50 protein-coding genes and 1 pseudogene (1 of these 51 running past the window's edge) are annotated in these 57,671 nt (G+C 63.5%); 33 read left to right on the forward strand and 18 right to left on the reverse strand.

The genetic code is table 11. The annotated features are described in order from the left end of the window. Window positions 1-136: 136 nt before the first annotated feature. From BRAO375_RS14895 to BRAO375_RS14910, 4 genes are all read left to right on the forward strand, one after another. Window positions 137-1,000 carry a plasmid stabilization protein gene (locus BRAO375_RS14895; RefSeq protein ID WP_244423195.1) on the forward strand — a complete coding sequence of 288 codons (864 nt, stop codon included), beginning with the start codon at window positions 137-139 and terminating at the stop codon, window positions 998-1,000. Window positions 1,001-1,206: 206 nt separating this feature from the next. After that, window positions 1,207-5,520, forward strand: a complete 4,314-nt coding sequence (locus BRAO375_RS14900; RefSeq protein ID WP_009028292.1) for a strawberry notch-like NTP hydrolase domain-containing protein — start codon at window positions 1,207-1,209, stop codon at window positions 5,518-5,520. After that, window positions 5,520-6,584 (forward strand): DUF7146 domain-containing protein, encoded by a 1,065-nt coding sequence (locus BRAO375_RS14905; RefSeq protein WP_009028293.1) that lies wholly within the window; start codon window positions 5,520-5,522, stop codon window positions 6,582-6,584. The genes BRAO375_RS14900 and BRAO375_RS14905 overlap by 1 nt, the downstream gene beginning before the upstream one ends. A gap of 324 nt (window positions 6,585-6,908) precedes the next feature. Further along, window positions 6,909-7,844 carry a DUF2493 domain-containing protein gene (locus tag BRAO375_RS14910; protein WP_009028294.1) on the forward strand — a complete coding sequence of 312 codons (936 nt, stop codon included), beginning with the start codon at window positions 6,909-6,911 and terminating at the stop codon, window positions 7,842-7,844. A 480-nt stretch (window positions 7,845-8,324) separates the two neighbouring features. Here the strand turns inward: BRAO375_RS14910 and BRAO375_RS14915 are convergent, their stop codons facing one another. Next, on the reverse strand, window positions 8,325-9,269 hold the full coding sequence (locus tag BRAO375_RS14915) for a helix-turn-helix domain-containing protein (protein WP_009028295.1): 945 nt from the start codon (window positions 9,267-9,269) through the stop codon (window positions 8,325-8,327). A gap of 250 nt (window positions 9,270-9,519) precedes the next feature. On the opposite strand from BRAO375_RS14915, the gene BRAO375_RS14920 reads away from it, so the two are divergent. The 7 genes from BRAO375_RS14920 (at window position 9,520) to BRAO375_RS14950 (ending at window position 19,632) form a co-directional block, all read left to right on the forward strand. Further along, window positions 9,520-11,397, forward strand: coding sequence for an AMP-binding protein (locus BRAO375_RS14920; RefSeq protein ID WP_009028296.1), 1,878 nt, complete (start codon window positions 9,520-9,522; stop codon window positions 11,395-11,397). Window positions 11,398-11,419: 22 nt separating this feature from the next. Further along, window positions 11,420-12,391 carry an ABC transporter permease gene (locus BRAO375_RS14925; protein ID WP_035640427.1) on the forward strand — a complete coding sequence of 324 codons (972 nt, stop codon included), beginning with the start codon at window positions 11,420-11,422 and terminating at the stop codon, window positions 12,389-12,391. A 42-nt stretch (window positions 12,392-12,433) separates the two neighbouring features. Next, window positions 12,434-13,447, forward strand: a complete 1,014-nt coding sequence (locus tag BRAO375_RS14930) for a sugar ABC transporter substrate-binding protein (protein ID WP_035640402.1) — start codon at window positions 12,434-12,436, stop codon at window positions 13,445-13,447. A gap of 79 nt (window positions 13,448-13,526) precedes the next feature. After that, the gene (locus BRAO375_RS14935) at window positions 13,527-15,644 is read left to right on the forward strand and encodes an ABC transporter permease (protein WP_009028299.1); all 2,118 of its coding nucleotides are present in this window, start codon (window positions 13,527-13,529) and stop codon (window positions 15,642-15,644) included. Further along, window positions 15,641-16,735, forward strand: a complete 1,095-nt coding sequence (locus tag BRAO375_RS14940; protein ID WP_009028300.1) for an SMP-30/gluconolactonase/LRE family protein — start codon at window positions 15,641-15,643, stop codon at window positions 16,733-16,735. The genes BRAO375_RS14935 and BRAO375_RS14940 overlap by 4 nt, the downstream gene beginning before the upstream one ends. Further along, window positions 16,732-18,228: a sugar ABC transporter ATP-binding protein gene (locus BRAO375_RS14945; protein ID WP_009028301.1), complete on the forward strand. Its 1,497-nt coding sequence runs from the start codon at window positions 16,732-16,734 to the stop codon at window positions 18,226-18,228. Before BRAO375_RS14940 ends, BRAO375_RS14945 begins: the two co-directional genes overlap by 4 nt. A gap of 1,083 nt (window positions 18,229-19,311) precedes the next feature. After that, window positions 19,312-19,632: a DUF736 domain-containing protein gene (locus BRAO375_RS14950; protein ID WP_009028302.1), complete on the forward strand. Its 321-nt coding sequence runs from the start codon at window positions 19,312-19,314 to the stop codon at window positions 19,630-19,632. A gap of 110 nt (window positions 19,633-19,742) precedes the next feature. Here BRAO375_RS14950 and BRAO375_RS14955 read toward each other — a convergent pair whose 3' ends face one another. From BRAO375_RS14955 to badH, 7 genes are all read right to left on the reverse strand, one after another. Next, window positions 19,743-20,951 (reverse strand): ABC transporter substrate-binding protein, encoded by a 1,209-nt coding sequence (locus BRAO375_RS14955; protein ID WP_009028303.1) that lies wholly within the window; start codon window positions 20,949-20,951, stop codon window positions 19,743-19,745. A gap of 61 nt (window positions 20,952-21,012) precedes the next feature. Continuing rightward, window positions 21,013-22,200 (reverse strand): acyl-CoA dehydrogenase, encoded by a 1,188-nt coding sequence (locus tag BRAO375_RS14960; protein WP_009028304.1) that lies wholly within the window; start codon window positions 22,198-22,200, stop codon window positions 21,013-21,015. A gap of 47 nt (window positions 22,201-22,247) precedes the next feature. Further along, a complete protein-coding gene (locus tag BRAO375_RS14965) occupies window positions 22,248-23,024 on the reverse strand; it encodes an enoyl-CoA hydratase (RefSeq protein ID WP_009028305.1) in 777 nt (258 codons plus the stop codon). An 84-nt stretch (window positions 23,025-23,108) separates the two neighbouring features. Continuing rightward, entirely contained in the window at window positions 23,109-24,752 is a 1,644-nt protein-coding gene (aliA, locus tag BRAO375_RS14970; protein ID WP_009028306.1) for a cyclohexanecarboxylate-CoA ligase, read from the reverse strand. Between the two features lie 33 nt (window positions 24,753-24,785). Next, window positions 24,786-25,937, reverse strand: coding sequence for a cyclohexanecarboxyl-CoA dehydrogenase (gene aliB / locus BRAO375_RS14975; RefSeq protein WP_009028307.1), 1,152 nt, complete (start codon window positions 25,935-25,937; stop codon window positions 24,786-24,788). A gap of 105 nt (window positions 25,938-26,042) precedes the next feature. Next, on the reverse strand, window positions 26,043-26,825 hold the full coding sequence (gene badI, locus BRAO375_RS14980) for a 2-ketocyclohexanecarboxyl-CoA hydrolase (protein WP_009028308.1): 783 nt from the start codon (window positions 26,823-26,825) through the stop codon (window positions 26,043-26,045). Window positions 26,826-26,849: 24 nt separating this feature from the next. Further along, complete coding sequence (gene badH / locus BRAO375_RS14985) at window positions 26,850-27,617, reverse strand: 2-hydroxycyclohexanecarboxyl-CoA dehydrogenase (RefSeq protein ID WP_009028309.1); 768 nt, start codon at window positions 27,615-27,617, stop codon at window positions 26,850-26,852. A 127-nt stretch (window positions 27,618-27,744) separates the two neighbouring features. Between badH and BRAO375_RS14990 the strand changes: the two genes are divergently transcribed. Beyond that, complete coding sequence (locus BRAO375_RS14990) at window positions 27,745-28,263, forward strand: MarR family winged helix-turn-helix transcriptional regulator (RefSeq protein WP_085964509.1); 519 nt, start codon at window positions 27,745-27,747, stop codon at window positions 28,261-28,263. A 782-nt stretch (window positions 28,264-29,045) separates the two neighbouring features. On the opposite strand, the gene BRAO375_RS36330 is transcribed toward BRAO375_RS14990, so the two are convergent. Further along, on the reverse strand, window positions 29,046-29,618 hold the full coding sequence (locus BRAO375_RS36330) for a GNAT family N-acetyltransferase (RefSeq protein WP_009028311.1): 573 nt from the start codon (window positions 29,616-29,618) through the stop codon (window positions 29,046-29,048). Between the two features lie 102 nt (window positions 29,619-29,720). Here BRAO375_RS36330 and BRAO375_RS37390 point away from each other — a divergent pair, with 102 nt between their 5' ends. From BRAO375_RS37390 to BRAO375_RS15010, 5 genes are all read left to right on the forward strand, one after another. Next, window positions 29,721-29,975 (forward strand): hypothetical protein, encoded by a 255-nt coding sequence (locus BRAO375_RS37390; RefSeq protein ID WP_139031383.1) that lies wholly within the window; start codon window positions 29,721-29,723, stop codon window positions 29,973-29,975. A gap of 161 nt (window positions 29,976-30,136) precedes the next feature. After that, complete coding sequence (locus BRAO375_RS14995; RefSeq protein ID WP_009028312.1) at window positions 30,137-30,778, forward strand: TetR/AcrR family transcriptional regulator; 642 nt, start codon at window positions 30,137-30,139, stop codon at window positions 30,776-30,778. Then, on the forward strand, window positions 30,775-33,462 hold the full coding sequence (locus BRAO375_RS15000) for a molybdopterin-dependent oxidoreductase (protein ID WP_009028313.1): 2,688 nt from the start codon (window positions 30,775-30,777) through the stop codon (window positions 33,460-33,462). Before BRAO375_RS14995 ends, BRAO375_RS15000 begins: the two co-directional genes overlap by 4 nt. Beyond that, the gene (locus tag BRAO375_RS15005; RefSeq protein ID WP_009028314.1) at window positions 33,459-34,379 is read left to right on the forward strand and encodes an FAD binding domain-containing protein; all 921 of its coding nucleotides are present in this window, start codon (window positions 33,459-33,461) and stop codon (window positions 34,377-34,379) included. Before BRAO375_RS15000 ends, BRAO375_RS15005 begins: the two co-directional genes overlap by 4 nt. A 314-nt stretch (window positions 34,380-34,693) precedes the next feature. Next, window positions 34,694-35,254, forward strand: a complete 561-nt coding sequence (locus BRAO375_RS15010; RefSeq protein WP_009028315.1) for an isochorismatase family protein — start codon at window positions 34,694-34,696, stop codon at window positions 35,252-35,254. A 315-nt stretch (window positions 35,255-35,569) separates the two neighbouring features. On the opposite strand, the gene BRAO375_RS15015 is transcribed toward BRAO375_RS15010, so the two are convergent. Further along, window positions 35,570-36,490, reverse strand: a complete 921-nt coding sequence (locus BRAO375_RS15015) for an AraC family transcriptional regulator (RefSeq protein ID WP_009028316.1) — start codon at window positions 36,488-36,490, stop codon at window positions 35,570-35,572. A 60-nt stretch (window positions 36,491-36,550) separates the two neighbouring features. Here BRAO375_RS15015 and BRAO375_RS15020 point away from each other — a divergent pair, with 60 nt between their 5' ends. Then, a complete protein-coding gene (locus BRAO375_RS15020; RefSeq protein ID WP_139031384.1) occupies window positions 36,551-36,961 on the forward strand; it encodes an MHS family MFS transporter in 411 nt (136 codons plus the stop codon). 78 nt (window positions 36,962-37,039) lie between these two features. Continuing rightward, a complete protein-coding gene (locus BRAO375_RS15025; protein WP_009028318.1) occupies window positions 37,040-38,254 on the forward strand; it encodes a serine hydrolase domain-containing protein in 1,215 nt (404 codons plus the stop codon). A 244-nt stretch (window positions 38,255-38,498) separates the two neighbouring features. Here BRAO375_RS15025 and BRAO375_RS15030 read toward each other — a convergent pair whose 3' ends face one another. The 8 genes and pseudogenes from BRAO375_RS15030 to BRAO375_RS15070 form a co-directional block, all read right to left on the reverse strand. Further along, on the reverse strand, window positions 38,499-38,846 hold the full coding sequence (locus tag BRAO375_RS15030; RefSeq protein ID WP_035640410.1) for a VOC family protein: 348 nt from the start codon (window positions 38,844-38,846) through the stop codon (window positions 38,499-38,501). 165 nt (window positions 38,847-39,011) lie between these two features. Further along, window positions 39,012-39,568, reverse strand: a pseudogene (locus BRAO375_RS36335) (helix-turn-helix domain-containing protein). Window positions 39,569-39,900: 332 nt separating this feature from the next. Then, window positions 39,901-40,830 (reverse strand): sugar ABC transporter substrate-binding protein, encoded by a 930-nt coding sequence (locus tag BRAO375_RS15035; RefSeq protein WP_009028320.1) that lies wholly within the window; start codon window positions 40,828-40,830, stop codon window positions 39,901-39,903. A 197-nt stretch (window positions 40,831-41,027) separates the two neighbouring features. Continuing rightward, window positions 41,028-42,368, reverse strand: coding sequence for a CHASE3 domain-containing protein (locus BRAO375_RS35690; RefSeq protein ID WP_009028321.1), 1,341 nt, complete (start codon window positions 42,366-42,368; stop codon window positions 41,028-41,030). Between the two features lie 335 nt (window positions 42,369-42,703). Then, on the reverse strand, window positions 42,704-43,084 hold the full coding sequence (locus BRAO375_RS15055) for a hypothetical protein (RefSeq protein WP_009028322.1): 381 nt from the start codon (window positions 43,082-43,084) through the stop codon (window positions 42,704-42,706). Next, a complete protein-coding gene (gene ligD / locus BRAO375_RS15060) occupies window positions 43,084-44,004 on the reverse strand; it encodes a non-homologous end-joining DNA ligase (RefSeq protein ID WP_009028323.1) in 921 nt (306 codons plus the stop codon). Before ligD ends, BRAO375_RS15055 begins: the two co-directional genes overlap by 1 nt. Before the next feature lie 118 nt (window positions 44,005-44,122). Next, window positions 44,123-44,785: an SOS response-associated peptidase gene (locus BRAO375_RS15065; RefSeq protein ID WP_009028324.1), complete on the reverse strand. Its 663-nt coding sequence runs from the start codon at window positions 44,783-44,785 to the stop codon at window positions 44,123-44,125. Beyond that, window positions 44,785-45,249 (reverse strand): hypothetical protein, encoded by a 465-nt coding sequence (locus BRAO375_RS15070; protein WP_009028325.1) that lies wholly within the window; start codon window positions 45,247-45,249, stop codon window positions 44,785-44,787. The genes BRAO375_RS15065 and BRAO375_RS15070 overlap by 1 nt, the downstream gene beginning before the upstream one ends. A 595-nt stretch (window positions 45,250-45,844) precedes the next feature. Here BRAO375_RS15070 and BRAO375_RS15080 point away from each other — a divergent pair. The 14 genes from BRAO375_RS15080 to trbE form a co-directional block, all read left to right on the forward strand. Beyond that, the gene (locus BRAO375_RS15080) at window positions 45,845-46,123 is read left to right on the forward strand and encodes a DNA -binding domain-containing protein (protein WP_009028327.1); all 279 of its coding nucleotides are present in this window, start codon (window positions 45,845-45,847) and stop codon (window positions 46,121-46,123) included. 533 nt (window positions 46,124-46,656) lie between these two features. Next, window positions 46,657-46,959: a helix-turn-helix transcriptional regulator gene (locus BRAO375_RS15085; RefSeq protein WP_009028328.1), complete on the forward strand. Its 303-nt coding sequence runs from the start codon at window positions 46,657-46,659 to the stop codon at window positions 46,957-46,959. Next, on the forward strand, window positions 46,956-47,843 hold the full coding sequence (locus tag BRAO375_RS15090; RefSeq protein ID WP_009028329.1) for a replication initiator protein A: 888 nt from the start codon (window positions 46,956-46,958) through the stop codon (window positions 47,841-47,843). The genes BRAO375_RS15085 and BRAO375_RS15090 overlap by 4 nt, the downstream gene beginning before the upstream one ends. Before the next feature lie 289 nt (window positions 47,844-48,132). Next, the gene (locus tag BRAO375_RS15095) at window positions 48,133-48,597 is read left to right on the forward strand and encodes a DUF2840 domain-containing protein (RefSeq protein ID WP_009028330.1); all 465 of its coding nucleotides are present in this window, start codon (window positions 48,133-48,135) and stop codon (window positions 48,595-48,597) included. Then, the gene (locus tag BRAO375_RS15100) at window positions 48,594-49,106 is read left to right on the forward strand and encodes a S26 family signal peptidase (RefSeq protein WP_009028331.1); all 513 of its coding nucleotides are present in this window, start codon (window positions 48,594-48,596) and stop codon (window positions 49,104-49,106) included. Before BRAO375_RS15095 ends, BRAO375_RS15100 begins: the two co-directional genes overlap by 4 nt. 460 nt (window positions 49,107-49,566) lie before the next feature. Then, window positions 49,567-51,327: a relaxase/mobilization nuclease domain-containing protein gene (locus BRAO375_RS15105; RefSeq protein WP_009028332.1), complete on the forward strand. Its 1,761-nt coding sequence runs from the start codon at window positions 49,567-49,569 to the stop codon at window positions 51,325-51,327. Between the two features lie 17 nt (window positions 51,328-51,344). After that, window positions 51,345-53,336 carry a conjugal transfer protein TraG gene (locus tag BRAO375_RS15110; RefSeq protein WP_009028333.1) on the forward strand — a complete coding sequence of 664 codons (1,992 nt, stop codon included), beginning with the start codon at window positions 51,345-51,347 and terminating at the stop codon, window positions 53,334-53,336. A 10-nt stretch (window positions 53,337-53,346) separates the two neighbouring features. Then, entirely contained in the window at window positions 53,347-53,775 is a 429-nt protein-coding gene (locus BRAO375_RS15115; RefSeq protein ID WP_035640422.1) for a ribbon-helix-helix domain-containing protein, read from the forward strand. Window positions 53,776-53,901: 126 nt separating this feature from the next. Next, window positions 53,902-54,441, forward strand: coding sequence for a hypothetical protein (locus BRAO375_RS15120; RefSeq protein ID WP_009028335.1), 540 nt, complete (start codon window positions 53,902-53,904; stop codon window positions 54,439-54,441). Between the two features lie 34 nt (window positions 54,442-54,475). Next, complete coding sequence (locus BRAO375_RS15125; RefSeq protein WP_009028336.1) at window positions 54,476-55,855, forward strand: MFS transporter; 1,380 nt, start codon at window positions 54,476-54,478, stop codon at window positions 55,853-55,855. 211 nt (window positions 55,856-56,066) lie between these two features. Then, entirely contained in the window at window positions 56,067-57,032 is a 966-nt protein-coding gene (gene trbB / locus BRAO375_RS15130; protein ID WP_009028337.1) for a P-type conjugative transfer ATPase TrbB, read from the forward strand. Next, a complete protein-coding gene (locus BRAO375_RS15135; RefSeq protein WP_009028338.1) occupies window positions 57,029-57,352 on the forward strand; it encodes a TrbC/VirB2 family type IV secretion system protein in 324 nt (107 codons plus the stop codon). Before trbB ends, BRAO375_RS15135 begins: the two co-directional genes overlap by 4 nt. After that, window positions 57,352-57,615: a VirB3 family type IV secretion system protein gene (locus BRAO375_RS15140; protein WP_009028339.1), complete on the forward strand. Its 264-nt coding sequence runs from the start codon at window positions 57,352-57,354 to the stop codon at window positions 57,613-57,615. Before BRAO375_RS15135 ends, BRAO375_RS15140 begins: the two co-directional genes overlap by 1 nt. Before the next feature lie 7 nt (window positions 57,616-57,622). Then, window positions 57,623-57,671, forward strand: the 5' portion of a protein-coding gene (gene trbE / locus BRAO375_RS15145; protein WP_009028340.1) for a conjugal transfer protein TrbE. It continues 2,393 nt past the right edge of the window; the window shows 49 of its 2,442 coding nt (coding positions 1-49); its start codon is at window positions 57,623-57,625; its stop codon lies beyond the right edge, outside the window.

Genomic DNA, 57,671 nt, shown 5'->3' on the forward strand with positions numbered 1-57,671 from the left:
CTCCGAAGGCCAGCTGCACGTCGCCCGTGGCTTCGTCCGAACCGAGGATGAGGTCGTGGTGTCGAAGGACGAGCCGGACACCGGAGCTGGTCACGAGAGGGACAATGCGACCGGCATTCCAGATCTGGACGGCAGGGTGCCGGCGGCGACGATCGTCATTGGTCATCGCGAGCAGGAAGGTGCCGAGGAGGCGGAGGATATCGAGCGACCGTTGCCTGACCGGTTGCTCAGCGAGCTCTCGGCCTATCGCACCCTGGCCCTTCGCGAGGCTCTCGGCCGAGAGCCGTCCATCGCGTTCCAGGCGGTGCTGCATAGTCTCGTGCTGGCAACATTCTATCCGGCCGGTTCGACGCTCAACTGCCTGGAGATCTCGCTGCGGACGCCAAGCTTCCCGGCGCAGCCGCCGGGCCTGCAGGACAGCACTCCGGCGAAAGCGATCGCCGCCCGTCATGGGGATTGGAAAGCGAGGCTGCCGGCGAGTGACAAGGACCTCTGGGCGGCTCTGATCGCGATGGACGGGTCTGTCCAGGCCGAGCTGTTCGCGCATTGTGCCGCGCAGGCGGTGAACGCGATCTTCGAGCCGGCCAGCCGGATGCATCAAGGGCGCCTGTCCGCCCATGGCGTCCACGGGCGCCTCGAACAGGCTGATCGTCTGTCGCGAGCCGTCGGGCTCGACATGATCAGTGCCGGCTGGAAGCCCACGGTGGACACCTATCTCGGTCGCGTCCCCAAGCACCGCATCCTGCAGGCGGTCCGCGAAGCGAAGGGTGAGGCTGCGGTACAACTGATCGAGCATCTGAAGAAGCCGGACATGGCGCGCGAAGCCGAACGACTGCTCGAGGGCAGCCGGTGGTTGCCGGAGCCGCTGCGTGGTTCGGAGACCGAGGTGACGCAGACGGCCGAGGGCGGCGATACCGTCAGTCTGCCGGCCTTCCTCCGTGAAGCTGAGGAGGCGGCGGAAGGCGCCGACGAAGTCGAGGAGATCGTCGTTGCGGAATGAACAGCTTCGCCGATCCGGCTGATCGCCAATCTGAAGAAGCCGAAGATGGAAGCCCGGTCAGATCGGCCGGGCTTTTCCGTTGGGCTTCGGTCTGGTCGACCGGGCGGAGAGGGAGAGAGGCGGAGCAGCGCGGGCGAGGCCGCCGGATCGGAGAGAGCGTTCGGCGGAGCTCTTCCGCATTCCGCTCCTCTTGAAGGTTCCTCGACATGATCACCGAGACGAATTGCCTGGCCGTGCCCTTTGCGCTGCTTGCACGCGCCAAGGCCGTCCTTCGAGCAGCCGAGCTGCTGCTGCCAAGTCTCACGCGGGGTGAGCGCATCGATGCCAAGGGCTTGCGTCGGGCCATGCAGACCGCGTTTGGCGCCAGTGACGCTGATGGAAGTTGGGATTGGAAGATGGCCTACGAGGCCTGTGAGATCGCCTCCGTGCTATTCCTCGTCAAGCACGGTCCAGCGATGATCAAGGTCAGCAAAGGCACTCCCTCGGCCATGCTGCCGATGATCGCAAAGGTCGCGGCTCTTCTGCCGAGCCACACCAGGCGCTCGCTCGAAAGCCAGATTTTTCAGCAGTTCTCGACCCCGCTGCCATTGGCGCTCGCCGCTTCCGTGGCGGCGCAGGTGACGTCCACCGATCGCGTGCTCGAGCCATCGGCGGGGACAGGTATCCTGGCCGTCTTTGCAGAGCTTGCCGGCGGCTCGCTTCTGCTCAACGAGCTCGCTGCAAGTCGCGCCGCCTTGCTCGATCTGGTGTTCCCGGGTCTGACTGTGACCCGCTTCGACGCCGCGCAGATCGATGATCATCTCGATGCGGCCCTCCTGCCAAGCGTGGTCCTGATGAATCCTCCGTTCTCGGCGACCGCGAACGTGGACCATCCACTGGCCGATACGGCGTTGCGCCATGTCTCGTCGGCCCTTGCTCGGCTTGAGGAAGGTGGGCGGCTTGTCGCCATCACGGCCGCCAGCCTTGCGCCCGACAATCCGGCCTGGACGGATGCCTTCGTGCAGCTGCAGGAGCGCAGTCGTCTGGTGTTCTCTGCTGCGATCGATGGCGTTGTCTATACGCGGCACGGCACGACGACTGCGACCCGGATGCTCGTGATCGACAAGCGCCCGGCACCGGATGCGCGTGTGTTTCCGCGGTCGGCCGGGACGGCACCCGACGTCAGGACATTGCTTGGGTGGATCACGGCGCGCGTGCCGCAGCGGCTGCCAACGGCCGGCCGCTTCGTGGCTCGGGCGGACCGGCGCGCAAGTCCTCCTTCGAGAGATCGACGCGATCTGAATCTCGCGTGCCCCTCTCCGTTGCCGACCTGCAGTGAGCCCGAGGGTTGCGAGCTTGTCTATGACATCGTGGATGAGGTCTGCGAAGAAAGGCCTCGCCTGATTGACGCGCTCTACGAGACGTATCAGTTGCAGTCGATCCGAATTCCGGGCGCGCAGCCTCATCCCACGAAGCTCGTGCAGTCGGCGGCGATGGCCTCCGTCCGACCGCCAAGGCCATCCTATCGGCCGCATCTTCCGGCGAGGATCGTGACCGAAGGCGCGCTGTCCGGCGCTCAGCTCGAGAGTCTCATCTATGCCGGCGAGGCGCATGGCGGATTCCTCGCCGGCTGTTGGACGGTCGACGAGACCTTCGATCAGGTCCATGCGGCCAGTGAGGATACTGAGCGGGCGGTCCGCTTCCGGCGTGGCTGGTTTCTCGGGGACGGCACGGGAGCCGGCAAGGGCCGTCAGGTCGCCGGCATCCTGCTCGACAATTGGCTGAAGGGCCGGCGCCGGGCCGTCTGGATCAGCAGGTCCGACAAGCTGATCGAGGACGCCCGGCGCGACTGGGCAGCGCTCGGAATGGAGCGGCTCCAGGTCACGCCGCTGGCGCGCTTCCGCCAGGGGACGCCGATCCGGCTCGATGCGGCCGTCCTTTTCACGACCTACGCCACGCTGCGGATCGACGCAAAGGCCGAGAAGCTTTCGCGTGTCCGTCAGATCGTTGACTGGGTAGGACGGGACTTCGATGGCGTGATCATCTTCGACGAGAGCCACGCGATGCAGAATGCTGCGGGCAGCATGGGCAATCGGGGCGAGCAGGCCGCTTCGCAGCAGGGCCGCGCCGGCCTGCGGCTACAGCACGCGCTGCCCAATGCCCGTATCGTCTATGTCTCGGCGACCGGTGCGACGACCGTCCACAATCTCGCCTATGCCCAGCGGCTCGGATTGTGGGGCGGCGAGGATTTTCCATTTGCGACGCGGGCGGATTTCGTGGCGGCGATCGAGGAGGGCGGCGTCGCGGCCATGGAGGTGATGGCCAGAGATCTCAGGGCCCTTGGGCTCTATACCGCGCGCTCGCTGTCCTTCGAGGGCGTCGAATATGAGCTGCTCGAGCATCGGCTCACGAATGAGCAGGTCAGGATCTACGACGCCTATGCTGATGCCTTCGCGGTCATTCACAACAACCTCGAGGCCGCGATGCGGGCGGCCAACATCACTGGCGCAACCGGTACGCTGAACGCTCAGGCCAGGTCGGCGGCGCGCTCGGCCTTTGAGACGGCCAAGCAGCGCTTCTTCGGACACCTCCTGACGTCGATGAAGACGCCGACGCTGATTCAAGCCATCAAGCGCGATCTCGAGGCCGGCCACGCCGCGGTCGTCCAGATCGTTTCCACCGGCGAAGCTCTCATGGAGCGGCGGCTGGCAGAGATCCCGACTGAGGACTGGGGCGACGTCCAGGTCGACATCACCCCTCGCGAATATGTCCTCGACTATCTCGCCCATTCCTTTCCGGTTCAGCTCTACGAGCCGTTCACCGATGGCGAGGGCAACCTGCTGTCGCGTCCCGTCATACGCGACGGCCAGCCGGTCGAGAGCCGCGAAGCGGCTGCTCGCCGCGATCGGATGATCGAGCATCTCGCTTCGCTCGCCCCGGTGCCGGGTGCGCTCGACCAGATCGTTCAGCGCTTCGGGACGGACGTGGTCGCCGAGGTCACTGGCAGATCGAGACGGATCGTTCGCATCCGCGATCGAATGAAGGTCGAGACGAGGGCAACCTCCGCCAACCTTGCTGAGGCTGCGGCCTTCATGGATGACCAGAAGCGCATTCTGGTGTTCTCGGATGCCGGCGGCACAGGCCGCAGCTACCATGCCGAGCTCTCGGCGAAGAACAAGCGGCTGCGGGTGCATTATCTGCTGGAGCCAGGCTGGAAGGCGGATGCCGCAATCCAGGGGCTTGGCCGGACCAACCGCACCAATCAGGCGCAGCCACCGCTGTTTCGTCCGCTCGCGACCGACGTGAAAGCCGAGAAGCGCTTCCTGTCGACGATCGCGCGCCGGCTCGACACGTTGGGCGCCATCACCCGTGGCCAGCGCCAGACCGGCGGGCAGGGACTGTTCCGCCCGGAGGACAACCTCGAGAGCCCGCACGCCCGCGATGCGCTCCGGCAGCTCTATGGACTTCTGGCGCGCGGCCAGGTCGGCAGCTGCTCGCTGCAGCGCTTCGAGCAGACTACGGGATTGAAGCTCACGGATGAGAACGGCCTGCGCGACGAGCTGCCGTCCATCACGACATTTCTGAACCGGCTGCTCGCGCTGACAATCGAGCTGCAGAACATCCTGTTCACGGTGTTCGAGCAGTTGCTCGCGGCGCGGATCGAAGGCGCGATTGCGTCGGGGACTTACGAAGCCGGGTTGGAGACCCTTCGCGCCGAGAGCTTCGTCGTCAAGGAGCGGCGCACAATCTACGCCCATCCCGCCACGGGTGCCGAAACTCATCTGGCCATCATCACCCAGCGTGATCGCAACCGGCCGATGCCGCTGGACGAGGCCCTGGAGCGGCTGCTGCAGCGCCGTGCCGTTCCGCTCCGCAATGGTCGCTCCGGACGGGCGGCGATTCAGGTGCCGGCGCCCAGCTGGCTGCTCGACGATGGCGAGATCGAGCGGCGCGTCCATCTGATCGGACCGATGGGACGTCAGACCCTGCCGCTCGCCAAACTGGCCGAGCATGATTGGATCGAGACAGATCGCGAGCAGTTCAAGGTCGGCTGGAGCGCGGAGTTCGCGTCCATTCCGGACTTCACGATCACCACGATCTATCTGGTCACCGGGCTCCTGCTCCCGATCTGGAAGCGCCTGCCCCAGGAGTCCACGCGGGTCTACCTGCTCCAAACCGACGCGGGCGAGCGCATCATCGGCCGCAAGGTGCCACTCGGTTGGGTCACCGCAGTGTCGGCGGAGCGACCTTCGGTGGCTCCCGAAGATGCGTTCACGTCCGTGCTGCATGACGGCCACGTCCTCGATCTCCACGGGGGCCTGCAGCTGCGGAGGGCGCGCGTCATGGGTGCCCACCGGATCGAGCTCTCGGGCTTCCCTGAGGGCCTGCGGGATCGTCTCAAAGCCTATGGGCTGATCGGCGAGATCATCTCGTGGAAGCTGCGCATGTTTGTGCCGACCGACGCAAGCGGCCCGGCGATCCTGGCCAGGATCCTGGAGCAGTTTCCGCCTGCTGAGGTCCGCGGGCGGGAGCCGTCGTGATGTCGGACGACGCGTCCGAACTGGCACGCCGCCTTGCGCGTGAGGCCGAGGCGGTGTGCCGTCACTATCTCTCCAATGGTCAGCGTCAGGGACGCTACTGGTTGGTCGGCGACGTCAACAACACGCGGGGTCGATCACTGTTTGTGCGATTGCACGCCTCGTCGAAGGGGGCGGCCGGCAAATGGACGGATGCTGCGACCGGGGAGCATGGTGATCTGCTCGACATCATCGGGGCGACGTGCGGATTGCACAGTTTTCGTGAGATTGCTGAGGAGGCGCGGCGTTTCCTGAAGCTGCCGGGACGGCGGCAGGAGCCGCCGACCGAGGCCGCGGCAGACCGCCGCCCTCGCGACACCGCCAGAGCCGCTCGCCGGCTGTATGCGATGGGGCAGCCGCTGTTCGGCACGCGCGGCGAAGCCTATCTTGCTCGTCGTGGAATCGACCCGCGTGTGGGCATTGGCGCACTGCGCTTTCATCCGCGCTGCTTCTACCGGCCGGACGATGTTGCTGTCGTCGAGACATGGCCCGCTCTGATTGCCGCTGTGACCGACCTCATGGGGCGCATCACGGGCGTTCATCGGACCTGGCTCGATCCCGATGGCTTCGACGATCGCAGGCTCGGCAAGGCGCCGATCGATACCCCGCGCCGGGCGATGGGCGATCTGCTTGGTCATGCCGTTCGATTCGGGACCGCTGAAGACGTGCTTGCGGCCGGCGAGGGCATCGAGACCATGCTGTCGCTGCGTACCGTGCTGCCGGCCTTCCCGGTCGCCGCTGCGCTGTCGGCCAACCATCTGGCTGGTCTGCACTGGCCGGCTACGTTGCGCCGTATCTATGTTGCTGTCGACGCTGATGCTGCAGGCGTCGCCGCTGCAGAAACGTTGGCGGCACGCGCGCTGGACGCCGGCATCGAGGCGATCGCATTGTGCCCTCGCATGGACGACTTCAATGAAGACCTGCGTGTTCTGGGGGCAACCCGTCTCCTGGACGTCTTGCGTCATCAGCTGCTGCCCGAAGATGTCGAGCGTTTCGTGAACGCGATTGCGGTCAAAACATCGGCTTGACGCTGGAGAATGCTTCGGCGCTCGCCGCGCGTGGCCGTGACAGAGGATCTCGTCAGGGCGGTCAGAGAGCCGCGCCGGGGCCTTCTTGTGAGGCGATCGGACGGCACGCGGTCCGGTCCGGCAATGGCACTGCGCGGCTATTTTCCGCCGGCCCGCAGGCGGGCCTTTGCATCGCGAAGCAAAATAGCCGCGCACCGCCATCCTCCGCTGTCGCTCCGGCCCGCTGCTCGGGATCAGCGGGTTCTGGTCCCGTCCGCCCGCCGTCTTGGAGATCGCTATGGAAGGCCGCGATCGGCGCGGTCACCGAGCACAGACGAGATCCACATGTCCGACCAGCACGACGAGATGCGTGAGCCGCGCGAGTCCCAATCGACGACCGAGAACGTCCTGACCGAACTCCAGCTCTACGGTTACCGCCCCTTCGACGATGAGCCCGATCCGCGGCCGCTGCCGGAGGGCAGGGTCATTGCGGGCGCGGTCGCCGATATCTTCGACGCCCTGGTCGCGACGCTCTCGGAGACACGCCTCGAGCCTGAGCTGAAGGAGCTGTTGTGGTCAACGGTCAACCTGTTTCACCGTGCCACGATGCGCATTGAGCGCGAGCTCGACCACAACGAGCAGGCGCAGCGATCGAGCCAGCGCGAGCAGAACGGCTCTGAGGTGCGGTCGGTCGAGCTCGAGCGCCTGACCTCGGAAGGACTGTCATTGGTCGAACGTCGCAACGCCCTGGAGCTGTTCCGCGATCTGGCCGTCGAGGCCTTCGAGCTGCATACGGGATCGCCGTGGCGGCCGCGCTCGGGATCGCAGGTCAGCCATCGCACGCTGACGGCGGCCATGATCGACTCCCGCGACTTCCTTGCTGCCAAGCATCGCGCCGAGACGGAGGTGATGCTGCCGCCAGGCCCCAAGATCGCGCTGACCGGTGGACCGGACTTCAATGACGTCGCGCTCATCTGGGATCGTCTCGACAAGGTCCATGCCAAGCATCCCGACATGGTCCTCCTGCATGGCGGCTCGCCGAAGGGGGCCGAGCTGATCGCCAGCAAATGGGCGGCGAACCGTAAGGTGTCGCAAATCGCCTTCAAGCCGGACTGGACGAGACACAACAAAGCCGCTCCCTTCAAGCGCAATGACGCCATGTTGGCGACGGTGCCGATCGGCGTCATGGTCTTCCCGGGCTCCGGCATCCAAGGCAATCTCGCTGACAAGGCCCGCCGACTCGGCATTCCCGTCTGGACCTTCGGACGAGGCGGCGCGTGAGCGCCGCCAGTCGTTCGCTCGAAGCGATCGATCTGGCGCGGCGCTATCCGGTCCTTGGATGGGTGACCGTACCGATGCTGACATGCTTTGTGGCGCAAGATCAGACGTCGATCTGGTGCAAACAGCATGACCTCGGTCCAATCGCTGAACGGCTCGGCGCCAGATGGGCATCCCCTTCGAGGCTGATGCAGACGATTTCAAGAAGTCGCCTCTGGTCCGCACGACGTCACTGATTGGCTGCGAGCACGATCCGGGACATTTCCAATCAATTTGCGGCAGCAGGTCTCAACCGCATCAACGGTCGGCCCCAGTCATCGCGACCTCCGCCTGAGGTCAAATTGGCAGGTGTCGCCTGTCAGCTCGCTATGTCGATGCCTCGAGCAGTCAGGTTCGCGTTCGCTTGATCGGGATCGATCTGCTCAAACCACATCCATCTGACGGCGGGGTGCTTCATGAGCCGTTCGGCCGGTGCGCATCAGCCTATCGCCGGCGCAGCTCGGACGGGCTATGCCCAAACTTTCGCCGGAACACGGTGCTGAAGTGTGAGGAGCTGCTGAATCCCAGCTGGTAGGCCACCTCGGTCACCGACAGCACGGGCTGCTCGAGTCGCGTGAGCATATCGTAGGATCGTTGCAGGCGCCGGTCGAGAATCCACTCCGACACCGACATGTCCGTCATTCGAAAAAGATAGTGAAGATGTCTGAGCGAGATCCCGTTGTTCCTTGCAATCTTCTCAAGCGAAAGACCGGGGTCGGTGAGATGCTCCTCGATCCAGGCTTTCACAGAGCGCAGCCGGGCCTTTTGAGCCGTGGCGTCTTCTGAAAATTGGTCCTTGTCGCCCATATCCAGAGCGAGAGCCAGGACATCCATCAGCTCGTCGCCGAGCCGCGCTCTTGCCGCTTCGTCAACGGACGATGACTGGGATGCCAATGTCGAACAGAATTCGGCGGCAATCCGGCCGAGACCGCGTCCGGTCGCAATGGTCATTGCTACCGGAATACGGTTCTCGCTGAACCGCAATGAAAAGTCTTTGCGCGGGATCTCGAGATAGAGGGATCGAACCTTCCCGACGCACTCCAGATCGTAGGCTTCTGCCGCGGAGAAGATTGCACCGACGTGCGAACTGGTACTCAGAGTCTGGCCAGCCTGGAGGACATTGACCTTGCCCTGTTGAATGAATTCGACGTAGTAGCAATCCTTGTCCAGCCTGGCGATATGCCGCTGTCGTCGTGATATCCGCTGTTCCGACAGCAGGACGTCGGTCATTGTCAAAACGCCAAATCGTGCTTCCCTGATGAAGCCCTGATAGTCGGATCGTTGCTCCGCCTCGACGTCGACATGGACATAGACGTCGCAAATGGCGCCTTGCCAGGCCGCGTAGCGTTTGGAAGCTTCCAGGCTTTCCGTTGTGAACACGAGCTCCATCGGATATCCATCGCGAGCCCAAATTGCATTTTGCGTCGCACAAGAAACCGCGCTGCAATTCTAATTGCTAAGCCGCTCCGCGCAAGCCACCTTTGCGCGGACATGCAAAAGCTTTGCGCTCCGAGGCAAGCGTCGCTCGGTACGGCAAGCTAAGAGACAAGACGGGGGGAAGCAGTTGCGGGCGCCGGCGCAGGCGTACGCGATCTGCCTTACAAGGACCGCAGCAATGGGGGGAGGCCCGTCTTCACCGATGACGACGCGGTTCACGCGTCCTGTCGGCTCCATTGCCGACATCGTGACGCTGGAGCGGACGCCCTATGACGCGCTCGTACCTGCTCGGAATCTTTACCACCTGTTCGAGGCGACCGCCCGATTGCATCCGGACCGGCAGGCACTGACCGTCCTGATACCCCGCGAATCCCGCGAAACCAGCCTCACGCACCGTCAATTGCTGGCCGACATATCCCGTGCGGCGAACTTGTTCAGGGCAGCCGGCATCAGACCGGATGGGCCGACCGTTGCATTTCTCTGCCCGAGCCTGCCACAAGTGTTTCCCGCCATGCTCGGCGCCCAGGTCGCCGGCGTCGCGAGTTCGATCAACTATCTGCTGAACGAGGACGCGATCGTCGACCTCCTCGAAGCGCAGCATGCAGCGCTGCTCGTGATCCCTTCGGAAGCCGATGATCCGGCGATCTGGCACAAGGCGAACAAGGTCGCGGCGCGGGTCGGATCTTTGCAAAAGATCCTTGTTCTAGGCGAGAGCCGCGACGCGAACGGCCGAATGGCCGTCTTTGACGAAGCCGCTTCGAGGCACGGAGATGCGCTCGATTTCGAACCGTCAAATGATCGGGGGGCGGTGTGCGCGCTCTTCCACACGGGAGGGACGACCGGACGTCCAAAGCTCGTCCGCCTGACACATGGCAACCAGATCCACGCCGCATGGGGCTTTGCCCAGGTTCACGGGCTCGACGAGTTGGACATCGTGCTGAACGGCTTTCCGCTGTTTCATGTCGGCGGCACCATGACGGCAGGCCTGTCGATTCTCGCCGCTGGCGGCCACGTGATCATTCCCTCACCCTACGGTCTGCGAGCCCCGGAGGTCATCCGCGACTATTGGTACACCGTCGCACGACATCGCGTGACGATCGTGAGCGGCGTGCCGACCTCCATTGCGGCTTTGGCGGAGGTGCCGATCGCGTCCTGCGATATCAGCTCGGTCCGGATGGCGCTGACCGGAGGTGCGGTGCTCCCGAAGGCGGTTGGTGACCGTTTCCAGGCCAGCACGGGAGTGAGGTTGTTCGAGACTTACGGGATGACGGAGACCGCGGCGGCGATCGCATTCAACCCCGGTCGCGGCGAGCCGCTTCGGGGCAGCGTCGGATTCAGGGCGCCGTTCTCGCGAACGAAGATCGTGGCACTGGACGATCCGGAGCTGAGGAAGGAGTGTCCTCCGCTCACGAGCGGGCTGGTGCTGGCCAAGGGCCCGCAGGTCTTCCCCGGATACGTCGATCCCACGCACAATGTTGGCGTCCTGACCGACGATGATTGGATCGTGACCGGTGATATCGGCTACCTCACCGCAGACGAGCGGCTGGTTCTCACAGGCCGGGAGAAGGACCTCATTGTTCGGAGCGGTCACAACATCGATCCCGCCGCCATTGAAGATGTCGCCAATGCATATCCTGGCGTGCAAATGAGCTCTGCCGTCGGCATGCCGGACGCCTACGCTGGCGAGGTGCCGATACTCTTCGTCGTGCCGTCGCCTGGGCAGACGATCGAGCTCGCGCGGCTCTGCGACTACCTCGAGCAGAATGTCCACGAGCCCCCCGCGCGCCCGAAGCGCGTGGTGGTGCTCGACGCGCTTCCAGTCACCGCCGTGGGCAAGATCTTCAAGCCGACGCTTCGCGATCTTGCCGTTCGGGAGAAGGTCCGGACGGAAGTCGATCGGATATTTGGTCCTGCAACCGTGGCAGACATCCAGGTCAACAAGGACGACAAGCTCAACACGGTGGTCTGCATTTCGGTCGAAACGAATGACGAGGTCGCGCTGGGCCGGCTTGCAGAGAGCCTGTTGGCCTTGCCGCAGACCTATCGCATTGACGCGACCCCGCCACGCGGGCGGGCATAGCTGGGAACTGGTGAGAGCAATGATGAAGCACTTTCGGCTTGGCCAACAAGAGATCGTGTTCGCAGTCTTCGCGGCGCTTTTCCTGGCCTTCTCGATCTTCCTCAAAGGCTTTCTGACCGCCGACAACATGCTGACCCTGCTGCAGAACGTCGCCGTTCTCGGCATTCTCGGCCTGGCGATGGCCGTCGTCGTCATCGGGCGCGGCATCGATCTGTCGCTGATTGCATCGCTCGCGGTCCCCGGCGGGCTCGTCCTGCAAATGGTGCAGAACGGTCACTCCTTGCACGCCTCCTTGCTCGCCGCCGGCGTCCTGGCCGTCGCCATCGGCCTCGTCAACGGCTGGCTGATCGCCTATGCGGAGGTGCCGCCGCTGTTTGCAACGCTCGCGACCGGGCTGTTTGTTGCAGGACTTGGGCAAGCGGCGCTGTTCCAGCTCGACGTCGTCCAATGGAGCGACGGCATGGCGGGATTCGAGCGGCTCGGGCAGGGCAGCATCCTTGGCATTCCGACATCGATCGTGATGTTTGCGATCGCCGCAATCGCGGTTTTCGTGCTGTTGCGTCAGACCCGTTGGGGCGCCTTTATCTATGCGGTCGGTGATAATGCGTTCGCCGCGCGGGTGACCGGCATTCCCTCGCGCCCGATTGTCGTGCTGCAATATGTGCTTGCGGCGGTGATCGGCTGCTTTGCGGGTCTCGTGATGGCGGCATCCGTCAACTCGATGCCCACCCGGATCTTCAACTCGACCATGATCTATGACGTGATCCTCGTCGTGGTGCTCGGGGGCATTGGATTGTCCGGCGGCCGCGGCGGCGTCGTGAACGTCATCATCGGCACGCTGCTGATCGGGACCATGCTGAACGGCATGACGATTCTGGATATTCCCTATGCCGGACAGAATCTGATCAAGGGTGTCGTCCTGCTGATCGCGGTGATCACGGATACGATCTTGAATCCGCGAAACGAAGAAACGGCCCAGCAAGGCGACATCTAGCTCGGTTCGAAAAACCCAAACATCAAACGGGAGAAAACGACGATGCGTACGCATAGCTTAGTAATTGGAAGTCTGGTGGCGGTGACGCTCGCGGCGGCTGCGGCGCCGGCGCTCGCGCAGCAGGGGCTTGACGAACCCTTTCAGAAGACCTTTCGCGAGGCGCTTGCCGGCAAGACGGTCGCCTACGTGCCAGTCGCAATGAATTTCGATCTGACGGAGGGCTGGTACGCGGGCCTGAAGAAGGAGCTCGAGCCCTACGGCGTCAAGTTCGAGATCCGCGATCCCAACTGGAACACCAACGCAGGGGCGCAGGCCGTCACCTCGCTCATCTCTGAGAAGCCGGCGGTCATGGTGATCCACAATCCCGACGTCCAGACCTATGCCAAGCTGTTGCAGCGCGCCGAAAGCGAAGGGATCTACGTCATCCAGATCAACATGGGATCAGCCTATCGCAGCTCCGCGTTCGTCGGCGCGAACTGGATCGAGATCGGCGAACGCCAGACCGAAGGGGTGGTGAAGGCCTGCCAGGGCAAGTCGAACAAGATCGCGATCATTCAGGGGGCGCTGTCCGCGGCCGCCAGTGCCTACACACTCAAGGGCGTCGAGAACGTTCTCGCCAAGCATCCTGAAATCAAGGTGGTGTCGAGCCAGGCGGCCGATTGGGATGCGGCGAAAGCCAAGGCCATCACACAGACGGTCCTGAAGCAGAATCCCGACCTGTGCGGCATCGTGGGCTTCTGGGATGGCATGGATATCGGAACTGCCGCTGCGATCAAGGAGGCGGGGCTCACCGGCAAGGTCTTCCTTGCAACATCGGGCGGTGGAGAGCGCAAGGGCGCCTGCGAGCTCGTGAAGAACGGCTCGTTCGACCTGAACATGAGCTACGACGTGCCGACGCAGGCGGCGCAGATGGCCGGAACGATCAAGTGGCTGCTGTCCTCGGGGGTAAAGGCGGGCTCGGTCAAGGGCTTCGAATACAGCACGCTCATTCCCATCACGAAGGAGAACGCAGACTCCCAGACGTCGTGCTGGAACCTCTCCGACCTCAAGAAGTGACGACGCTCCGCGGCGCGCGTTCCGGCTCAGCCGGAACGCGCCTCATGACGATTGCATAGGCAGTACCCATGGAAGGCAGATGCGCGACACATTGACTCGGCTGCGATATCGCTACTGGCCCGACCATCTTCTCGGCGAGATCCTGTCCAAGAGGTGGACCGAAACTGCCGTTCCGGTGCTTCTGCTCCTGATCGTCGGCTTCGCATTGAGCCGGGTCCTGGAGCACTTTCTATCGCCCGCGAGCCTCGCCGACACTGCGCGCCAGGCTGGAGAGATTGGTTTCATTGGCCTCGGAATGGCGCTTGTGGTCATCGTCGGCGGCATCGACCTGTCGGTCGGATCGATGTTTGCCCTGACGGATTTCTGCGCGCTCTATCTCCTCGACGTTCTCAATTGGCCCGTTCCTGCAGTGGTGGTGGCGACCATGGTCGTCGGCGGGCTGCTTGGCGCCGTGAACGGACTCTTAATCGGATATCTGAGACTTCGCGCCTTCATCGCCACGCTGATCACGCTGATCATCTATCGCTCGGCGTTCGATCTGCTGATTCAACGCTATTCGAATGCCATCGCGTCATCGCTTCCAGATATCCCCTCGTGGGATTTCATTGGCGGCGGGGATGTTCTGGGAATCCCGAGCGTCGCGCTGCTGTATGTCGTCGTCGCCATCGTCGGCCACGTCTTTCTGACGCGGCTGCGGCCCGGCTGGCACATCACGGCGATCGGCGGATCGCGCCGCTCGGCCTACAATTCCGGCATTCCGGTGCGGCGGACCATCGCGCTCTGCTACGTCGCGAGCGGCGTTCTGACCAGCATCGGTGCGCTGTTCTTTGCCGCCCGGCTCGGAACCGTAGGCGGCGACATCGGCGTCGGCCTCGAGGTGATCGTCCTGACTGCGACCGTCCTCGGCGGCATCACGCTCGGCGGTGGCAAGGGGTCGGTCGTCAAGTCGCTGGTCGGTGTGCTCATCGTCCTCCTGATGACCAACGGCTTGACCGCGATGAACGCGCGTGGCGGCGTCAATCGTATGGCCCTTGCAACGATCCTCCTGGCGGCCGCGATGGTCGATATCCGTTGGCAGAAGAATCGCACGCGGATCATCAGCAAGGTCTACGTTGCACCGACCTATCATGCGCTGCCGCCACCGCCTCCAACCGAGATCGGAAAGGGCGGACCGTTCGAGCAGAATGACAAGCTTCGCGACGTGTCCCTCATTGGGCTCGGGCGGATCGAGGCGCCCGAAGACGTCATCCTCGATCGCAACGACGTGCTCTATGCCGGCTCCCGTCACGGCGACATCATCCGCTTCTATCCGCCGGACTATGAGCGGATGGAGGTCTTCGCTCATATCGGCGGCCAGCCGCTCGGAATGGCGTTCGACAGCCAGGACAATCTCTACGTCTGCATCGGCGGTATGGGTCTCTACCGCATCGCGCCCGAGGGAACCGTGGAGAAGGCGACCGATGAAACCAACCGCAGCCTGTATTCGGTGAATGACGACAGCCGGCTGCGGCTCGCTGACGACCTCGATATTACCGATGACGGCCTGATCTTCTTCTCGGAAGCAACTGTTCGCTACGAGATGGATGAGTGGCCGATCGACGGGCTTGAAGCGCGCGGCAACGGTCGCATTATCTGCTACGACACCAAGAGCGGAACGACCCAGACCGTGCTACGCGGACTTAAGTTTCCGAACGGCGTCGCTGTTGCCAGCGACGGTCAGTCGATCTTGTTCGCGGAGACCTTCGGCTGCTCGATCAAGCGATACTGGTTCGCTGGTCCGAAGAAAGGCGCGGTCGAGACCGTCATGGACAACCTGCCGGGCTATCCCGACAACATCAACCTGGCGTCGGATGGCAATTACTGGCTGGCGCTGGTCGGCATGCGCAGCCCTTCGCTCGACTTGGCGTGGAAGATGCCGGGCTTCCGGCGGCGCATGGCCAAGCGGGTGCCGATCGACGAGTGGCTATTCCCGAACATCAACACCGGGTGCGTCGTCAAATTCAACGAGCAGGGCCAGATCCTGGAATCTCTCTGGGACCTTAAGGGCGTCAATCATCCAATGATCACCTCGATGCGGGAACATCGCGGCTATCTCTATCTCGGCGGCATCGCCAACAATCGGATCGGGCGCATCAAGCTGGAAAACGCCGATCCCGATTTCGTTCACTACGACAGGCGCTGGAGGAGGCATTCGTGATCGCCGCCATCCGTGAATTCGCGAACCGCTTGCTCGGCCGTGGTGATGCGACCATCACTGTTCCGTCGTTCGACGGGGCGCTGAAGGCCAATCAAATGCTGGAGGCAGCCGAAACGCTCCTCGAATGTGAAGCACCGGAGGATATTGTGTCCGACGGCCGTTCGCTTCTCATCGCCGACGGCGAGCGGCTTCTGCGATGGGCCGGATCGTCGCCTACGGAAGTCCGCAGGTTCGAGCGGCCGATCTCCGCGCTGGCCGTCCTTCCGTCCGGCGGTGTCGCCATTGCCATTAACGGGACTGAGGTTCATATCTATGAGACCCTCACCACTCAGACGCCGGTCTCGACATTCACCGGTGAGTTGCGCGCCGTCAACGCGCTTGCGCTCGCGGCCGACGGCGCCCTGATCGCAACCGATGGTTCGTCATCGTATAAGGTCGACGATTGGGCGCGTGACCTGATGGAGCTCGGTGACACCGGCCGTGTCTTCAGGCTCGATCCGCGGACGCGGGCGATGCAGCAGCTCGCGGGCGGGCTTCGCTACGCCTTCGGTGCCGTCGCAAACGGCAACGACGTGCTCGTCAGTGAAAGCTGGCGGCACCGTCTGGTCTCGATCGCACCTGACGGCACCCGCAGGGTCGTGCTTGATCACCTGCCGGTCTATCCCTCCCGGCTTGCACCGGCGCATGGCGGCGGCTTCTGGCTGACCGCCTTTATCGCCCGCACGCAACTGGTCGAGTTCGTGCTGCGCGAACCGGCCTACCGGCGCCGCATGATTGCTGAGATCGAGCCTGACTATTGGGTGGCACCACGGCTCAGGTCCGGCCAGTCCTTCAAGGAGCCGCTGCAGGGGGCGCACATCAAGACCATGGGTGTCATGAAGCCGTGGGCTCCCCCACGGTCGTATGGACTTGTCATCCGGCTCGGTGCCGACGGATTGCCGCGTCATTCGCTGCATAGCCGGGCTGATGGCGTCAATCACGGCATCGTCGCTGCCGTCGAATTCGGCGGCGACCTGGTCATGATCGCAAAGGGGCCAGGCAGGGTCCTCAGGCTGCCCCTTGCAACCCTCGGCCAGGAGCTACTGCCATGAGCGAGGTGATCCTCTCCCTGTCCAAGGCAACCAAGCTGTATGCCGGTGTGCCGGCGATCGAGGGCGTCGATTTCGAGCTGAGGCGGGGCGAGATCCACGCCTTGGTCGGCGAAAATGGCGCAGGCAAGTCGACGCTGACCAAGGTCATGGCCGGCGTCGTCTCCTTGACATCAGGTGCAATGACGGTGGATGGCGTGGCGGTGTCTCCGAGAACGCCGCTGGAGGCGCGGCATCTTGGCATCGCCATGGTGTTTCAGGAAAACAGTCTCGTGCCGACGATGACTGTGGCGCAGAACCTGTTTCTCGGCCAGGAGAGATTTTACAATCGGCTGCGCGGCATCTACATCGCGGCTCAGCAATTCCTTCAATCGCTCAACTTCGACGTCGCGCCGACGGCGACCGTCGGCGGCTTGGGCGCGGCCAAGAAGCAGATGGTCGAAATCGCCCGCGCCGTGCTGCACAAGGCGAAAGTCATCATTTTTGACGAACCGACGGCAACGCTCACGCCAGAGGAGAAGAAGTATTTCTTCGATTTGGTGCGGGATTTGAAGAGGCGCGGGGTTTCGATCGTCTTCATCTCGCACGCTCTTGAGGAGGCCTTGCTATTGGCCGATCGCATCACCGTCCTGCGGGACGGCAAGCACGTCGTCACCGACGACGCCTCGAGATTTGATCGCGCACGCATCGTTCAGGCCATGGTCGGACGAAACCTATCAAACACGCTCTATGGTGTGCGGAAGGACAAAGTGCGGCCGGCGGGCCGGCGGGTGCTGACAATACAGAATCTCAAAATGGCGCCGATGGTCAGGAACACCTCATTGTCGGTGTTCGCGGGCCAGATCACGGGTGTGTTCGGACTGGTCGGCTCGGGCCGCACCGAGACATTCAAGATCGTCTCGGGCATTCTGAAGCGCGATTTCTTTCACGGTGGAGAAATTTTTCTCAATGATAAATCTGTACGATACCGCGTGCCCGCGCCGGCCGTGAAAGCCGGAATCGCCTACGTCACCGAAGACCGCAAGGTGGAGGGCTTTTTCGAGACGGCCTCGATCACGCGCAACATCTATTTGGGTCTGCTTGCCAAGTTCCCGGGAGGACGAGCCTGGTTGTCGCGTCGCGAAAGAAATGAGGTCGGCAAGACCTGGATCGAACGTCTCAAGGTTCGCGCCATCGGCGACGAGGTCAAGGTTGTTGAGCTTTCAGGCGGAAATCAGCAGAAGGTTGTCATCGCCAAATCCTTGATTCAGGATCCGGAGCTGATCATCTTCGACGAGCCGACGCGCGGGGTCGACGTCGGAGCCATCGTCGAAATTCACGAGTTGATCAACAGACTCGCCGATGAAGGCAGAGCCGTGGTCGTGATATCCTCCTATCTTCCGGAAGTTATGGCGCTATCCGATCGGATCCTGGTCTCGAGGCAAGGCAAGGTCGTCGAAGAATTTTCGGCAATCGAAGCGACCGAAGAGAAGATCATGTATGCCGCCATCCACTGAACTGGCCGCGGCCTCCGATCGATCGGATCCCGTCAAGCGAACCCACTCCGTGCTGGAAATATGCCGGATCGGCGTCACGGTGATTTCCCGGCTCGGGGACGCGGGGCACCGCCTCGACAGGGCGCAGGCTCGCCCCTCCGGTCTGGACTCCTGGCGAAGGCCGCGCCTGAGCGCCGTCAACTCTGCGGGCCCGACCTTGCTGAAGCGGCCCGCGTCGAGATCCCAAGCAACTTTCTGCACTCGTCATCGAGATGCATATCTGCTTAAGGCGCGTTGTACTTGGGGGCGCCGGAGCAGTCATGGTCGTCTGACGCTCTGACCGCGCGACGATACCTTCAATCGACAGTGATTGCTTCTCCTTACGGCCTCCTGATTGGTCGTGCTTGTCGGCGTTCAGGTAATGGTAGAAGGCGCCTGATCGGAACAGCCCTGGTTCGTGCTGCCGCATTGCACCGGTCGTTCGACGACGAGCTGTCCCTGCCAATCTCGCTGCACACCTGACCACGGTCGCTACTCGGTCCAGCGAGGATCACAGCAGCCTAGAGGCCGCACCGCACTCGTTCTCGAGCAGATTGATCTGGATTGTGAGCGTTGAGCGAGAGGGCATCAAGCTCCGACGGCGAGATCGTCGCAGCCCTGCTCGAACCGGCAGACCCTGTCCGCTCGGATTTCGACTATCCCAGGCATTCCGCTGGGCTTGATTCACGTTTGCCGGCCGAGAGAATTGTCGGCACACGCTTTTCTTTCCGGTGGTTTCCAATCTTACGCCAGTCATTCCGCGTCTCTTGTGCCACCTCAGTTCAACATGTCTCTCCTGTCAGCTGATTGGGGCAGCGACACACCTTGCCTCGTGATGGCGTGATCTGGTCGAAGGCCGGCTGCGCCTCGATCGCCTGGGCGCAACGCCGCCGGCCAACTTTCTTCCCCTGGGCTGAAGCCCATTCCTCGCGGGACAAGAAAGTTGGCCGGCGCCGTCCTCCGCTGCCGCTTCGGCCCTGCGGGTGCGCTGTCGCTCGCCATTCGCCCGAGACGCGCCATCGAGGCCGCGGTGGTCGCGGCCCGAAACAGCCAAGGAGAGACAACATGGCTTCCATCGGTTCCTTCAAGAAGGTCGGCGACGATTTCCAGGGCGAGATCATCACCTTGAACCTCAAGGCCAAGGGCGTGCGCATCGTCCCTGAGGCCAACCGCTCCAGCGAGAACGCGCCGAGCCACCGCGTCTACGCCGGGCGTGTCGAGATCGGCGCCGCCTGGTCGCGCCGCTCCGAGGAGGGGCGCGACTATCTCTCGCTCAAGCTCGACGACCCCTCGTTCAACGCCCCGATCTACGCCAACCTGTTCGAGGACGAAGGCGGTGAGGGCTACACGCTCCTGTGGTCGCGGCCGCGCAAGGCGACGGAGTGAGCCGATGCGCCCCGCCCGGATCTCCCGGGCGGGGCGCATCGCGGTCGGCTGGCCGTTGCGGCTACGCAGATTACTCCTCGCTGGTCTGACGTCGGGAAGCGGCCGAGACGTTATTGCGCCAGCGGGCAGTTGCCGTCGGCCAGAGGGCGGAATGCGCGATCGGCCGGGATCGTGGCAACCACCTTGTAGTAATCGAACGGCTTCTTCGATTCCTCCGGCTTCTTCACCTCGACCAGATACATGTCGTGAACGACCCGGCCGTCGACGCGCACGGCGGTCCTGCCAAACAGTGGATCGTCAAAGGTGCCGGCGTCGCGCATCGCCGCAACGACGGCGGCGCCGTCCTTGGAATGGCCGACCTTCTCGACGGCCCGCAGATAGGCCAGCGTGGCCGAATAGGTGCCGGCCTGACTCATCGAGGGCACCTTGCCGTTGCTGCGCTTGGCGAACCGCTCGGCGAAGGAACGGGTCTTGTCGTTCAGATCCCAGTAGAAGGCGGTGGTCAACATGAGGCCGTTCGCCGCCTTCAGCCCGAGCGCATGAATGTCGTTGATGAAGAGCACCAGGCCGACCAGCTTCTGGCCGCCGGCCACGATGCCGAACTCCCCGGCCGTCTTGATGGCGTTGATCGTATCGGTTCCGCCATTGGCGAGGCCGATGATCTCCGCCTTGGAGGCCTGGGCCTGCATCAGGAAGGACGAAAAATCCATTGCGTCGAGCGGGTGCCGGACAGAGCCAAGAACCGTGCCGCCATTGGCCTTGACGACGTCTCCGGCTTCCTTCTCCATCGTCGTGCCGAAGGTGTAGTCGGCCGTCAGAAAGTACCACCGCTTGCCGCCGTTCCTGACGATCGCCTCGGCCGTGCCGTGGGAATTCGACCATGTGTCCCACGTCCAGTGCAGCGTGTTCGGCGTACAGGATTTTCCGGTCAGCTCCGACGTGCCCGCCGTGGTCGCGATGAGGACCTTGTTTCTGTCCTTCACGAGGCCCGCAAGCCCAAGCGCGATGCCGGAGGTCGGGATGTCGATGATCATGTCGACGCTTTCGGCATCGATCCAGCGGCGAGCGATCGCGCCGGCGATATCGGTCTTGTTCTGCGCATCGCCCGAGACGAGTTCGACGGAAAGTCTTTTAGAGCCCGCATTGAAGTCCTCGATCGCCAGCTTGGCCGCCTCCAGAGATCCTGGGCCGCTGAAATCGGAGTATGGCCCCGACATGTCGCTGAGCACGCCGATCTTGACCGGTGTCTGGGCGACAGCGCCCGAAGCGCCGAGCACGAGAGCGAGCAGTACGGCACTTGCCTTTAGAACGGTGTTCATAGGTTTCCTCCTGCAATTTGATTGTTGGTTGATCTGACTGGGGCCAGCGCCTCAGAAGCGTTCAGTTGAATGCAGCGATGCCCGTGATCGCGCGCCCGACGATGAGCGCGTGAATGTCGTGCGTACCCTCATAGGTGTTGACGACCTCGAGATTGACGAGATGGCGGGCGACGCCGAACTCGTCGCTGATGCCGTTGCCGCCCATCATGTCCCGTGCGGTTCGGGCGATCTCGAGTGCCTTGCCGCAGGAGTTGCGCTTCATGATCGACGTGATCTCGACGGGAGCAGCGCCCTCGTCCTTGAGACGGCCGAGCCGCAGGCAGCCCTGGAGCCCGATCGTGATCTCCGTGAGCATGTCCGCGAGCTTTTTCTGCACCAGCTGGTTCGCCGCGATCGGGCGGCCGAACTGCTTGCGGTCCATCACGTATTGCCGGGCGCGCAGGTAGCAGTCCTCGGCAGCGCCGAGCGCTCCCCAGGCGATGCCGTAGCGCGCGCTGTTGAGACAGGTGAACGGTCCCTTGAGACCGCGCACCTCAGGAAAGGCGTTTTCCTCGGGACAAAAGACGTCATCGAGCACGATCTCGCCGGTGATCGAGGTGCGCAGCCCGACCTTGCCGTGAATGGCCGGCGCGCTGAGGCCCCTCCAGCCCTTCTCCAGAACGAAGCCGCGAATGGCGCCGTCATCGTCCTTCGCCCAGACCAAGAACACGTCGGCGATCGGACTGTTGGTGATCCACATCTTCGCACCCGACAGGCTGTAGCCTCCGGCGACCTTGCGCGCCCGGGTGATCATGCTGCCAGGATCGGACCCGTGGTTCGGCTCGGTCAGGCCGAAGCAGCCGATCCATTCACCGGACGCGAGCTTGGGAAGATATTTCTGCCGGGTCACCTCGTTGCCAAACTCATGGATCGGAACCATGACCAGCGAAGATTGCACGCTCATCATCGAGCGATAGCCGGAATCGACCCGCTCGACCTCGCGCGCAATCAGCCCATAGCAGACGTAGTTCAGGCCCGCGCCGCCATACTGCGACGGGATCGTCGGACCGAGCAGCCCGAGCTCACCCATGCTTCTGAAGAGACGCGGGTCGGTCGTCTCATGGCGGAAGGCGTCTAGTACCCGCGGCAGCAGCTGCTCCTGGCAATAGGCATGCGCGGTGTCGCGGACGGCGCGCTCCTCATCGGTGATCTGCCCGTCGAGGGAAAGAGGATCGTCCCACTGGAAGATCTGGCGGGCCGTCATGGACATCAAGCGCTCCTGTCGAATCGATTGGAAGGGATCACATGGCGCGGGGGTTAGCGATGGACGAAGACGGGCTTGCGCTTGTCCAAGAACGCCTGCATGCCTTCGCGTGCATCTGCAGTTGCGAAGCGGGCGTGGAGTTCGCGACGTTCGAATAGCGTCCCTTCGCTCAGCGGCTGCTCGAAGGCGCGGCTCACGCATTCCTTGAGCGCCATCAGCGCTGGCGCGGAGAACGAGGCGATGGTCGACGCGAGCCGCATGGTCTCCTCGCGAAGTCGTTCGTCGTCGACGACGCGGGCGACCAGGCCGTAGCGATCGGCTTCGTCGGCGTCGAGGGTGCGGGCCGACAGGCACATGTCCATGGCCTTCGCCTTGCCGATGGCGCGAGGAAGCCGTTGCGTGCCGCCCGCGCCGGGCAGGAGACCAAGCTTGATCTCGGGCAGCCCGAATTTGGCGCCGCGGCCCGCGACGATGATGTCGCAGGCCAGCGCGAGCTCACATCCGCCGCCGAGCGCCAGCCCGGCGACGGCGGCAATGACGGGCTTGCGTACCCGGCGAATGGTTTCCCAGTTGCGTGTGATGAAGTTGGAATTGTAGACGTCGCTGTAGCCCCAGTCCGCCATCGCTGCGATGTCAGCGCCAGCGGCGAATGCCTTTGCCGACCCCGCGATCACGATGGCGCCGATCGCATCATCGGCGTCCAGATCGAGCAACGCTGCGCCGAGCCTGTCCATCAGCTCGTCGTTTAGCGCATTCATCACCTTTGGCCGGTTGAGCGTGACGAGTCCGACACGTTCGCTGCGTTCGATCAGTATGACTTCGTCTTGCACGCGCGTGCTCCATCGCGCCGCCGGCGCGTTTCGATTGACAGATTCGAGAAGTGCAGTCCGGACGCGCGGGGCGCGTGAGCGAGCCTAGAGCTCGCCGGCCTTCAGCATGTCGCGCAGCCTGAATTTCTGGATCTTGCCCGACGGCGTCGACGGCATCGCGTCCCGCACGATGAGCTTTTCCGGAATGTACTGGATCGCGAGCTTGTGCGATTTGAGAAATTCGACCATCCCGGAGAAGTCGATGGTCTGTCCGGCCCTGGGTACGATGACGGCGCATGCGCGCTCGCCAAGGCGCTCGTCGGGATAGGCTACGATCGCGACCTGTGCGACGGCGGGATGTTTGTAGAGCAGCGCCTCGAGCTCGACGACGGGTATGTTTTCTCCGCCACGAATGATGACGTCCTTCGAGCGTCCGCTGATCCGGATGTAGCCGGCGGGCGTGATGTAGGCCAGGTCTCCGGTATCGAACCAGCCCTCGGCGTCGGTGCCGTTCCACTGCGGCCGCTTGAGGTAGCCGCCGAAGTTCGAGCAGGCTCGCACAAGGAGCTTGCCGGACTGTCCTGGCGGCAGCGGCTTGCCGTCGGCATCCACCACCTTCAGCTCGACGCCGGGGAGAGGGCAGCCGTCGGTGGTCGAGGCGAGCTTGTCGTCGTCGTCCAGGTTGATCAGCGTGACCGCGCCATTCTCCGTCATGCCCCAGGCCGAGACGATCTTGGCGCCGAGGCCCGCCTGGGCCTGCTCGGCCAGCGGACCTGGGATCGGCGCCCCCGCGCACAGGAAGCTCCTGAGAGAGGGCACCGGCTTGCCGGTCTCGGTCACGGTGCGGGTCAGATCCGTCAGGAACGGCGTGGACGCCATCGTGAAGGTCGCTTTCTCAGCGCGGATCAGGTCCACCGCCCGGTTAGGCTCCCAGACATCCTGCAGGACAGCGCTGGCCTTCAGCATGATCGGCATCATCAGGCCGTACATGAAGCCGGTCTGATGGGCCATCGGGGAAGCCATCAGGACCACGTCGTCGGTGCCGAGCTTCAGGCGCTGGGCATAGGGAATGATGTTGGCCATCAGCGTGTTCGCGCTGTGCATCACGCCTTTCGGCTCGCCCGTCGTTCCCGACGTATAGATGAGCTGCGTGATGTCGTCCGGGCCGGGGCGGGCCGAGCCGAGAATGGCCTTCGCATCCGCCGCCGTCTCCCATTCCGGCACCGTCAGCAGCGCGTCGAAATCGTCGGCACCGCCGCCGCCGATGACGACGAGGCGCGTAAGCGACGGAAGCTCGGGCATGAGGCCCCTCAGCATCGCCTCATGATCGAAGCTGCGGAACGTCTTCGGGACGATCATCACCTTGGCTTCACCATGCCGGAGCATGAAGGAGAGCTCACGCTCCCGGAAGATCGGCATCAGCGGGTTGATGACGGCGCCGATCCGGCTGCAGGCGAGGTAGAGCAGCGTGAACTGCCACCAATTGGGAAGCTGCATGGCAACGACATCGTTGCGGCTGACGCCGAGGCGCGACAACCCGATCGCCATCCGGTCCGCCAGCGCTGCCATCTCGCGATAGGTGAAGCGGCGCACCGTGTCGGTGTCGAGGCGAACCGCGGTCAGCGCGATCTTGTCCGGGCTCGTCGCCAGACAGGCGTCCAGATCGTCGTTGATGGTTCGGTCGTGCCAGTGGCCATTGGCAATGCTGGCTGCGCGGCGCGGCCCGAGCAAGACGGCGTCGAATTCCATGGCTTCCCCCTCCCGTTCGTTCGTTGTTTGATGTCAAGCAGGCACGGCCGAGCGTCCCGCCCGCGCGCGTGCGATAATCGTTTTCATGATCTGCGCGGTGCCGTCACCGATCTGGAAGCCGAGGACGTCGCGCAGCCGTTGCTCCATCGGGCCACGGTCATAGCCGCCATGGCCGTGCATCAGCAGGCATTGGTGGATCACGTCATAGGCGAGTTTCGGCGCCCACCATTTGCACATCGCCGCCTCGGCGCTGTGGGGAAGTCCCTTGTCCTTCAGCCATAGGGCCTGCAGGCAAAGCAGCCGCGCAGCCTCGACCTGGGTGTCGAGGTCCGCCAGGGGATGCGACACGCCCTGGAACGCCGACAGGGTCTTGCCGAACGCCTGCCGCTGAGCGACATACTGCCAGGTCTCGTCGAGCGCAGCGCGCGCCACCGCCAGCACCTGAAGCCCGATCAGCGCGCGCGAGAAGTCGAATCCTTGCATCACCTGGACGAAGCCCTTGTTCTCGTCGCCGAGGCGATGCGAGCCGGGCACGCGCACATTCTCGAAGAACAGTGATCCGCGTCCGATGGCGCGCTGACCGTGACAGTCGAACCGCGAGCGCGTGACGCCCGGCAGGTCGAGCGGGATCAGCAAAGCGGTGATGCCATGTGCGCCGGATTCGACCGTGCCGGTCCGGCCAAACACGACGGCCGCATCGGCTTGGTCCGCAGCCGAGATCGAGGTCTTCTCGCCATTGACGATGTAGTCGTCGTCATCGCGCTCGATCCGTAGCCGCAGACTGGCCGCGTCGGATCCTCCCCGTGGCTCGGTGAGCGCAATCGCGAACGGGGCCTCGCCGGCGACGAGGCGTGCGAGCCACGGTGTCACGATCTCTGGCTTGCCGTGCTGTGACAGGATCTGTCCGTTCAGCGAGGCCAACAGGTTGATGTAGGACATCGAGAGGTCGGCGCGGGCAATCTCCTCGTGGATGACGCCGGCCGCGAGGGTCGCCATGCCGAGGCCGCCGAATGGCTCCGGCAGCTCGGGCGCGATGAAACCCATCGCGCCCATCTCCTTCATCAGGCCGCGATCGAGAACGCGGGTGCGATCGCGCTCCTGGAATCCGGGAGCAAGCCTGTCGGCCGCGAAGCGGCGCGCCTGGTCGCCAAGCGCAACGAGGTCCTCGTCGAGATACGGATTCATCGGCACGTCCTCCCGATCTTTTTGTCGTTCACTTGGCCCGACCCCGGAGACGTCTCCGGGGTGGCAGATGACATGGCATCGCCTCCGGCGATGCCGCACATGCTGCTATTTCACGAACTTCCGGAATTCCGGCTTCCGCTTTTCGGTGAGCGCCTTCACACCTTCGCGGGACTCTTCGGTGTCGTAGTAGAGCTTCAGCGCATACATCCCCATGCCGGCGATGCCGGCCTGGTGCGCCGTGTCCATGTTGAAGGAGCGCTTGGCGATCGCGATGGCGGTCGGGCTGCGTTCACAGAGCTCCTCGCCCCAGGCCTGCACCGTCCGGTCCAGCTCGTCGTGCGGCACGCAGAGGTTTGCGAGGCCCATCGCCTCGGCCTCCCTGCCGGAATAGCGCCGGCACATGTACCAGATCTCCCGCGCCTTCTTCTCGCCGACGACACGGGCGAGGAAGGCGGTGCCGTAGCCCGGATCGACCGAGCCCATTTTGGGACCGACCTGGCCGAAGATGGCCTTCTCAGAGCAGATGGTCATGTCGCAGATCGTCGCCAGCACATTGCCGCCGCCGATCGCAAAGCCCTGCACGCGCGCGATGACGGGCTTGGGGACGTCACGAATGGCCGTGTGCAGTTCTTCCATCGGCAGGCCGATGGTGCCGCGTCCGTCGTAGTTGCCGTCATGCGCCGACTGGTCGCCGCCGGTGCAGAAGGCGCGATCGCCGGCGCCGGCGAGCACGATGCAGCCGACATCCTTGTCGTAGCCCGCCTTGTACAGTGCCTTGATCAACTCGTCGCAGGTCGTGCCGCGAAAGGCGTTCATCTTGTCCGGCCGGTTGATGATGATCCAGGCGACGCCGTTGCGGATCTCGTAGATCAGGTCCTGAAACTGCATGGTGTTTCTCCCGTCCTTGCTGGTTCAGCCGTTCATTGTCAGTCCGCCGGACACGCTGAGCACCTGTCCGGTCACGAATGCCGCGTCATCGCTGGCGAAGAAAAGAATGGCGCCGGGAAGATCATCCGGCTGGCCAATGCGGCCGAGCGGGATCGAGCGCGTGAAGGCCTCGACCAGCTTCTCCGGATTGCCTGCGCCCTGCTTGTAGTCGGCGAACAGAGCCGTATCCGTCGGTCCCGGGCACACCACGTTCACCGTGATGTTGTGGCGGGAGTGCTCGCGCGCGATCGTCTTGGAAAACGCGACGAGCCCGCCCTTGCACGCGGCATAGACCGCCTCGCCCGACGAGCCAACGCGCGCAGCGTCCGATGCAATGTTCACGATCCGGCCGGACCGGCGGGCCGCCATGCCGGGCAGGACGGCATGGTGCATGTGCAGAGCGCCGGTCAGATTGATCGCGATCAGGCGCTCCCAGTCCTTCGGCTCGGTCTTGGTGAACGGCTTGAAGATATCCCAGCCTGCATTGTTGACGAGGACATCGATCGGGCCGAGCTTTGCCTCGGCGGCAGCGAGCGCGGCATCGACGCTCGCGCGGTCGGTGATGTCGCAGCGAAAGGCCTCGGCGGTCTGTCCAGCGCCGCGAATGCCGGCGGCGACCGTTTCGGCGGCTTCCGGGTTGAGATCGAACACGGCGACCTTTGCGCCTTCGGCCGCAAACCGGCGGCATGTCGCGCCTCCGATTCCACCGCCGCCGCCGGTCACGATGACCGTCCTGCCGTCGAAACGTGCCATCCTCGCATCCTCCCTGTCGAAATTGTCGGAGTCGCCTTTTTGAGCGATCTTCGCTTGAGTAGCGACTATTTATGCAACATATTGTCCTAAATAGCATGCGACGATCGGGGATGCAAGTGGAGCGATGATGGAAAATCCTGTGAGTTCAGGCGACAAATCTCAAGATACCAAGATCCAGCTGGCTAACCGATTGTTTTTTCGACTCTATCAATGCGCCAATATGTTGCATAAAACGGGGTCGAGGGCCGTGCAGGAGGAGGGGCTGACGACCCAGCAATGGGCGGTGCTGGGCGCGCTGTCCCGCCCCAAGGCGCAGAGCGGGATGAGCATCGGCGACCTTGCCGAATACCTCATGGTCAGCCGACAGAACCTCGCGGGACTCGTCGGCCGCATGGAGCGCGACGGCCACGTGACGATCGCCCAGGACGAGCGCGACCGCCGATCACGGCTCGTCATGATGACGGAGACCGGGCGTCACGTCTGGCAGACATTGGCGCTCCCGAAGATCCATAGCTATTACGACCACGTGCTGGCGGATTTCTCCGTCAACGACACGGTGCACGCCCTGCATTATCTGCTGAAGATTCTCGAGAACATGAAGAAGTTGGATGACGCCGACAATCCATCCGAAGACGAACAAGCGTGAGGCCAACAAAAGAGCCACTGAAACTCTGGGCGGGGTTGCCAACTTATTCGGCTGGCTTGTCGCTATCGACCTGTCTTGTGCTCGCGGGCGTTTGCCAAAAGATGGACCGATCGGCTGACGGATTTGTCATCCACGGTGAACTACGCCGCCCGTGTCGGTCCGATCGGGAGCGTAGCAGGCCTTTTCGCGTCTGCAGCCTTGAACCTCGTTTGGCCGCCAAACTGGGGAGCCGACGAGTTGAGTCGGCTTTGGGAGCCGCGTTTTGAACGGAAGGCGCTGACGTTCGTTGGAGCTTGCATCCCGTGGGGAGACGATTGTGGCCGGCGTGGCGTGGCGACCTGATGGAGGCGCGTTCGCGCGGCATAGACTATCCAAGCATGCACATCTCTTCCGGACACCTTCATATCGCACGCCCGATCCTCCCCATGCCGACAACGCAGACACGGCGTTGAGAGCTCCGCCATCGCTCGAACGTTCCTTGTTACCGGTCGGGGCGCCCGGTGCACGCGGCTCCTGCCGGCAGCGCCGCCTCCGCAGGGGGCGCACGACCTCATTGATAAGCTTCCCGCCCCTTCCGGGAATGGAGGAGGTGGATGCCGGCGCGATCACGAGGTTAGGCAGAAGAAGGCTGTCCGCCATGGCGTCGATGAGCTCGCCGGGCCGCTGAACGCCTGCTCCATCGTGGCGGCCAAGGGCAGCCTTGTCGAGCAGGCCAAGAGCAACGTCCGAATCGTTTGTTGCCTTGCAACGCGAGCTACGCACCGGATCTTCAAACCCAAGCCTCATGGGAGTTCACCGCTCGGCCTGGCAGATCCGGCAGGGGTTCTCGCGAAAGAGCGATATTCCTGCTCGGTCGTGCCGCTTGGCATGTAGACCGTCGCTATGACTTTGAAGCCGGCGCGCTCATAAAGCGAGAGTGCCTTCGGGTGGTCTGAGGTGTCGGTATGCAACCAGATCCGAGTTGGCAGTTTGCTTCCCCAATATTCTCGCAATGAGACGTCAAGGAAGAACGGTCCCAAGCGACGTCCTTGGAATGCTGGTGACAAACCGAAATAGACAAGTTCACTTTCTCGCGGTTCGATCTGATTGAATTCGCATAGGCCAAACGCTTCCCCGCGAAATCGTGCGATGAAGATTTCGGTATCAGGGCTTTTGAGAACCGCGTCGACCGTCTCCGACGGAGCAAGCCGTCGCCCATCCCAATCGAGCGGATCGCCAATCAGCCGCCAAAGCCTCATGTATTCGCAGTAGGCAGGTCTCTCTGCTGCTACAGTCACGCCGTCCATCGGCGCGACAAGGGGATTGTTGTTTGGTGGAGCGATCAGCTCCAAATATGTCGTCAAGAGTTCCTGCAAATCGCAATCCTACGGGTTGCTGAACTTGGATTTGGTGGGGGCGTCCGGCTTGCCACAAGGTCGCGCCAAGGCGCTCCTCCGGGCTGCGAAGTCGTAGGGTTCATGGCCGAGGCCATCCCCCTTTTGCGATCTTACTTTGAAGAATACGGCTTTGCCGCGCAGGTGTTACATCGCGCTTTTGAGCCAGATATTTGCGGCCGAGCAGCTTCTTCTGGTCACGAATGCGACGGTGGCTGCGGGGCAAGATCGGTCTCGTCATCGCTCGAGTTGGAGGCAAGTAAGTCTCCAGCGGTCTTGAAAGGAGATCCGGGCTGGAAATGGCCGGCCATACTGGAGTTCCATATGAAGAATGTCTAAAGCACCACTCCTGCCATCTCGGAGAGCTCTCATCGCAAGCCAGCGGCTGGGGGGGGCGGCGTTCCAGCCCGCGGACGTCCGGTGGCTTGGACTCTTAAGGGTAGCATATCGTCATCAAGCCGTGATTTGACAGTTCAGTCGCATTTGTAAAATGTGACAAGATGCAGGCCAAGGCCCCTCCCCAGGACCGGATCCTCGACGCCGCCATGCGCGTGTTCCGGCGTCACGGCTTCCGCCGCTCCTCGATCGAGCAGGCGGCTGAGGAAGCCGGACTGACCCGGCAGGCGCTCTATCATCACTTCGCCTCCAAGGAAGCGCTGTTTCGCGCAGTCATCGAGCGGCTCTACGAGCAGGGGCTCGCTGCCGAAATCGCGGCGGCGCAGGCCGCGGAGGATGCGGGCCTCGAGCTTGCCGACATCCTGGTTGCCGAGATCGGTGCGCGAATGCAGTCGATGCTCGCGTCGCTCAGGGACTCACCCCATGCCGAGGAGCTGTTTTCCGAGCATCTCGCGCAGGCGCGCGACCTTTACCAGAGCTATTCCAGCCGTTTCGCCGGTGAGATTGCCGCCACGATCACACGGGTGTGCCGCAGGCGAAAGCTGAAGCTCGAAAGCGGCATCAGCGTGCGGGAGCTCGCGCGCTGCGTCGAGATGGCGGTCCACGGGACCAAATCCGCTTTCCCTTCCATGCAGCCGGTCGATGCGTTCCTGAAACAGCTCCAGACCATGCTGCGCATGCTGATCGCCGGCGCGATGGCGCCGTCCGCAAGGAAGTCCCTGCGCAAAACGGGAGTTCGAAAATGACCGCCACGACCATCAATGAACGGCCTCTGGCTTTACCCGATGATCCGGATGCGCTTTTGATCGACGTGATCCGCGGTGCCGGCCTCACCGGCACCAAACTCGTCTGCGGCTCCGGCGTCTGCGGCGCCTGCACCGTGCTGCTCGACGGTACACCTGTGGTGAGCTGCCTGTTGCCGGCGCGGGCGGCTGCCGGCAAATCATTGACGACCATCGAGGGTGTCGGAGCAGCCGGGTTGCACCCCGTGCAGAAGGCCTTCATGGCGCATGACGCGCTGCAATGCGGCTTCTGCACACCGGGCTTTGTCGTCGAGGCCGCCGCGTTCCATGATAGCTGGCGCGCGACCAAGGGGACGGCGACCCCCTCGCGGGAAGAGATCGCCGCGGCGCTCTCAGGGCATCTCTGCCGCTGCGGCGCCTATGAAGGCATTTCTCGCGCCGTTGCTGACGCATGCTCGGGCCGCTTCGACGGCGTCGATCCGATCGCACCGCGGCTGGAAGCCCGCGACAAGGTGACGGGACTGGCTCGCTTCACCGTCGACATCCACCATGATGGCCAGCTTGAAGGCGTCATCCTGCGTTCGCACGTCCCGCATGCCGAAATCACCGGGCTCGATCTGGCACCGGCGCGCGCCATGGCCGGTGTTGCCGCGGTCGTTCCCCTGCTTGACGACGACAACATGGTCCGTTTCGTCGGCGCACCGATCGCAGCCGTCGCGGCCAAGGATCGCGGCACCGCACTGAAGGCAATCGCTGCAATCACTTTCAAGGCCGAGCCTTTGCCCGCTGTGATCGGGCTCGATGCAGCGCGACGCGGCGATGCGCCAGTGGTGTTCGAAAAGAAGGACCGCAAGCGGGCCGGCAACGTGTCCGAGGGCGCAGGCGGGGCTCCAGTGTCGTGGAAGGGAAATGTGCGCGGACCGTCAGCGCCGTTCTCGCAAAAAGCCAAGCAAGCCAAAGGCTGGCTCGACGAGGCGCGTCAGCAACGCAATCCGCTGCTGGTCGAGGAAACCTTCCGCGTCTCGACGCAACAGCACGCAAGCCTCGAACCACATGCCGCGGTCGCCAGGTTCGACGGCGATCAGCTCACCTTGCACATCTCGACTCAGGCCATTCACGAAAGCATGGAGAAGATCGCCAAGCGTTTCGGCTTGCCGCACAATAAGGTGCGTGTGATCGCCGATCATGTCGGCGGTGGCTTCGGCTCCAAGGGCAGCGTTGGGCTGGAGACCATCGCTGCGATCGAGCTTGCGCGCGCGGCAAAGGCGCCGGTGCGTGTCGTCTTCGATCGTGAGGAGGAACTGTCCGTCACCGGGTATCGACCGGCCGCCGAGCTGAAGCTGTCGTTGCTGCCGTCGGAGGATGGCCGCCTCAAGGCGCTGTCGCTGACCGCTCATGCCGACACGGGCGCCGCCGTGAACTCTCTGATCGCCGGTTTGGCGCGGCTGATTTATCCGGCCGAAGCGAAAGAGCTCGTTGACTTCGACGTGCTCAGCAATTTGCCACCCGGCGCGCCGTTCCGCGGTCCCGGCGGTCCGCCGATGTCGTTTGCGCTGGAGCAGGCGGTGGACGAAGCGGCGCTGCGCATGAAGATCGATCCGATTCACCTGCGCAAGCGCTGGGATCCCGATCCCAACCGTCAACGCCTGTACGACTGGGCTGCTGGCCTCGACGTCTGGAAGAGCCGCATGCCGGCTGCCTCGCAGAACGGTCGCTTCAGGCGCGGGGTTGGCGTTGCTACTGGCTACTGGCTCTATCTCTGGCAGACCGGCTCCTCGGTCGAGCTCGCGGTCCAGGGCGGTCGTCTCGTGGCAAGCTGCGCGGTGCAGGACATCGGCACCGGCACGCGCAGCGTGATCGCGAACACCGTCGCCAAGGCATTCGATCTTGAACCGCATGACGTGGACGTTCGCATCGGTCGCTCCAACCTGCCGCCCGGACCAGGCTCCGGCGGCAGCCGTGTCACCGCTTCGGTGGTGCCGCCCACGTTGCTCGCCATTGAAAAGCTGAAAGCGGAAATCAAGCGGACCGCGTCTCGAGCACCAGCTCCGGGCTCGAATGCGCCGTGGCGCGAGATGATCGCGGCAGCTCCCGATATCGCTGTGTCGGCGAGACGTCAGGAGGACGGCAAGCCGCCGCCCGGCGCGAGGCCTGCGCTGCACGAGGCAGGAATCATGGGCCGGGTGTTCGGCTGGGTGCTGCGTTTGATGAACCACATGGTGGTCGGGGCCGGCGTGCCGAGCTCGGTGCAGGTGATGGAGGTCGAGGTCGATACCTGGCTAGGGCATGTGCGCGTCCTCAACGCTTATACGGGCCTGGCGGTCGGCAAGCTCGCCGCCCCGACGCTCGCGCGAAGCCAGGCCGCAGGCGCGGTGATCCAGGGGATCGGCTACGCACTCTATGAGACGCGGGAGACCGATCCTTGGAGTGGCCATATCCTGAGCGGCAGCATGGATGATTACCGGATTCCGGGGATTGCCGACATGCCGAAACTGGAGGTGCATTTCGACGAAGCCGGTTTCGAGCATGTGCCGGGCGGCAGCGTCGGTATTGGCGAAGTCGCTACCGTGCCGACCTCGCCGGCGATCGCCAACGCCATCCGCGATGCGCTTGGCATGAGACTGACCGAAATCCCGTTCCGCCCTGATCGTCTGCTCGCCGCGCTGAAGGGGAGGGATGCAGCATGAGTGTCGCCGCCATCGCAACCAATCCGACGGCAGAATTCCGCGCTGGGGGGACCGACTTCAGCGAACGCCGCCGCAGCGGCGTGTCACAGGCAACGCCGATCGATATCTTGGAGTCCGGCGACAAGACGATCACCTGGGACGCCGACGGCGCCGTTCAGATTGGCGCGTTGACCACCATCGCCACGATCGCGACGGACGCACGCACCGCCGCGGCCTATCCAGGTATCGCGGCGAGCGCCCAAGGACTCGCCACCCCACAAGTGCGCCATGTTGCTACGCTGGGAGGCAATCTCGCGCAGCGTTCACGCTGCTGGTATTTCCGCCGGGCCGATATCGATTGCCTGAAGAAAGGCGGCGCCACCTGTCCCGCGCGGTCTGGCAATCATCTCTATGGTGTTGTTTTCGATCTCGCCGAGTGCGTCGCGCCGCATCCCTCGACCATGGCGGCGGCTCTGCTCGCTTATGATGCAAGAATCACCACCGACCGGCGCCGCGGATTGACGATAGCAGACCTGCTCGGTGACGGCTCAATCGTGCGATCCGATCATGCACTCACGGAAGGCGAGATGATCAAGAGCATTGCGCTTCCTGCTCCGCTCGAGGGCGAGCGCGCGTCCTACAAGCGGGCGATCAGCCGGACCTATGCGGAATGGCCGCTGGTTGAACTCTGCGCCCGGGTTGTGATCGCCGACGGCAAGTTCCAGCTCGTCCGCCTCGCTGCAGGTGGCGTCGCGCCAGTGCCGCTTCGCCTCACGGCGGTAGAAGCCGAGCTCAGTGGCAAGATTGCCAATGCTCCATCGATCGCAGAAGCGGCGAAATTGTCAGGCTCGGGTGCCAAACCATTGCCGATGACGGTCTACAAGCTCGACCTTCTGCAAGGGCTGGTGCGCGACGTGCTGGAGCGACTCTCGAGCTAGCTGCTCGCGCATGTGCCGAAGACGACGACATCGATTTGCGACGAGCCGGCGAGGCGTGGGCGCCGTCACCGGGCGCTCTGCGTTGCGCCACATGGTCACCGACGGCCACGAAGCCTCGATGGTCAAAGCCTGGAGCGACGAGCTGAAAGAACGTCCCGGTGTCTGGTGTCACGCGCCAACAGCTTTGTGAAACGCCAGAGGGCTAACGGTCCAGCACCGTCGTGCTGAAGGCGCGCATGGCCATGTGATCTGAGGCCGAGAAGGCTGGCCAAGCGTTCCGCAGCGGCCGGACACGCTCCGAAAGGGAGTGAGAAATGGGACATCAGCGAGCCATCGTGCTCTTCGTCGATCTTCAGGAAGGGCTTGTCAACGCGGCCCAGACACAAAGCCCTGCCAATGTCCGCCGCGGTTCTCGGGCGCTCGCTCAGTTCGCGAAAGCGTTGGAGCTCCAGGCATTCGCGTCTAGCATCCCCGCGGGACCCGACGGAGGTCCACCGCTTCTGCGCGAGATCAGGGAGACGCTGCCCGACATGGTTGTCGCGATGCGCCGGACCTTCGGGGCGTTTGCCTCGGTACGTGATGGGCGCGAACCTACGGTCAAGGACCCAGTTCTGATCTTGGCGGGCGTGCTCACCGAAGCGGCAGTCTTGAGAACGGCGCTTGAAGCCTTGCAAAGCGAATGGCAGGTGCGTGTCGTCTTGGACGCGTGCGCCGGGCTGTCGGAACGAACTGAAGCGGCTGCGATCCGTCAGATCGAGGCCAACGGGGGCGTAGCGACCTCGATCGCGAGCTTGGCGACCGAGTTCGTAGACGACCTAAGCCTGCCTTCGGGGCAGGAGGTGCTATCGATCTTGCGTGGATTGCTGAACGGCTGACCGGCGGCCGGCACGGCGGGAGCTGGCTCGACGTCCCGCCGCCGGGCGGCCCTTCGCTTTCGTGGGCCCGGCGGGACGAAATCTCGGCGGCTTGCCCATTTCTCCGTTTTCAACCCAGGCAAGCGTGGCCGTAAGATATTTCAGAACCGCCTTCAGCTCGCGCTCTTGCCGCGCAAGAGCCGCGATCAGGCTGCGCGGAACGTCTTGTCGTGGGCCTGATCGACACTCTACATGTTCGTAGCGCCTTCCGAATTCGGCGATGGATGTGCCTATGCTGGCGGTGGTAACGACGGGAGCCGGCGCTGAGAAGCCGTTTCAGTGCGCCTTGCGCACCGCCTGTCGCATATACGATGGCGGACAGCCGACCGAGCGGTTGAAGGCGACGCTGAAGCTGCTCGCTGACTGATAGCCGCAGGCGAAGGCGACTTCTGCGATCGACGCGCCGGCGCCGATCATCTCCTTGGCGAGCGCCATGCGCCAGGTCAGCAGATATTGCATCGGCGGAACGCCGACCGCCGCGCCGAACCGATGCGCGAACACCGAGCGCGACAGACCCGCGGTCCGGGCGAGACTCTCGACCGTCCAGTCGCGTGCCGCATCGTCGTGCATGGCGTGGAGGGCGCGAGCCAGCTGCGGATCGGACAGTCCCGCCAGCAGGCCGTTGCGTGCGCCGGCGCGGTCGCCGCCCTGATGGCGGATGACTTCGACCAGGAGGATCTCGAGCAGCCGTTCGACGACAAGCGACGATCCCGGGCGCGGTTGCCAGGACTCCGTCTCCAGCATCTTCAGCAGCCCGGCAACACGGCCGGCGCCGGTGGTGGCAAACGGGATCTCGACGATCGACGGCAGGATATCGCGCAGCAATCCGATATGGGTTCGATCGAATGAGAAACGGCCGCCGAGCAATCGGAAGCTCGGCGCCGTGCTGGACTCATCCGAAACGATGCTTCGCGAGAACGGATTGCTGGGCGGAGCCTGAAATCTGATCGGCGGGGTGTTTTCGCTGTCGCCGAGTAACCACTCCGGCGGCTCGCTCATCAGCAGGAAGTCGCCGGTCTCCATCGTGCGCGCCGGGCGGCCGTGAATCTGCAGGCGGCACCGGCCGCTCGCCGCCAGGCAGAACACCGTGTCCTCAATCGATGGATAGCGGATCGCCCACCGACCGCGAGTGTCGAGCTGCTTCCAGAGCAGCGCGCGAGGCTTTAACAGCCGGACGACTTGGGTGAGGGGATCCACAGGACGATCTCGAATGACTTCGGGACGTCTGATTATAGAGGCGCGATCAGCGGGCCGCTAGTGTTCCTGCACGCCATAGACACGGGCAGGGACATGCAGCCCACATCGATCAGCGCCGATCACGACTCGACCGACGTCCACGCGCATTTCATGCTGCCGCAGACCGACGAGCAGTTGAGGCGCAGCGCGGAGCTGGGCTGCGGCACGAGCGTGCTCTACGCCGTGTCGCCCGCTTACGTGTCGGAATTGCTCAAGCCGCGCATGCGCTACCGCGGCATCTCGATCAGCTACAATCCCGCCTCCGGACTGATCGGCGGCTTTAAGCTCCGCGATCAGCTCCGCCTTCTTCGCCTGGGCCGACGGGACGTGGCCTGTGTCGTTGTCTCTGATGGGAGTCGGCTGCATCAGCGCTTTCGCGCCGTGGGTGGGGCGCCGGGCCCGCGTTTCAATCATGATCTCGCTGAGGCCTAGCCGGTGCGCGCCTGAATCGCCATGTGCTGATGTCCGGATCGGTGGCACTCGGTTCGGCGGCACTGGCGCGGATCGCCAATGCCACTGCTCAATCTCCCAGCACTCATCTTCAACCAGGGACCTCCCAGCCTCATCATGCAATCAGATTCGCCCGCGACCGCCATCAACCTTTTCAATTGGCGCCAACCGCCACACAACGTCGCCGCCTTTCACGAACTTCCTCCGGAAATCGCGACCGCAGCCATCTCGGCAGATGGAGCCGGTGTCCGTCCTCTGCCTCGATCCGCGAAGTCGTTGGAGGCGTTCGCGCTGCGGCTGCCGAACGGCGGCTCGCTCGGGCTCGACCAGTTCGTGGCGGCGACATCCACCGACGCCATGCTGGTGCTCCATCGAGGCGCCCTGGTGTACGAGGTGTATCGCAACGGCATGACGCCATCATCGCCACACGTTGCCATGTCCGCCACCAAGGCTGTCGTCGGCCTGCTCACTGAACTTCTCGCGGCAGACGACGCGATCGCGCTCGATGCGCCGGTCACCGCTTATGTCGAAGAGGTGGCGTCGTCGCCCTATGCGGGCACGACCGTTCGGCAATTGCTCGACATGCGCAACGGTGTGATCTTCAGTCCGGCCGAGGAGGCCGCCTATGCGCAAGCGACTGGGTGGGAGCCGCACGGCGACGAGCCCTCGGGCCTGCAAGCGTTCTTCACCAGTCTCCGCGGCCCGGCGGCGCCGCACGGCGGTCCCTTTCGCTATCACTCGGCCACCACCGATCTTCTGGGCTGGGTCCTGGAGCGGGCGACGTCAAAGCCGTTGCCAGCGTTGCTGAGCGAACGGCTATGGCGACCGATCGGGGCTACAAAGGATGCGGCCATGACGCTGGATCCGGCCGGCTTTTCCCGCGGCGCCGGCGGACTTTGTGCCACGATCGGCGACCTGGCGCGCCTTGGCCAGGTGCTCGCGGATGGCGGCGTCGTCGATCAGCGCCAAGTCGTCCCCGCCCGTATCATCGACGATCTGGTCAACGGGGGCGATCGGGCCGCGTGGTCAAACGGCCAATGGAGTGAGGCGTTCGCGCCGATCAGCCGGACGATGGCTTACCGCAGCGGCTGGTACACGGTCGATGGTGATCCGCAGATCCTGTTCGCGATGGGCGTCCACGGCCAGAACCTGTTCGTCGACCGCGCCAATGACGTCGTCGTGGCGAAATTTTCGTCGTGGGCACAGCCGACCGACAACCGTGCTCTATGGCTGACCCACACCGGCGTCGCAGAAATTGGACGATGTCTGGCTTGACCAACGAGGGCGCCGAGTCTCGAGCCATCCGGCAAATGGAAAGATGCGGACGGAGGGCGTTGATCGAATGAACTCCTAAGACGGGCAATAATGGGGTCGACGCCGCCAAAAAGACGCTGACGGGATCTGTCTGACCACTCTCGGGTGAGCTGTTTCTGAACGAGCGCTTTGGGTCACAAGCGGACAAAACGGCGGGCATCGCGAGGTCACCTGAAGGCCAAGACCGAAAGAGCTTCGGTGACCTTCAGCTATCAACGACGTTCACGAGGTTGCCCGCCGGATCACGAAAGAAGAACCGACGAAGTCCCCAGCTCTCCGAAACGGGGCCGTAAACCACTTCCGCACCGGCTGCTCGAACCGCGCGCTCGGTCGCGGCGAGATCGGTTACTCCGATGGAAATAACGGGTAGCTCCGTGCCACCGCCGCCCTCAGACGCGGTGTGCAGCTCGATTTTCTGGCTAGTGGCGTTGCTCAGGAAAGTGATCCAACCCATATCAAGTGGTGTATCGAGCTCGAAAACCTCCTGGTAAAATCTTGCCAACGCCATGGGATTACGAGTGGAGAGATTAGCGACGATTCTTGTCACGGCCATCTTCAGACTACTCCTTGCAATAGCGCCTCTGCACGTCGTTCTATCGAAGAATGGCAATCTGGCCTTGCGATAGCTGACGTCAGACCGAATTAAAGCCGACCTCATGACCTAGCTTCGATTTGGCAGCCAAGGGGCATTACCGGACTTAGTTTGCGGCGCCCTCTCTCATGCGAATAGTTTGCCGCGACGGCGCATGGTCGAGGGCGAGCGTCCATAGAGCTCGCCAAAGGCCGCGTTGAACCGGCGCACGCTGCCAAACCGGCCCGATCAGCAATCTGGACAAACGAATCATCTGTCTCGTCAATCAGGCGCTTCGCTCGCTGTACACGCCTGGTCTTTGCCACCTGTTGCGGGCTGGCCCCGACCTACCGCTTGAAAAAGACGCGCAAGGTGGCGCGAGCTGACCCCAAGCCGGTCGGCAAGGATAGCAACCGAGCTATCATCCAACGCTCCATCATCGATCATTTTTAAGGCGCGTGCGACGGTCGAGCGTGTTCCATTCCAGGCAGCACAGAATGGCGCGGTCTCCGGACCGCAGCGCAGGCAAGGCCGATAACCCGCAGCCGCTGTTGGGTGGCAGGTCGCGGTGCGGACCAACGGCTGCTTCACTGGCGAACTGGTCGGCAATAGATTCGCGTGGTCCTCACTGCCGTGAAGAAGCGGCCGTCATATCGTGGATCGCGCCGCAAGCGAGCGGTGTTGCATACCTCAAAGCTTAGCATGAATCATTGTACTCGCAGGCTCTAGGAATAGCCGTCAGATGATCAGGTCCGTTTCCGGCCAGCGATCTGAGCGCCTCCTTCTTATAGAGGAAGACCAAATCCGTTGAACACTTGGAGAAGCAAAATGAATATCACCAGTTCCAAAGATGTTGTCGTCAACGCCTGGAAGACGTTTAAATCGCGCGATGCAAAGTTGATCGCGGGCCTGCACATAAACACAATTTGCGTCGGATGCAGAATGGATCGCACCGGCCGAGATGGCCACTCAGACGAGGTGAGCTAGCGGCCAGCACGTCAGGCTTTCCGATTGGTCATTTCGCGGTGACCCGCGCTTATCGACGCTCGGATGACCAGGGGAAGTTCAGGTACTCATCGCGGGTGGAATAACAGATATTGCCGTACATTCTGAGGTATTCGTCTCGGCGTTTGCCATCGCGGTAAACCGAGGCGGGGTCGGCGAGGTCCGCTTCGTATTGTGCGATGTTCTGCGACGTAAGAGCCTTTGGTAGAATGTCCATTGCCTGAGGCACTGTCTTTCCTTCGAGCCAGTCTGCGGACTGCTGACCGAGCGCGTAGCCGAAGATGGGAGAGGCGAGACTTACGCTCGCTTTGTACGGACCACCGCGCTTGATCTCTTCAACTGCAGCCGGCTCCCCATCAATTCCCCCAAAGAACTGGTCATTGCGGTCTCTACCAGCCTGTCGCACAGCAGCCAGTGCGCCCAGGACGACGGTGTCGGCGCCAAGCACAACGTCGATATCCGGATTTGCAAGAAGAATTGTCTGCATCATTGACGCGCCTCCGGCTTCGTCCACCGTGAGCGGTGATATGTCTGCAACGATGACCGCACCCGGGACCGCTCTTAACGAGTCACGCATTGCGGTGAAGCGCGGGGCGAGGAATTGCAGGCTGTCGTGCGTTAACAGCACGACTTTCGCCTTTCCTTTGAGGCGCGTCGTGATGTAGCGCGCCGCCTCATCTCCCAGCACTTTCCCAGTAAGGTATTGCGGGGCATTGAGAATCGTGGTCGCGGGCGGCGGGACGACAGTTCCCACATAGGCACCAGACCAAATCGCCTGCTGAAGCACCGGTGCAAGCGCGAGAGGGTCGACGGGAGCTGCGATCAATGCTCCGACTCTTGCATCGACCAAGCTTCTTATCTGTTGCATCATCAGATCGGAATCATTGCGTGCTTGGGCCAGCCGATATTCGAGACCGCGATCCTGTGCGGCCAGCTGCAGTCCCCGCGCAACGCCCTGCATGAATTTCCGCTCATTATCCTGCGCGAACGCAATTATTTTCCCGAGGTCAGCGGGTGCAGGGCATCGCGGCTTGTTCGGGTCGTGCAACGGAAGAACGAACGGTTTTGTCAATCCAGGGCCACCCCCTTCGGCACGGAGGCTGGTTGCACCGCAAAGCAGAGCAAAGGTTAGAAGGACGTACCGCCAGATCCGCATCGTCAAGAGTCCAATGTTGCGGTGAACGAAAGCCGCGCAACTGTCCCGCTGCCCCTCACGATATATTCGACCTCGCCTCCGATTGAGCGCGCCATCGCATTGACGATGCGGGTACCAAGCCCGGTCCCCTTGGCCCGCCCGTCGTGTCGACCAACCCCGTCATCCTCGACTGAAAGTTCGGCCTTGCCGTCCAATAATCGTCGCAACAATACGCGCACCTCCCCAGGTTTGTCAGGATAGGCATATTTGAACGCGTTGGTGACCCATTCTGTGACGATCACCCCGATATTGATGCTGGAATCCGTCTTGAGCTTCAAGGGCTCAAGTTCGTAACGCAGTGAGGCAACGTGACCTTGCCCCCGCATCGACGTTTGGAAGTTGTCGAGCACGCTCGATAGATACTCCTGCAAATCGACGAACCGGGCATCACCGCCGCTGTAAAGGCGCTGATGTACCGACGCGACCGCCAGGATCCTGGCTTCCGTCTCCTTGAGCGCATCTCTCGAATGCTGATCGGTAATGAGGTTTGATTGCAACCGTACGAGGGAGGCGACGAGAGAGAGGCTGTTTGCAACCCGGTGATTGATCTCCGCTACCAGGAGTTCCGCGCGATCGCGTGCCTCCGTCAGTTGAGTGGTGCGTCTCGCTACTCGATCCTCAAGCGTGAGATTCAGCGCTGAAAGTTCGCTGCGGGCGCGGGCGACCTCCCAGGCGTATCGAAAGACCGTTGCGGTCGCTCCGCCGACCACTATGACGATGATCAGGCCCCCGACAATCGTCACCAGCCGCAGCATTGTAGCAGTCTGGCGCTGGTCGTTGAGCAGCGTTTCCAGCTGATCGTCGGCCTGGCGGATGATGCTGGACAAGAAAAGGTTGGCTTCATCCATCAGCGCCTTGCCGCGATTGCTGCGGAAGACCGCAATGGCCTGGCTGCCGTCCAGCCCCGATTTGAGCGCAATCGTCTTGTCCATCTCGGCAACCTTCTCAGAAACGATCTTGGATAGCCGTTCGACAATGACAGTGTTTTGCGGAGACGTCGGCAGGTGCCGCTTCAGATGTCCAAACTGGGTCAGCGCCTCGGCCTTCGCCGCGTCATACGGCGCGAGATAGATCTCGTTGCCCTCGACAAGGTATCCGCGCTGGCTGGACTCGGCGTTTTGCAGAGCGGTGCGCAAGCTCGCGGTGGTGGTGCGTACAGCCCGTGCACTGTTGCTTTCTGCAAGATAGATGTTGGCCTTTTCCGCCAGCCATGCCGTGGAACCCACGATGCCCAACAACGTCAGGAAGCCGATTGTAAGCAGGGCGATGCTCGAACCGATCACGAACCGACTGGAGATGGGCATCTTTGCCTGAAAGAATAACGCGGACGGATGATCTGGACGGGGTTCCAATCTAACACGGGTGAGGAGCTGGCCTAGTGATTTCTTGATTTCACAAGGTGCGACACTGGAACACGTGCATCGATTGCGCCATGCGGCAGGGCGCTCCGCGCGTGTGTGGAACCGAGCTTGCCACGACGTCGGTTCCGATCGCCGGGAAGATGATCCTATTGAAGGTCGCGCAGGCCAACAGGTCCTGCGCCAACGGCCTTGGCCAGCCTCGGCTGAGACCGAGCATGACGCGTGCGTCGATCCTAGTAAGGGATCAAGGGTGCCGATCCTCTGCCGGTCGAACAGCCTCATCTCACCTTTCGTTCGATCAGCCCGCAGCGCTTAAGCGCATCGATCAGGCCGTTGCTCTGTAGCACCGTTCCGTTCCTCGAGAATGGCACGTAGACCGCTTTGCGCCCGCTGGCATCGGTGGCCTCGATCACCTGAGGCATCGTGTCCGGATACTCGCCGCCTTGCTCAAGAGTCTCGATCTGGTAGCCGGCGAAACGCATATCCCGACCGTCCAAATAGGGATCTTGCGGTCGCTGCTCAGGCGGCATGGGACGCAAGTCGAGTGTGGCGCGCTCTTGGCGCTGCTGGCCGAGGGCAGGCCTCTCGCGATAGAGGGCATGACGCAGCTCTGCGACCGTCATCGACCCTTTCGTCTTCATCCGCGGATGGCGCGTCATCAAAGATCCTCCCGAAGCCCCTTGTAGAAGGAATGTCGGACTTTTCCCTCCGCTGATTTGGTTCGGTACTCGATTTCGGCCAGCAGCTCCGGCTCGACCCACACTCCGCGGTGCGCGATTCGCTTGGCGTAGGGTTGTGTCTTGCGGATCAGCGGCGTGAGGCGGGTGCGGAGCTCGTCGGCCGAGCTGCGATCGAAGCCGTGATCGACCTTGCCCGAGTACACCAGATCATCACCCATATAGCGACCGACATAGATGCCGTCCCATTCGTCGCCGTCGAGTGAGAAGCCTGCAATGGGCAGGGTCTCCCGTTGGGCGCAGGTCGTCTTGACCCAGTCATTGTTGCGGCCCGAAACGTAGCGGCTGCTCGCCACCTTGGACACGACACCTTCCAGGCCAACCTTGCACGCGTGGCTGAACATTTCGCGCCCATCTATCGCGAAGCTTTCGCTGTACTGAAGCCTGGTGCCGGCGATGAGCTTCCTGAGATGGGCCTTGCGCTCCGCCAGCGGCAAATGGCGCAGGTCGCGGCCATCGAGATAGAGCAGGTCGAACGCGATAAGCACGATCTTCTGGGAGCGTCCTTTGAGTTCATTTTGCAGAACAGAGAAATCCGTGGCGCCGTTTGCCTGTGGGACAACGACCTCGCCATCGATGATCGCCGAATGCATTTTGATCTCGCCCGCGTCATGGGCGATCTTGCGGAAGCGCTGCGTCCAGTCGTAACCGCGGCGGGTGAAAACCTTGACGCCGTTGCTCCTCAGATGGACTTGGACCCGATACCCGTCAAACTTGATCTCGTGGATCCATCGCGCTCCGCTCGGCACGCGGTCGACGGCACTGGCAAGCGCGGGCTCGATAAAGCGGGGATCGGATAATGTTGTGCCGACCGCAGTGCGTCGGCGACGCTGCAACGCCACGGAAGAACTCCACGCAAACAAGCGAATCGAGTCTTTCAGGCGGCTTTGGTTCCGGCAAAGGGCGGCGTGATTTTCGGATGTGCGTTGTCGTCCTGGAACAGCCCTGCCTGGTGTTTGATCAGGCCGCAGGCGGATCTTCCTTCGCCGTTCCGCGCGCGATGATCTTCAGAGCATGATCGGCCAATGGGCGTTGCAATGACTTGGCCTCGTCCCAGGGTGCCCGCAGCCAGACGTCCCGCTCTTCATGCGTGGTGAGAATGACCGGCATCGCCTTGGGGTGGATCGGAGCCACGACTGCGTTGGGGTCTGTCGTCAGGAAGCCGTAGACCAGATGAGGTCCGGGGATTGGCTTGGATTTCGTTCCGCGTTCGCCTTTGAACTCGGTCCAGATGCCGGCGAAGCTGGTCAACGGGCGATCATCGGACAATGCAAACCAGACCACATCCTTCTTCTTCGTCTCCGGGTTCGGCTCCGGCGCATATTCGGCGAAGCTGTTGAAGGGCACCAGGCATCGTTGCTCTGGCTTCAGCCAGCCGCGCCAGTGCGGCGACGAGGTGTTGCGGATGTTGGTCACGGGAGGCCCGCCAGTCCGCGGAGGTGGCGGCATTCCCCAGCGCATCATCACCATCTCGCGGTCTTCGCCGTTGCCGCGGACGACAGGTGCGGGGTAGTCCGGGAAGACACCGGCCATTGAGGGGAGGTTACCCTCGTAGCGGCGGACGATCCGAAACAGTGTCGCGATTGCCGCCTGGTTCGTCGTGATCGAATAGAGATTGCACATCAGTCACGTTGCCCGGGATCAAAGCTCTGCGGCGGCGGCATGTGGCTGGAACGGATATGCGCGACTGTCGTCGTCAGGTCGATCAGTGTGCCGCAGAAGCAGCGTGAGCGGCCCGATGGGGTCTGTGGCGGCAGGCGGCACCCGGCGTCCCACATCGCATATTTCCAGGCTGTGAAGGCGTGATGCTCGCGCCATTCATCGAAGTCCTCTGGTGAGCGGTTGGAGAAGAAGACGTGCCATGCCGCCTCGAATGCCCGACGCGCCTGTTCGTAGCTTTGGGCGCTGCCGGCCTGCTGCTCGCCCGGATGGCTGCCCGGATAGAAGCCACAGAACCATTGCCAGGCGGGCGAACCGGAAGGTCCTTCCGCACGCTTGGCAATCGTGCCGGCCTGGACATCTCCGAAAAAGATGCGCCAGGTCTCATTCGGTGATTGCAAATCGCGCCGGCGCGTGAGGGTCGTCATGACCCATTGATTCCAGTCCAGCGGCTGAAAGGAAAGCCGCTACGTCTGGGGTCGAGCGAAGTCTATGTGCTCAATCTGTGGCCGATGGCTCGGGAACCCGAACGCGGCCGCTTAGTCGTGAGATCGGCGGAGAGTTGGGCCGCGCAGCACGACGCAGTCCATCCGGCGGTGAACCAGCTTGGCGATCAGGTCGCTCGCGAGCATCTCAACGTCCTGCGGTTATTGGATACCGTTGGCGGGTCTCAGCGCGAGCATTCGATGGAGACTCAATCGCTTTTGGCCCCCTCGGCTGTAAGTTCTATGCTTGAGATGAAACACGAGACTGCTCACGCGCGCACAGGCCACAAGCCCAGGCGCGAGCGAGCGCTGCAGCAAAGCGCCTCGGAATAGGCGCAAGCGCTTCACGATGACGGCCAAGACGCGTCGAATTGTCTTCTCCAAACAGCTCCGGCTTGACGGCATTCAACTGAGAACATTGCGCTCTCCCGCGGGACGGGCGGAAGACGTTGGAAAGCGCTGTCGTGCTCGGATCTCGATAAGCACCGCGCGGCTTTCAGGTCGGCAAATCGTGTTTCGCTCAACAGGTAATGACAGAATGCCCGTTCCGCCGCTCAATCCCGCCGTTGCCGATGTCGCGCCGACCGATCCGGTTCTGACTCCCTACGACGAGGAACATGTCGTGACCTATCTGCGCCTCCTCGATGCAGCGTCCGAGGGCGCAAACTGGGAGGAAGTTGCCCGGCTGGTTCTACATATCGATCCGGATAAGGAGCCCGAGCAGGCCCGGCGTACCTTCGACAGCCATCTCGCGCGGGCGAAGTGGATGTCAGAGAAGGGTTATCATCAGCTGCTACGCAGACCGGATCGCTCGTAGCGGCTGCGCAATCTCTCTCTGCAAACATTGAAGCGGTGGCTCAGCTCGCCTCTGCTGCCAAGCCCAGCTCGAGCGGGGAGCCTTTTGGATGCTCCCACCATCGGGAACATCGATTGTCTCCTGATCGGCTGATGACGGTAGCAGACGGCTTTGATTGGGAACCACACGACGTCGCCCCCGGCCTGCGTCGCATGACCGTGCACGCTCTCGCTCACGGTTGATCCTGCCAGCGCCTGCGTACTCTCGATGAAGGGGCGGGCGCTGCTGGGCGATCTCCGTTCGAGACTTTGCAAAACTGCTGATGGCACGGCGCGCATCCAAGCTGGATGATGTGCGCCCTCGCTGCACGGTCCGCTGCGGGCTCTCGCCAGGTTGTGTCCGCCGCGCCAGATGAGCAGCGTTGCTGGCGCAGGGGGTGCCGAAAACGCGCGCCTCCATCTCCGGCATCCCCCTTCGCTGCCCTGCGCCTCCATCATGACCGTCGACGCGCCGAACCACTCGTGAGGGCGCACACCTGTCCCGGAGGATGCTCCATGCCCGATCAGACAGCCGGTCCGCCGCCGCGCTTTCTTCGTACACCCGAGGCTGCGCGCTATCTCGGTCTGTCCGGCCGCACGCTGGAGAAGCACCGCACATACGGCACCGGTCCCCTCTATCGCAAGATCGGAGGCCGCGTCGTTTATGCGCTCGACGATCTGAAAGCGTGGGCCGATCGCGGCACCAAGACGTCAACGGCGGATCCCGGGCAGGGCACCGTTCTGCCCGCCAAGCGGCATCCGGGTCTCATTCCCTATGCAGGACAGGAGCGTCGCGCGTCGCGAGCGCGGCGGGCATGATCGTGCGAGGTTTGCGCAAATCCGAGCGCGATCAGCTCGATCTGTTTCGCGCTCTGCCCGGCGATCTGGCGCCGCGCGACGCGCAGGATCTGATGGCCTATCCGTTCTTCTCGCTTGCCAAGAGCAGGCGCGTCGCGCCGATCGACTTTCGCGCAGGGTCGGTCGCCATTCGGGTCGAGGCTGTCCCCGAACATGGCATGGCGACGATCTGGGATGCGGATGTTCTGATCTGGGCGGCGTCACAGATTGTCGAGGCGCGCGACGCCGGACTGAAGACGTCGCGGCTGATGGCCGCCACCCCGTATGAGATCCTGACCTTTGTCGGGCGCGGCACCGGCGTGCGTGACTACGACCGTCTGAAGGCGGGACTCGATCGGTTGCAGTCGACGACCGTGCTCACCTCGATCCGTCAGCCGGCCGAGCGGCGGCGGCACCGTTTCTCCTGGATCAACGAGTGGAAGGAGACGGCGGATGCCCATGGCAGGCCGTCGGGATTGCAGCTGATCCTGCCGGACTGGTTCTATTCGGGCGTCATCGATGACGCGCTCGTGCTGACGATTGACCCGGCCTATTTCGCGCTGACGGGCGGTCTGGAGCGCTGGCTGTATCGTCTGGTGCGCAAGCATGGCGGCAATCAGAATGGCGGCTGGAGCTTCGATCTCGGCTACCTCCACGCCAAGTCCGGCAGCCTCTCGCCGCTGAAGCATTTTGCCTACGACCTGCGCGAGATCGTGCGCCTCCAGCGTTTGCCGGGCTATCAGCTCGTCCTGAGCCGCGATCCAAACGGCACCGAACGGCTGAACTTCGTAGCAGCGGTGACTGACCCGGTCGCAAGGCGTTTCGCCAGGCATCGTTCCTCGGGCGCGGCGGGGGACAAGCTGTGAATTGTCTCGTGCTATCGGGGACCGGAGGACTCGTGCCATCGAGGACCGGATCATCGTGCCATCGGGGACCGAAATCGGGCTTAAGCCTTTGGTCCGGCGCGCCCTTCCGCCCGTCTAACTTACCTAACCGCAAAATCCTTCGGATTTTGTCTAACGGGCTTGCGCTTTCGGGCGCCGGTGCACGCTGGTGTCTCCTGTTGCCAAGGGCGAAGGCCGCTCGAGATGCCACGGCCGTTCTCATTGCCGGCCCGCAGCGCCGTCCAGATGTCATCAACCTCAGAGTTTGCGCATGAGCGAGCTGACGCGCGTCCAATTGCTATGGCTGCAGGGTAAGATCGAAAACCGCATACGTTTTGGTCGAACCGTGCAGGAGCTCCGTCTCGACCATTATCGCCGTGAGGTCGCGTTCAAGCCGGGTAGCGTCTTTGCTTTCGTGCGCTGGTCGTCGAACGGTTTCGGCACGGTGCTGTCGCGCATCAGCATTCTGCAGGCCGTTGGGCCCGGCGAGGCGTGTGCGACCGTGCCCTTCGTCGCTCCAGGGGCAGCGATCCTGCTGCAGGTGTTTGGTTGGCCAAAGGTCGAGCGGGTGCTGCAGCAGATCGACGCGGTCGAGGCTCTCGGCATCGATCCGGCGGATGTCGCCCCGGATCATTGGTGGCACGTTCAGAACCGCATGGCTGCCGGCCAAGCGCCGCGTCCCTACACCCATCTGCGCCATCGGGCCTGGCTGCATCGAAGGACGATCATGCCATGATGCGAAGGCTTGTCGTTGCCGTCGCGATGCTTGCCGCGCTTTGGCTCGCGACGGCGATCGGGCGACCAGGGCCGCGCCCGCTGCTCATCTGGAACGTCTCCGGCAGTGTTCCGGTGGGCCTCTATCTGGTTCGGCCGGTCCGGCAATGGGTCACCAACGAAATCGTCGTTGTCATGCCCCAAGACGAGTTGGCCGGATGGCTTGCGGACAACGGCTACCTGCCCAGGGGCGTGCCGATGCTCAAACACATTCTCGCTCTTCCCGGCCAAGCCGTTTGTCGGCGCGAGCATGTCATCCTGATCGATGAGATCGAAGTCGGTCTCGCGCAGGACAACGACAGGCAGGGCCGGCCGCTGCCGGATTGGCGCGGCTGCCGCATCATCGGCGCTGACGAGCTCTTTCTGATGAACAGGCAATCGGACAGCTCGCTGGATGGACGCTATTTCGGTCCGACGGCGATGTCGGACGTCATCGGGCGTGCGATTCCCGTGTGGACGAGGGAGCCTTGATGATGCACCCGTTCTGCGCACGATCTGCGAAGGTCACGTCGACTCTGATGAACAGCCGATGCGACCGGAAACGATGGTCATCGAGATCGGCGCGAGAAGCGTCTACCGACAGAGCCGGCCGAAGCGGAAATCTTCGTGACGTTGTTACGAGGTTCGAGGCGCCCGCCTCGAGGATGATTGTCCGCCACAGTCGTTACGGCCTTTGCTTCACCACTGTTTCCGGCAGGCCAGCGCGGGGCGAAAGACCAAGGGCCGTGGCGAAGGGCCAAAGCCGGCCGCAAGCTGCCGACCGTCGATCGCAAGATAAAAGCGGCTCGCCTGTTGATCGGCAAGCCATTGACATGGCTCGCGTTCAACCGTGCCGTCCGGTCGGAGCGCGTGCCGCCTTCATGGTCTTCATCAGCAGAATCAATGTTTTTCCCGGCACCAGGATCTCGGTTCGTGTTGCAAGGCGCCGCGCATGAGCACCAGCGAGCGCGAATTCCGCATCCGCCCGGGACGCATCCGGCAGGCGCGTGAGAAGAAGGGCGGCAGCTTCATCAACCGCGTCCTGCGCGCGGCGAACGCCGCGGGGCACGTCGCGCTGCCCTCGGTGGTCGACCGACGCCGGCCGGCTCGCGCCCATTCAGGCTTCGGACGCGGCCGCCTGAGCTTCAGTCGCGAGCGCCTGTTTGCCCCAGCCCGCCGCGTCACGGTGAAGGCCCGTATCGCAAGGCACAAGGGCCGGGCGTTTCGGTCAGCGCCGCTGGCGATGCACCTGAGCTATCTCAAGCGGGAGGGGGTCACCCGCGACGGCGAGCCGGCCAAAATGTTCGATGCGCGAGGCGATCGTGCCGATGAGGCTGCCTTCGCGGCGCGGAGCAGCGAGGATCGGCATCATTTCCGGTTCATCGTCTCGCCGGAGGATGCAGCCGACATGGTGGACCTCAGAGCGTTCACACGCGATCTGATGCGGCAGATGGAAGCTGATCTGTTGACGCGCCTCGAATGGCTCGCGGTTGATCATTGGAATACGGACCATCCGCACGTTCATGTGCTCGTCCGCGGGGTCGACGAGACCGGCGCTGATCTCGTCATTGCCCGCGATTACATCGCCCGTGGGCTGCGCTCTCGGGCCGAGGAGCTGGTGGCGCTCGAGCTCGGTCCGAAGCCTGAGCACGACATCCGCAATGCGTTCCAACGAGAGATCACGGCGGATCGCTGGACACGGCTCGATCGTGAAATCCGCATGGCCTGCGACGAGGTGGGCGCCGTCGACCTCCGTCAGCAGGAGACGGGCCGTCCGGATCCAGAGATCCTGGGCCTGATGCGAGGCCGCCTGCAATATCTCGAGCGCCTGGGACTGGCCGCGGCGGCCGGACCCAATACGTGGATGGTGGAGCTTGGCGCAGAGCGACAGCTCCGCGAGCTCGGCACGCGTGAGGACATCATCCGGACGATGCATCAGGCGTTCGCTCAAGATGGCCGGGAGCGGAGCGCCGCGGACTACGTCATCGGGGGTGTCGACAGTTCATCACCGATCATGGGGCGGCTGGTCGACCGCGGGCTCCACGACGAGCTGACCGGTGAGGCCTATGCGGTGATCGATGGCATCGATGGCCGCGCCCACCACGTCCGCCTGCGCGGGATCGAGGCCTTTGCGCAGGCGCCTCCGCCTGGCGGCATCGTCGAGATCAGGCGCTTCGGCGCTCCGGACGAGCCGCGGCCGACCCTGGTCCTGGCGACGCGCTCGGACCTTGCCCTGGCCGATCAGATCACGGCCGAGGGGGCAACCTGGCTCGATCATCGGCTGGTCGAGCGTGAACCGGTCCCGCTTGCCCTCGGTGGATTTGGCGCGGAGGTCAGGAGCGCGCTGCGTAGCCGCGCCGAGCATCTCGCTGATCAGGGACTGGCGCAGCGGCATGGCCAGCAGATCGTCCCGCAACGGGACCTTCTCAAGACGCTGCGCGGGCGGGAGCTTGCCTCAATCGGGGCTCGACTGTCGGCGATCAGCGGCTCGCCGCAGCTGAAGGTCGAACCCGGCCAGCAGATTGCCGGCATCTATCGCGAGCGGCTTGTCCTCGCCTCCGGCCGATTTGCCATGATCGACAATGGTCTCGGCTTCTATCTCGTCCCGTGGTCGCGCGACATCGATGACAAGCTCGGACAGAAGGTCACGGGCCTTGCCAGGGCCACGAGCATTGACTGGCAGCTTGGTCGCAAGCGCGACCTTGGTCTTTAGCACTGCAAGGACACCACATGCCTGCGACCCGAATCCAATGGGCACAATTGCTCACCGTCTTGCTGATCACCCTGCTCGCGATCTGGAGCGCGACCGAATGGACCTCGTGGCGGCTCGCCTTCCAGCCGCGCTTGGGGACGCCATGGTTCGTGCTGGCCGGCTGGCCCGTCTACCTCCCGCCGGCGTTTTTCTGGTGGTGGTTCATCTATGATGCCTATGCGCCCTCTGTCTTCGCCGAAGGCGCGGCGATTGCGGTTAGTGGCAGTCTCGCGTCCATCGCGGTTGCGATCGGCATGTCGCTCTGGCGGTCGCGGGAGGCGGCAGCCGCTGCAACCTACGGATCCGCGCGCTGGGCCGAGCTGGGCGAGGTGCGCAAGGCGGGTCTGCTCGGCGAGGATGGCGTGGTCCTGGGACGGTTGGGACCGCGCTACCTGCGTCATGACGGGCCGGAGCATGTGCTCTGTTTTGCGCCGACGCGGTCCGGGAAGGGTGTCGGTCTCGTGGTGCCGTCTCTTCTCACCTGGCCCGGATCGGCGATCGTTCACGACATCAAGGGCGAGAACTGGCAGCTCACGGCAGGATTCCGCGCGCGGCACGGCCGTGTGCTGTTGTTCGACCCGACCAACCCGGATGCCTCGGCCTACAACCCACTGCTTGAGGTCAGGCGAGGGCCGTCCGAGGTGCGCGACGTCCAGAATGTCGCCGACGTGCTGGTGGATCCCGAAGGATCTCTCGACAAGCGCAACCATTGGGAAAAGACCAGCCATTCGCTTCTGGTGGGGGCCATTCTGCACGTCCTGTATGCCGAGCCCGACAAGACCCTGGCTGGTGTTGCCGCGTTCCTTTCCGACCCCCGGCGGTCGATCGAGGTGACGCTGATGGCCATGATGGCAACGCCTCATCTGGGCGCGGGTCCGCACCCGGTGGTGGCATCGACCGCGCGCGAGCTTCTGAACAAGTCGGAGAATGAGCGCTCGGGCGTGCTTTCAACGGCGATGTCGTTCCTCGGCCTTTACCGGGATCCGGTGGTGGCCGCGGTCACCGGCAGATGCGATTGGCGGATTGCCGATCTGGTTGCAGGGGAGGAGCCCGCGACGCTGTATCTCGTCGTGCCACCGTCCGACATCTCACGCACCAAGCCGCTCATTCGTCTGGTTCTGAACCAGATCGGCCGCCGTTTGACCGAGGATCTCAAGGCGAAGCAGAGCCGCCATCGCGTGCTGATGATGCTCGACGAGTTCCCGGCGCTGGGCAGGCTCGACTTCTTCGAATCTGCGCTCGCCTTCATGGCGGGCTACGGCATCAAGAGCGTCCTGATCGCGCAGTCGCTCAATCAGATCGAGAAGGCCTATGGGTCAAACAACGCCATTCTGGACAATTGCCATGTCCGCGTCAGCTTCGCGACCAATGACGAGCGAACCGCCAAGCGCATCTCGGACGCGCTCGGCACCGCCACCGAAATGCGGGCGGTGAAGAACTACGCCGGGCATCGCCTGGCGCCATGGCTGGGTCACCTCATGGTGTCGCGCCAGGAAACGCCGCGTCCGCTGCTGACGCCGGGCGAGGTGATGCAGTTGCCGGCGGCGGATGAGATCGTAATGGTCGCCGGCGCCCCACCGATCCGCGCCAGGAAGGTGCGCTATTTCGAGGATAAGCGACTGATGTCGCGCGTTCTGCCGCCGCCGGACGTCGCCCGGAGCAGCGCGTTTTCAGGTGCGGATGACTGGTCATCGCTTGCGCCGCTCACGCCCGTGATCGCCGGACCTCAGGTGACGGTGCCGGCTGATGCACGTGACGAGCAGGCCAATGGCGGCGTGCGGCGCGAGCCCGAGCTGCCGCAGTTCGAAGCGATCGCCAGCGAAACGGCAGGCCGGCACGCGGCGGACGAGTTTTCTGTCGTGTTCGACGACGATGTCCGGATGCCGCAGCAAGGCCGCTCACGCGATGCGAGTCTCTCGGGGATCGCGCGTCAGGCTGCGCTCGACCCTGGTGATGAGATGGGCTTGTGAGGACAGCCCGATGCGGAATCGAATGAATGTCTACTTCCCGCCGGAGCTGCTACGGCAGGTCGCCGAGCTTGCCGATCGCAGGAGGCTTTCGCGCTCGGCGATCGTCGAGGCGGCCGTTCAGTCGTTCCTGTCGCCCGATGCGGCTGATCGGCGCGAGGCGGCGCTGACGCGCCGGCTCGACAGGCTCTCGCGGCAGCTGCAACGGCTTGAGCGCGATGTCGGCATCATCGCCGAGACGCATGCGCTATTCGTTCGCTTCTGGCTGACCGTGACGCCGCCGCTGCCGTCCGAGGCACAGGCCGCAGCGCAGATCAAGGGACGAGAGCGGTTCGAAGGATTTGTCGAGGCGCTCGGCCGGCGGCTGCAGAAGGGGCAGAGTTTCCTGCGTGAAATCCCGGAGGATCTCGTCAGACCCCCATCGAGCGAGCCCGGCTCCTGAAACGGGTGAGGCCTCGCATCTACGCCAGAGTTTCTTTTTCCACGCGGCACCTCGCGAGTCGGGAGTTCGCGCGTGCCAGGCCCACGGAAGCTGACCTAATCGACGGACCCAGATGAGGTCCGAACGATGAAGAAAAAAGTCACGTTGCAGCTGTCGAACGACGTTCTCGCCCGCCTTGCGGCCGCCGCCGAGGAAAGGTGCGTGAACCGAGCGATGGTTGTCGAAAAAGCGCTCGAACGGTTTCTGGTCCATCCGCCGGATGGAGCACTGCCGGCGCAAGATCGCCTGCAAGGCCTGGAGCAGCAGCTGCAAGCCATTCAGCGCGACATCGAGGTCCTCAATGAGACGGTCGCCCTGCATGCACGTTACCATCTGGCGGTGACGTCGCTGGCTGATCAGGAGAGCGCGGGCGCGGTCGTCGGTGACGATGGTGATTTCGACCAGCTGAAGCGGATCAGCGCGATCCAGCAGCTGCAGCGTGACATGTCGGAAAGACAGCGAGAGACGCGACCGGATGGCGCTGCGCGAGCCAGTCAAGTGAGCCAGCCAATGGCAGCTCAACATCGCCGCGCCGGACCTTCGGTCGCCGAGGTGTCCTGGGGCGTGCCTGCCGCCGGGGAGGGCGGCGAGGATCCCTTTCGCTTGCCGCCGCACCCGAGCCGTTGAGCGATCTCGCCATCGCGCTGATCAGGGCAGCTCGTTGCCGGCCTACGCCTTCGGCCGGAACAGCATTGAGGCCGGAAGCCGGGCCCATGGCGAGATCACGGGCTGGCAGCTCGCGGCCCTGGTGTTTCTGCCCTTCGCCATGGGCTATTTCCTGTCCTATCTGTTTCGCACCATCAACGGCCTCGTCTCTGCCAGTCTTGCCTCGGAGCTCGGATTGAACGCGGCCGATCTCGGCCTGATCACGGCGGCCTATTTCCCGGTCCTTGCGGCGGCCCAGATCCCGGTCGGCATGATGCTCGACCGCTATGGGCCGCGAAGGGTTCAGAGCGCGCTTCTCGTGGTCGCGGCCTTGGGCGCGGAAGCGTTCGCAAGGTCGTCGGGGCCGCTGTCTCTGCTGCTCTCGCGCGCCTTGATCGGGCTTGGGGTCGCTGCGGCGCTGACCGCGGGCCTGAAAGCCATCGTTCTATGGTTTCCGCGCGAGCGGGTGGCGATGGTCAACGGATACATGGTCATGCTCGGAGCGCTTGGCGCCGTCAGCGCAACGCTCCCTGCGGAAGCGATCCTGGTCAAGACCGGATGGCGCGGCCTGTTTGACATCCTGGCAATCGCAACCGGGTGCGCTGCGATCCTGATCTATTGCCTGGTGCCCGAACGCGAACATCAGGGCCTGCCCGCGTCGGAGGCGGGCGGCTTGCGGAGCATTCTTCGCGATGTGCGGTTCTGGAGGGTCGCGCCGTTGTCCGGAGCCTGCATCGGATCGGCGTGGTCACTTCAGGGCTTATGGGCATCCGCCTGGTTGGCCGATGTAGAGGGCATGACACGACCCCAGGTCGTGACGGCGCTTTGTGTGACCGCTCTCATGCTCAGCCTTGGGGCGTGGATGCTCGGCAAGCTCGCCAATTGGACGCGGCGCAAGGGCGTTGGTCCAGAGCGCTTGCTGGCGTTGATCTCAGTGATCTCGATGGCGGCTCAGCTGGCGCTGGTGTGGCGGCTGCCATTGCCGGCGATTGCGCCATGGCTGATCATCGCGATCGTCGGTGCCGCGACCGTGCTCAGCTTCGCGATCATCTCGGACTATTTTCCGAAGGAATTGGCCGGCCGCGCCAACGGCGCGCTGAACGTGGTGCATTTCGGCTGGGGGTTTCTCGCCCAATACGGGATCGGTGTGTTGCTCGCCCAATGGCCGCAAGCCAACGGTCACTATCCGGTCGTCGCCTATCAGGTTGCTTTCGGAGTGAACCTCGCGCTGCAGGCCGCAGCATTGATCTGGTTCGCCGCTCCACGAGAGCAGCGAGCGGGATCGCCAGACCGTCAGGCGAGCAGCGAAAACGAGAGTGTCGGGGCAGATCTCGTCGCAACGTCAGCCGAACGTTTGGCGATGTCGCAAGCGCCGCTCAACCAAGCCAGGTGGTGACCACCTCCCAGGCGTCTTCAGAGACTCATGTCCGGAAGCGCCGCGCAGTGATCTGTTTGTTCGCTCCGGCTGGCCGAGTCGTGTGGCATCTGCGCTTTCCTTCGCCAGGCTACGCTTGAGGCAAGGCTGGTCTTGTCCCTGCACGAGCTCTGCATCTTTGATCATGCCGAGCGACGTTGAGTCAATCGCGCTTCAATGATCGGAGACAAACGTGAACGGCCTCGTCCAGACACAGCAGATCGCTCGTGGCGCCCGCATGCTGCGGACGGCGTTGGGACCTGCCATCGCGCGTCACCTCGACGACCGATCGGTTTTGGAGATCATGCTCAATCCAGATGGCAGACTCTGGGTCGATCGGCTCGCATCGGGCCTGGCCGATACCGGTGAGAGACTCGCAGCCGGAGACGGCGAGCGCGTCGTCCGGCTGGTCGCGCACCATGTCGGCGTCGAAGTCCACGCGGCCTCGCCGCGCGTGTCGGCAGAGCTGCCAGCGACGGGGGAACGGTTCGAGGGCCTGCTGCCGCCGCTCGTTGCGGCTCCGACATTCGCGATTCGCAAGCCAGCGATCGCGGTCTTCACGCTCGATGACTATGTGGCTTCTGGAATTGCGACCGCGGATCAGGCGGACGCCTTGCGGCAGGCGGTCGCGGACCGCTGCAACATTCTGGTGGCGGGGGGCACCTCGACTGGCAAGACCACGCTGGTCAACGCCTTGCTCGCTGAAGTGGCCAGCACCGGTGATCGCGTCGTGCTGATCGAGGATACGCTCGAGCTGCAATGCTCGGCGCCCAATCTCGTGACGCTTCGCACCAAGCATGGGGTCGCATCGCTGTCGGATCTGGTGCGCGCCGCGCTTCGGCTGCGACCCGACCGCATTCCGATCGGCGAGGTTCGCGGACCGGAGGCGCTGGATCTCGTCAAGGCCTGGGGCACCGGCCATCCCGGCGGCATCGGCACCATTCACGCTGGCTCCGCGCTCGGCACCCTTCGCCGGCTGGAGCAGCTGATTCAGGAAGCTGTCGTCAGCGTCCCCAAGGCTCTGATTGCCGAGACGATCAGCGTGATCGCCGTCCTCGCCGGGCGCGGCTCGCAGCGGCGGATCAGCGAGCTCGTGCGCGTCGAGGGGCTCTCACCTTCCGGTGACTACATGCTCGTTCACATGGGAGATCACCGATGAAGGCGCGGCTGGCTAGATGGCCTGTTGTGAGTTCAATCGCTACAGCCGCGGTGCTCATGATGGTGGCCCCCGTCCATGCGGCGGGATCGAACATGCCGTGGGAACAGCCCCTCAACAAGATCCTGCTTTCGGTTGAGGGGCCGGTGGCCAAGATCATCGCCGTGATCATCATCATCACCACCGGGCTGTCACTGGGGTTCGGAGAGACCTCGGGTGGCTTTCGGCGGCTGATCCAGATCGTCTTCGGACTCTCCATCGCTTTCGCCGCGTCGAGCTTCTTTCTGTCGTTCTTCTCCTTCGGCGGCGGGGTGCTGTTCTGATGAGTGATGAGATCAAGGGCTTCAGCGCGCCAGTGCATCGCTCCCTGACCGAGCCCATTCTGATCGGGGGCGCTCCGCGATCGGTTGCGATCATCAATGGCACCCTGTCGGCGGCGCTCGGCCTCGGCCTGCGGCTCTGGTTCTTCGGTCTGCTGCTCTGGTTCGTCGGCCATATGGTCGCGGTGTGGGCGACACGGCGTGACGCAGCCTTTGTCGAGGTCGTCCGCCGACACCTTCGCATTCCCAATCATCTCAGCCAGTGAGGCTCCCATGTTCAATTTGGCCGAGTACCGCCGCACCAACGTCAAGCTCGCGGACT

The sequence above is a fragment of the Bradyrhizobium sp. ORS 375 genome, assembly GCF_000239775.1.
Classification (GTDB): Bacteria; Pseudomonadota; Alphaproteobacteria; order Rhizobiales; family Xanthobacteraceae; genus Bradyrhizobium.

Coding starts and splice junctions, on each gene's coding strand:
- BRAO375_RS15070 (WP_009028325.1), bottom strand. CDS start 45,249: ATGACGACCCTCACGCGCCGGCGCGATTTGCAATCACCGAATGAGACC.
- BRAO375_RS14925 (WP_035640427.1), top strand. CDS start 11,420: ATGAAGCACTTTCGGCTTGGCCAACAAGAGATCGTGTTCGCAGTCTTC.
- BRAO375_RS14930 (WP_035640402.1), top strand. CDS start 12,434: ATGCGTACGCATAGCTTAGTAATTGGAAGTCTGGTGGCGGTGACGCTC.
- BRAO375_RS14950 (WP_009028302.1), top strand. CDS start 19,312: ATGGCTTCCATCGGTTCCTTCAAGAAGGTCGGCGACGATTTCCAGGGC.
- BRAO375_RS15080 (WP_009028327.1), top strand. CDS start 45,845: ATGCCCGTTCCGCCGCTCAATCCCGCCGTTGCCGATGTCGCGCCGACC.
- badH (WP_009028309.1), bottom strand. CDS start 27,617: ATGGCACGTTTCGACGGCAGGACGGTCATCGTGACCGGCGGCGGCGGT.
- BRAO375_RS14915 (WP_009028295.1), bottom strand. CDS start 9,269: ATGGAGCTCGTGTTCACAACGGAAAGCCTGGAAGCTTCCAAACGCTAC.
- BRAO375_RS15090 (WP_009028329.1), top strand. CDS start 46,956: ATGATCGTGCGAGGTTTGCGCAAATCCGAGCGCGATCAGCTCGATCTG.
- BRAO375_RS14990 (WP_085964509.1), top strand. CDS start 27,745: ATGGAAAATCCTGTGAGTTCAGGCGACAAATCTCAAGATACCAAGATC.
- badI (WP_009028308.1), bottom strand. CDS start 26,825: ATGCAGTTTCAGGACCTGATCTACGAGATCCGCAACGGCGTCGCCTGG.
- BRAO375_RS14955 (WP_009028303.1), bottom strand. CDS start 20,951: ATGAACACCGTTCTAAAGGCAAGTGCCGTACTGCTCGCTCTCGTGCTC.
- BRAO375_RS15120 (WP_009028335.1), top strand. CDS start 53,902: ATGAAGAAAAAAGTCACGTTGCAGCTGTCGAACGACGTTCTCGCCCGC.
- aliA (WP_009028306.1), bottom strand. CDS start 24,752: ATGGAATTCGACGCCGTCTTGCTCGGGCCGCGCCGCGCAGCCAGCATT.
- BRAO375_RS14995 (WP_009028312.1), top strand. CDS start 30,137: ATGCAGGCCAAGGCCCCTCCCCAGGACCGGATCCTCGACGCCGCCATG.
- BRAO375_RS15085 (WP_009028328.1), top strand. CDS start 46,657: ATGCCCGATCAGACAGCCGGTCCGCCGCCGCGCTTTCTTCGTACACCC.
- BRAO375_RS14900 (WP_009028292.1), top strand. CDS start 1,207: ATGATCACCGAGACGAATTGCCTGGCCGTGCCCTTTGCGCTGCTTGCA.
- BRAO375_RS37390 (WP_139031383.1), top strand. CDS start 29,721: ATGGCCGAGGCCATCCCCCTTTTGCGATCTTACTTTGAAGAATACGGC.
- BRAO375_RS15025 (WP_009028318.1), top strand. CDS start 37,040: ATGCCACTGCTCAATCTCCCAGCACTCATCTTCAACCAGGGACCTCCC.
- BRAO375_RS15000 (WP_009028313.1), top strand. CDS start 30,775: ATGACCGCCACGACCATCAATGAACGGCCTCTGGCTTTACCCGATGAT.
- BRAO375_RS14920 (WP_009028296.1), top strand. CDS start 9,520: ATGACGACGCGGTTCACGCGTCCTGTCGGCTCCATTGCCGACATCGTG.
- BRAO375_RS14910 (WP_009028294.1), top strand. CDS start 6,909: ATGTCCGACCAGCACGACGAGATGCGTGAGCCGCGCGAGTCCCAATCG.
- BRAO375_RS15140 (WP_009028339.1), top strand. CDS start 57,352: ATGAGTGATGAGATCAAGGGCTTCAGCGCGCCAGTGCATCGCTCCCTG.
- BRAO375_RS15010 (WP_009028315.1), top strand. CDS start 34,694: ATGGGACATCAGCGAGCCATCGTGCTCTTCGTCGATCTTCAGGAAGGG.
- BRAO375_RS15135 (WP_009028338.1), top strand. CDS start 57,029: ATGAAGGCGCGGCTGGCTAGATGGCCTGTTGTGAGTTCAATCGCTACA.
- BRAO375_RS14960 (WP_009028304.1), bottom strand. CDS start 22,200: ATGTCCATGACGGCCCGCCAGATCTTCCAGTGGGACGATCCTCTTTCC.
- BRAO375_RS15100 (WP_009028331.1), top strand. CDS start 48,594: ATGATGCGAAGGCTTGTCGTTGCCGTCGCGATGCTTGCCGCGCTTTGG.
- BRAO375_RS15005 (WP_009028314.1), top strand. CDS start 33,459: ATGAGTGTCGCCGCCATCGCAACCAATCCGACGGCAGAATTCCGCGCT.
- BRAO375_RS15115 (WP_035640422.1), top strand. CDS start 53,347: ATGCGGAATCGAATGAATGTCTACTTCCCGCCGGAGCTGCTACGGCAG.
- BRAO375_RS14905 (WP_009028293.1), top strand. CDS start 5,520: ATGTCGGACGACGCGTCCGAACTGGCACGCCGCCTTGCGCGTGAGGCC.
- BRAO375_RS15055 (WP_009028322.1), bottom strand. CDS start 43,084: ATGACGCGCCATCCGCGGATGAAGACGAAAGGGTCGATGACGGTCGCA.
- BRAO375_RS15065 (WP_009028324.1), bottom strand. CDS start 44,785: ATGTGCAATCTCTATTCGATCACGACGAACCAGGCGGCAATCGCGACA.
- BRAO375_RS15105 (WP_009028332.1), top strand. CDS start 49,567: ATGAGCACCAGCGAGCGCGAATTCCGCATCCGCCCGGGACGCATCCGG.
- BRAO375_RS15030 (WP_035640410.1), bottom strand. CDS start 38,846: ATGGCCGTGACAAGAATCGTCGCTAATCTCTCCACTCGTAATCCCATG.
- aliB (WP_009028307.1), bottom strand. CDS start 25,937: ATGAATCCGTATCTCGACGAGGACCTCGTTGCGCTTGGCGACCAGGCG.
- BRAO375_RS15095 (WP_009028330.1), top strand. CDS start 48,133: ATGAGCGAGCTGACGCGCGTCCAATTGCTATGGCTGCAGGGTAAGATC.
- BRAO375_RS14935 (WP_009028299.1), top strand. CDS start 13,527: ATGCGCGACACATTGACTCGGCTGCGATATCGCTACTGGCCCGACCAT.
- BRAO375_RS35690 (WP_009028321.1), bottom strand. CDS start 42,368: ATGCCCATCTCCAGTCGGTTCGTGATCGGTTCGAGCATCGCCCTGCTT.
- BRAO375_RS15035 (WP_009028320.1), bottom strand. CDS start 40,830: ATGCAGGGCGTTGCGCGGGGACTGCAGCTGGCCGCACAGGATCGCGGT.
- BRAO375_RS14945 (WP_009028301.1), top strand. CDS start 16,732: ATGAGCGAGGTGATCCTCTCCCTGTCCAAGGCAACCAAGCTGTATGCC.
- BRAO375_RS15110 (WP_009028333.1), top strand. CDS start 51,345: ATGCCTGCGACCCGAATCCAATGGGCACAATTGCTCACCGTCTTGCTG.